Annotated in this window: 52 protein-coding genes and 3 pseudogenes (1 of these 55 running past the window's edge); 30 read left to right on the forward strand and 25 right to left on the reverse strand. The window is 70.0% G+C overall.

All coding sequences use genetic code 11. The annotated features are described in order from the left end of the window. Together IEY89_RS27870 and IEY89_RS27875 are read right to left on the reverse strand one after the other, a co-directional pair. On the reverse strand, positions 1-285 hold a 285-nt coding region (locus IEY89_RS27870), incomplete at its 3' end, for a WXG100 family type VII secretion target (RefSeq protein ID WP_189150266.1). A 118-nt stretch (positions 286-403) separates the two neighbouring features. After that, complete coding sequence (locus IEY89_RS27875; protein ID WP_189150267.1) at positions 404-697, reverse strand: DUF6881 domain-containing protein; 294 nt, start codon at positions 695-697, stop codon at positions 404-406. Positions 698-870: 173 nt separating this feature from the next. Between IEY89_RS27875 and IEY89_RS27880 the strand changes: the two genes are divergently transcribed. From IEY89_RS27880 to IEY89_RS27890, 3 genes are all read left to right on the forward strand, one after another. Further along, positions 871-1512 (forward strand): hypothetical protein, encoded by a 642-nt coding sequence (locus tag IEY89_RS27880; RefSeq protein ID WP_189150268.1) that lies wholly within the window; start codon positions 871-873, stop codon positions 1510-1512. A gap of 156 nt (positions 1513-1668) precedes the next feature. Then, positions 1669-2331: a hypothetical protein gene (locus IEY89_RS27885; RefSeq protein ID WP_189150269.1), complete on the forward strand. Its 663-nt coding sequence runs from the start codon at positions 1669-1671 to the stop codon at positions 2329-2331. Further along, positions 2319-3368 carry a hypothetical protein gene (locus tag IEY89_RS27890; RefSeq protein ID WP_189150270.1) on the forward strand — a complete coding sequence of 350 codons (1050 nt, stop codon included), beginning with the start codon at positions 2319-2321 and terminating at the stop codon, positions 3366-3368. Before IEY89_RS27885 ends, IEY89_RS27890 begins: the two co-directional genes overlap by 13 nt. Here IEY89_RS27890 and IEY89_RS40960 read toward each other — a convergent pair. Then, positions 3350-3595, reverse strand: a pseudogene (locus IEY89_RS40960) (hypothetical protein); the annotation flags it as partial. The gene IEY89_RS27890 and the pseudogene IEY89_RS40960 overlap by 19 nt on opposite strands. Positions 3596-3624: 29 nt before the next feature. Between IEY89_RS40960 and IEY89_RS27895 the strand changes: the two are divergent. The 4 genes from IEY89_RS27895 (at position 3625) to IEY89_RS27910 (ending at position 6668) form a co-directional block, all read left to right on the forward strand. Next, positions 3625-4407 (forward strand): helix-turn-helix domain-containing protein, encoded by a 783-nt coding sequence (locus tag IEY89_RS27895; RefSeq protein WP_229695444.1) that lies wholly within the window; start codon positions 3625-3627, stop codon positions 4405-4407. Positions 4408-4418: 11 nt separating this feature from the next. Then, a complete protein-coding gene (locus IEY89_RS27900; RefSeq protein ID WP_189150271.1) occupies positions 4419-4610 on the forward strand; it encodes a hypothetical protein in 192 nt (63 codons plus the stop codon). A gap of 112 nt (positions 4611-4722) precedes the next feature. Next, positions 4723-5235, forward strand: a complete 513-nt coding sequence (locus IEY89_RS27905) for a SigE family RNA polymerase sigma factor (protein ID WP_189150272.1) — start codon at positions 4723-4725, stop codon at positions 5233-5235. 128 nt (positions 5236-5363) lie between these two features. Then, positions 5364-6668: a hypothetical protein gene (locus IEY89_RS27910; RefSeq protein ID WP_189150273.1), complete on the forward strand. Its 1305-nt coding sequence runs from the start codon at positions 5364-5366 to the stop codon at positions 6666-6668. A 33-nt stretch (positions 6669-6701) separates the two neighbouring features. Here the strand turns inward: IEY89_RS27910 and IEY89_RS27915 are convergent, their stop codons facing one another. From IEY89_RS27915 to IEY89_RS27925, 3 genes are all read right to left on the reverse strand, one after another. Then, a complete protein-coding gene (locus IEY89_RS27915; RefSeq protein ID WP_189150274.1) occupies positions 6702-8027 on the reverse strand; it encodes an Nramp family divalent metal transporter in 1326 nt (441 codons plus the stop codon). Between the two features lie 97 nt (positions 8028-8124). Then, a complete protein-coding gene (locus IEY89_RS27920; RefSeq protein WP_189150275.1) occupies positions 8125-8637 on the reverse strand; it encodes an ATP-binding protein in 513 nt (170 codons plus the stop codon). 73 nt (positions 8638-8710) lie between these two features. Continuing rightward, on the reverse strand, positions 8711-11020 hold the full coding sequence (locus IEY89_RS27925) for an ATP-binding protein (RefSeq protein ID WP_229695445.1): 2310 nt from the start codon (positions 11018-11020) through the stop codon (positions 8711-8713). 466 nt (positions 11021-11486) lie between these two features. Here IEY89_RS27925 and IEY89_RS27930 point away from each other — a divergent pair, with 466 nt between their 5' ends. After that, a complete protein-coding gene (locus IEY89_RS27930; protein ID WP_189150276.1) occupies positions 11487-12842 on the forward strand; it encodes a M14 family metallopeptidase in 1356 nt (451 codons plus the stop codon). Positions 12843-12941: 99 nt separating this feature from the next. On the opposite strand, the gene IEY89_RS27935 is transcribed toward IEY89_RS27930, so the two are convergent. The 5 genes and pseudogenes from IEY89_RS27935 to IEY89_RS41715 all read right to left on the reverse strand — a co-directional run bounded on the left by IEY89_RS27935 (position 12942) and on the right by IEY89_RS41715 (position 16170). Continuing rightward, positions 12942-13481 carry a hypothetical protein gene (locus IEY89_RS27935; RefSeq protein WP_189150277.1) on the reverse strand — a complete coding sequence of 180 codons (540 nt, stop codon included), beginning with the start codon at positions 13479-13481 and terminating at the stop codon, positions 12942-12944. A gap of 73 nt (positions 13482-13554) precedes the next feature. Then, positions 13555-13836, reverse strand: a pseudogene (locus IEY89_RS27940) (GntT/GntP/DsdX family permease); the annotation flags it as partial. 116 nt (positions 13837-13952) lie between these two features. After that, on the reverse strand, positions 13953-14366 hold the full coding sequence (locus IEY89_RS27945) for a RidA family protein (RefSeq protein WP_189150279.1): 414 nt from the start codon (positions 14364-14366) through the stop codon (positions 13953-13955). Beyond that, positions 14363-15139 (reverse strand): IclR family transcriptional regulator, encoded by a 777-nt coding sequence (locus IEY89_RS27950; protein WP_189150280.1) that lies wholly within the window; start codon positions 15137-15139, stop codon positions 14363-14365. The genes IEY89_RS27945 and IEY89_RS27950 overlap by 4 nt, the downstream gene beginning before the upstream one ends. Further along, positions 15136-16170 carry an RRXRR domain-containing protein gene (locus IEY89_RS41715; protein ID WP_189150281.1) on the reverse strand — a complete coding sequence of 345 codons (1035 nt, stop codon included), beginning with the start codon at positions 16168-16170 and terminating at the stop codon, positions 15136-15138. The genes IEY89_RS27950 and IEY89_RS41715 overlap by 4 nt, the downstream gene beginning before the upstream one ends. Positions 16171-16381: 211 nt before the next feature. Here IEY89_RS41715 and IEY89_RS27960 point away from each other — a divergent pair, with 211 nt between their 5' ends. Together IEY89_RS27960 and IEY89_RS27965 are read left to right on the forward strand one after the other, a co-directional pair. After that, on the forward strand, positions 16382-17674 hold the full coding sequence (locus IEY89_RS27960; RefSeq protein WP_189150282.1) for an amino acid deaminase: 1293 nt from the start codon (positions 16382-16384) through the stop codon (positions 17672-17674). Positions 17675-17700: 26 nt separating this feature from the next. After that, the gene (locus tag IEY89_RS27965) at positions 17701-19338 is read left to right on the forward strand and encodes an N-acyl-D-amino-acid deacylase family protein (protein ID WP_189150283.1); all 1638 of its coding nucleotides are present in this window, start codon (positions 17701-17703) and stop codon (positions 19336-19338) included. A gap of 22 nt (positions 19339-19360) precedes the next feature. On the opposite strand, the gene IEY89_RS27970 is transcribed toward IEY89_RS27965, so the two are convergent. The 3 genes from IEY89_RS27970 to IEY89_RS27980 all read right to left on the reverse strand — a co-directional run bounded on the left by IEY89_RS27970 (position 19361) and on the right by IEY89_RS27980 (position 22077). Further along, entirely contained in the window at positions 19361-20248 is an 888-nt protein-coding gene (locus IEY89_RS27970; RefSeq protein WP_189150284.1) for a S1 family peptidase, read from the reverse strand. Positions 20249-20448: 200 nt separating this feature from the next. Then, a complete protein-coding gene (locus IEY89_RS27975) occupies positions 20449-20775 on the reverse strand; it encodes a hypothetical protein (protein ID WP_189150285.1) in 327 nt (108 codons plus the stop codon). Between the two features lie 126 nt (positions 20776-20901). Continuing rightward, positions 20902-22077 (reverse strand): hypothetical protein, encoded by a 1176-nt coding sequence (locus tag IEY89_RS27980; RefSeq protein ID WP_189150286.1) that lies wholly within the window; start codon positions 22075-22077, stop codon positions 20902-20904. Positions 22078-22277: 200 nt separating this feature from the next. Here IEY89_RS27980 and IEY89_RS27985 point away from each other — a divergent pair, with 200 nt between their 5' ends. The 6 genes from IEY89_RS27985 to IEY89_RS28010 all read left to right on the forward strand — a co-directional run bounded on the left by IEY89_RS27985 (position 22278) and on the right by IEY89_RS28010 (position 28806). Then, positions 22278-23489, forward strand: a complete 1212-nt coding sequence (locus IEY89_RS27985; RefSeq protein WP_189150287.1) for a pyridoxal phosphate-dependent aminotransferase — start codon at positions 22278-22280, stop codon at positions 23487-23489. A 111-nt stretch (positions 23490-23600) separates the two neighbouring features. Further along, positions 23601-24029 carry an SCO4983 family protein gene (locus IEY89_RS27990; RefSeq protein WP_189150288.1) on the forward strand — a complete coding sequence of 143 codons (429 nt, stop codon included), beginning with the start codon at positions 23601-23603 and terminating at the stop codon, positions 24027-24029. A 302-nt stretch (positions 24030-24331) separates the two neighbouring features. Beyond that, positions 24332-25426 carry a substrate-binding domain-containing protein gene (locus tag IEY89_RS27995; RefSeq protein ID WP_189150289.1) on the forward strand — a complete coding sequence of 365 codons (1095 nt, stop codon included), beginning with the start codon at positions 24332-24334 and terminating at the stop codon, positions 25424-25426. Positions 25427-25440: 14 nt separating this feature from the next. Then, a complete protein-coding gene (locus IEY89_RS28000) occupies positions 25441-26640 on the forward strand; it encodes a toxic anion resistance protein (protein WP_189150370.1) in 1200 nt (399 codons plus the stop codon). Continuing rightward, on the forward strand, positions 26637-28199 hold the full coding sequence (locus tag IEY89_RS28005) for a substrate-binding and vWA domain-containing protein (protein ID WP_189150290.1): 1563 nt from the start codon (positions 26637-26639) through the stop codon (positions 28197-28199). The genes IEY89_RS28000 and IEY89_RS28005 overlap by 4 nt, the downstream gene beginning before the upstream one ends. 4 nt (positions 28200-28203) lie before the next feature. Next, positions 28204-28806 carry a hypothetical protein gene (locus IEY89_RS28010; RefSeq protein WP_189150371.1) on the forward strand — a complete coding sequence of 201 codons (603 nt, stop codon included), beginning with the start codon at positions 28204-28206 and terminating at the stop codon, positions 28804-28806. A 281-nt stretch (positions 28807-29087) separates the two neighbouring features. Here IEY89_RS28010 and IEY89_RS28015 read toward each other — a convergent pair whose 3' ends face one another. Then, positions 29088-30935 (reverse strand): phosphoenolpyruvate carboxykinase (GTP), encoded by a 1848-nt coding sequence (locus IEY89_RS28015; RefSeq protein ID WP_229695446.1) that lies wholly within the window; start codon positions 30933-30935, stop codon positions 29088-29090. A 328-nt stretch (positions 30936-31263) separates the two neighbouring features. Between IEY89_RS28015 and trhA the strand changes: the two genes are divergently transcribed. The 3 genes and pseudogenes from trhA (at position 31264) to IEY89_RS28030 (ending at position 33241) form a co-directional block, all read left to right on the forward strand. Beyond that, the gene (gene trhA / locus IEY89_RS28020) at positions 31264-31983 is read left to right on the forward strand and encodes a PAQR family membrane homeostasis protein TrhA (protein WP_189150291.1); all 720 of its coding nucleotides are present in this window, start codon (positions 31264-31266) and stop codon (positions 31981-31983) included. 138 nt (positions 31984-32121) lie between these two features. Then, positions 32122-32455 (forward strand): annotated as a pseudogene (locus IEY89_RS28025) (MFS transporter); the annotation flags it as partial. Between the two features lie 123 nt (positions 32456-32578). After that, positions 32579-33241, forward strand: a complete 663-nt coding sequence (locus tag IEY89_RS28030) for a TetR/AcrR family transcriptional regulator (RefSeq protein ID WP_189150373.1) — start codon at positions 32579-32581, stop codon at positions 33239-33241. Positions 33242-33332: 91 nt separating this feature from the next. Here the strand turns inward: IEY89_RS28030 and IEY89_RS28035 are convergent, their stop codons facing one another. Further along, complete coding sequence (locus IEY89_RS28035; protein ID WP_189150292.1) at positions 33333-35366, reverse strand: thioredoxin domain-containing protein; 2034 nt, start codon at positions 35364-35366, stop codon at positions 33333-33335. A gap of 30 nt (positions 35367-35396) precedes the next feature. Then, positions 35397-36068, reverse strand: a complete 672-nt coding sequence (locus IEY89_RS28040; RefSeq protein ID WP_189150293.1) for a hypothetical protein — start codon at positions 36066-36068, stop codon at positions 35397-35399. Between the two features lie 251 nt (positions 36069-36319). Here IEY89_RS28040 and IEY89_RS28045 point away from each other — a divergent pair, with 251 nt between their 5' ends. Then, positions 36320-39550 carry a tetratricopeptide repeat protein gene (locus tag IEY89_RS28045; RefSeq protein ID WP_189150294.1) on the forward strand — a complete coding sequence of 1077 codons (3231 nt, stop codon included), beginning with the start codon at positions 36320-36322 and terminating at the stop codon, positions 39548-39550. Between the two features lie 53 nt (positions 39551-39603). On the opposite strand, the gene IEY89_RS28050 is transcribed toward IEY89_RS28045, so the two are convergent. Together IEY89_RS28050 and mca are read right to left on the reverse strand one after the other, a co-directional pair. Beyond that, entirely contained in the window at positions 39604-39867 is a 264-nt protein-coding gene (locus IEY89_RS28050; RefSeq protein ID WP_189150295.1) for a hypothetical protein, read from the reverse strand. Continuing rightward, positions 39860-40720 carry a mycothiol conjugate amidase Mca gene (gene mca / locus IEY89_RS28055; RefSeq protein WP_189150374.1) on the reverse strand — a complete coding sequence of 287 codons (861 nt, stop codon included), beginning with the start codon at positions 40718-40720 and terminating at the stop codon, positions 39860-39862. The genes IEY89_RS28050 and mca overlap by 8 nt, the downstream gene beginning before the upstream one ends. 145 nt (positions 40721-40865) lie before the next feature. On the opposite strand from mca, the gene IEY89_RS28060 reads away from it, so the two are divergent. Together IEY89_RS28060 and greA are read left to right on the forward strand one after the other, a co-directional pair. Continuing rightward, complete coding sequence (locus tag IEY89_RS28060) at positions 40866-41264, forward strand: DUF4307 domain-containing protein (protein WP_189150296.1); 399 nt, start codon at positions 40866-40868, stop codon at positions 41262-41264. A gap of 205 nt (positions 41265-41469) precedes the next feature. Beyond that, on the forward strand, positions 41470-41967 hold the full coding sequence (gene greA / locus IEY89_RS28065) for a transcription elongation factor GreA (RefSeq protein WP_189150297.1): 498 nt from the start codon (positions 41470-41472) through the stop codon (positions 41965-41967). Between the two features lie 97 nt (positions 41968-42064). Here greA and IEY89_RS28070 read toward each other — a convergent pair whose 3' ends face one another. From IEY89_RS28070 to ilvA, 3 genes are all read right to left on the reverse strand, one after another. Continuing rightward, a complete protein-coding gene (locus tag IEY89_RS28070) occupies positions 42065-42910 on the reverse strand; it encodes an ABC transporter permease (protein WP_189150298.1) in 846 nt (281 codons plus the stop codon). Continuing rightward, a complete protein-coding gene (locus IEY89_RS28075; protein ID WP_189150299.1) occupies positions 42907-43938 on the reverse strand; it encodes an ATP-binding cassette domain-containing protein in 1032 nt (343 codons plus the stop codon). Before IEY89_RS28075 ends, IEY89_RS28070 begins: the two co-directional genes overlap by 4 nt. Positions 43939-44145: 207 nt before the next feature. Beyond that, positions 44146-45384, reverse strand: a complete 1239-nt coding sequence (gene ilvA / locus IEY89_RS28080) for a threonine ammonia-lyase (protein ID WP_189150300.1) — start codon at positions 45382-45384, stop codon at positions 44146-44148. 164 nt (positions 45385-45548) lie between these two features. Between ilvA and IEY89_RS28085 the strand changes: the two genes are divergently transcribed. The 3 genes from IEY89_RS28085 to IEY89_RS40975 all read left to right on the forward strand — a co-directional run bounded on the left by IEY89_RS28085 (position 45549) and on the right by IEY89_RS40975 (position 46900). After that, the gene (locus tag IEY89_RS28085) at positions 45549-46055 is read left to right on the forward strand and encodes a MarR family winged helix-turn-helix transcriptional regulator (protein ID WP_189150301.1); all 507 of its coding nucleotides are present in this window, start codon (positions 45549-45551) and stop codon (positions 46053-46055) included. 96 nt (positions 46056-46151) lie between these two features. Next, positions 46152-46655 carry a sigma factor-like helix-turn-helix DNA-binding protein gene (locus IEY89_RS40970; protein ID WP_229695447.1) on the forward strand — a complete coding sequence of 168 codons (504 nt, stop codon included), beginning with the start codon at positions 46152-46154 and terminating at the stop codon, positions 46653-46655. Next, the gene (locus IEY89_RS40975; RefSeq protein WP_229695448.1) at positions 46652-46900 is read left to right on the forward strand and encodes a hypothetical protein; all 249 of its coding nucleotides are present in this window, start codon (positions 46652-46654) and stop codon (positions 46898-46900) included. Before IEY89_RS40970 ends, IEY89_RS40975 begins: the two co-directional genes overlap by 4 nt. A 34-nt stretch (positions 46901-46934) precedes the next feature. Here the strand turns inward: IEY89_RS40975 and IEY89_RS28095 are convergent, their stop codons facing one another. After that, a complete protein-coding gene (locus IEY89_RS28095; RefSeq protein ID WP_189150302.1) occupies positions 46935-48089 on the reverse strand; it encodes a cystathionine gamma-synthase in 1155 nt (384 codons plus the stop codon). A gap of 666 nt (positions 48090-48755) precedes the next feature. Here IEY89_RS28095 and IEY89_RS28100 point away from each other — a divergent pair. From IEY89_RS28100 to IEY89_RS28110, 3 genes are all read left to right on the forward strand, one after another. Further along, positions 48756-49874 carry a hypothetical protein gene (locus IEY89_RS28100; protein WP_189150303.1) on the forward strand — a complete coding sequence of 373 codons (1119 nt, stop codon included), beginning with the start codon at positions 48756-48758 and terminating at the stop codon, positions 49872-49874. Between the two features lie 252 nt (positions 49875-50126). After that, positions 50127-51794 carry a M48 family metalloprotease gene (locus IEY89_RS28105; RefSeq protein ID WP_189150304.1) on the forward strand — a complete coding sequence of 556 codons (1668 nt, stop codon included), beginning with the start codon at positions 50127-50129 and terminating at the stop codon, positions 51792-51794. Continuing rightward, positions 51791-52900: a hypothetical protein gene (locus IEY89_RS28110; RefSeq protein WP_189150305.1), complete on the forward strand. Its 1110-nt coding sequence runs from the start codon at positions 51791-51793 to the stop codon at positions 52898-52900. Before IEY89_RS28105 ends, IEY89_RS28110 begins: the two co-directional genes overlap by 4 nt. Before the next feature lie 194 nt (positions 52901-53094). On the opposite strand, the gene msrA is transcribed toward IEY89_RS28110, so the two are convergent. Next, positions 53095-53607 (reverse strand): peptide-methionine (S)-S-oxide reductase MsrA, encoded by a 513-nt coding sequence (gene msrA, locus IEY89_RS28115; protein ID WP_189150306.1) that lies wholly within the window; start codon positions 53605-53607, stop codon positions 53095-53097. Positions 53608-53912: 305 nt separating this feature from the next. On the opposite strand from msrA, the gene IEY89_RS28120 reads away from it, so the two are divergent. After that, entirely contained in the window at positions 53913-55031 is a 1119-nt protein-coding gene (locus tag IEY89_RS28120; protein WP_189150307.1) for an AI-2E family transporter, read from the forward strand. A 367-nt stretch (positions 55032-55398) separates the two neighbouring features. Beyond that, on the forward strand, positions 55399-55992 hold the full coding sequence (locus tag IEY89_RS28125; RefSeq protein ID WP_189150308.1) for a DUF4291 domain-containing protein: 594 nt from the start codon (positions 55399-55401) through the stop codon (positions 55990-55992). 98 nt (positions 55993-56090) lie between these two features. Here the strand turns inward: IEY89_RS28125 and IEY89_RS28130 are convergent, their stop codons facing one another. Beyond that, positions 56091-56273, reverse strand: partial view of an MBL fold metallo-hydrolase gene (locus tag IEY89_RS28130; protein ID WP_189150309.1) — the final stretch only. The gene runs 654 nt beyond the window's last position; only the last 183 of its 837 coding nucleotides appear in the window; its start codon lies beyond the right edge, outside the window; it ends in the stop codon at positions 56091-56093.

Here is a 56273-nt window from a genome sequence, read left to right on the forward strand (position 1 = left end):
GTAACCCACCAGCGCATCGCCGCACAGGTCGTACGACTTCTTCAACTTCTTCAAGTTCTTCGGCACATCCGAGAACTCGTCCTGGAACACCTCAGCGGTCTTGCCCGCCCACTCCAGCGCCTCGTTCTCCGACGCCATCCCCTTGACCAACCGCAACGCGTCCGCGACATCATCCGCGAAGTCATGCAACGTACGAGCCAGTTGACGCACCCGATCCGGATCACCCGGCGTCGGGTCCTTGTCCAGATCCAGCACATGCCAATCCGCCGGCCGATACCCCACCATCCCGCAACCCCCGTCACCCGAACCTCAACGACAACAGCCGTACGCACACGCGAACTTACTGGACACGGGAGTTCGAGGTGAAGGTCGTGCGGGTCGGTGAGCTGGTTCCAGGACGTGCCTACGTGTGTGCCCCGCCCGGCCAGGACGCGCCTTGCCACTCCGTCTCGAATTCCTGAGGGGTGATGACGACGGCCTCGAATTCGTGCTGGGCAACCACGTCTTCGATGGGACCGACCGGAGTCGTGCCGAGGCCGATCTCATCGGATTCGTGGAGTTCGTCGGCCTTTAGCTTGCGCCCGTCCCGGTACTGGTGGACCTTTCGGACCTCGTACCCGTCGTCACCGATCTCGTTGTAGATCCTGGTCGCCTCGGACTCGAAATCATGCAGCCAGTCCACCTTCCAGTACTCCATGCCCGCGATACCTCCTGCGCTCTCACGCCTCTACCGGTACCCGCCGGGCTCGGCGCGACCGGGAGGTCGTCGAGTCATGGCTGCCCGAGACCCCCGATACCGTATGGGCTTTGCCGTCGCATCTGTCCCACGGAGAGTCCAATGTGAAGCGTCACGCTCCGCCCATTGCCGCCGTGCTCGCCGCGACGGCCATGCTGCTGATGGCCGCGTGTGGCGGCGGCGGCGACGGCGAGTCGGCATCGTCGGACAACGACAAGGTCACCGGGGCCGATGCCAAGAGCAAGCCGTCTGCATCGCCGACGGTCTCTGCAACGGCTTCGACCACTTCGGCTGCCCGACCGACGATCGATCTGCCGTCGGATGTCAGACACACGTTCACTCCCGAGAAAACCGGTGACGCCGTCAAGGACGCCGTCCTCAAGGACAACGCTGAGACGATCCGTGCACTCGACGCGGCCATCGTCGCTCAGAACCCGCGCCTTCCGGCTCTGGAGTACTACACCGAAGGCGAAGGAGCAGCGGCTGCCGAGAACTGGGTCAAAGCGTTCACGGACGCGGGGTGGACGGTCACGGGCTCTGTGAACTACGTCGACCGCGAGGTCAACGTCAGCAACTCGACCAGCGCTTCGCTGAGTTACGTCGGGGACGAGGGCAAGGGCTTCGCCAGGGTCATCAAGACCGGCGAGGTCAGGAAGACGCCGGACAGCAAGGACAGTTACGTGGCCTACGCCGTTCAGGTACGGAAGAACAACGCCGGTGTCTGGGAGCTGGTGAAGATCACGTCCATCCGTGGAGCCGACAGGTGCCAGCCCTGAGGGAGCGAACACCGGAGCCGGGTGAGTCGCACCAGCACGCACGGCGGCTGGTCCTTTGCCGTTGCCACAGTGCAACCTGGGTAGCCTGGCGGAACCACCGGCCCCACCGATAGCGTCTTGGTTTTGCTAGCACATCTGTCTCACGGGGAGTCCACTGTGAAGCGCCGCTCTTTGCCCGTTGCTGCCGCGCTCGTCGCGTCCGCTGCCCTGCTACTCACCGCGTGTGGCGGCGACGACGGCGGCTCGAAGGACAACGACAAGATCGCCGGGGCCGACACCGGGAGCGAATCCTCTGCATCGCCGACGGCGTCCGACTCGGCCTCGGCGGCCTCCGCCGACCGGCCGAAGATCGAGCTGCCGGCCGACCTGACGTACACCTTCGAGTGGCCGAAGACCGGCGACAAGGACAAGGACGCGGTCCTGGCCGACAGCGAGCAGTCCATCAAGGCCGTGGACCTCGCGATCGTGAATCAGAATGCCCTCGACGAGGCCTACCTCTACTACTACGAGGGCGAAGCAGCGGCCGGTACGGAGACGTTCATCAAGGCGTACGTCGACGCCAAGGCCCGGGTCACGGGCGCCTACCGCTACTACGACGCGACCGCCAACGTCAGCGGCAAGGACAGCGCCTCTCTCGTGTACTGCGAGGACCAGAGCAAGGCGTACGACATGTATCTGAGCCCGAAGAAGATCAATAAGACCCCGGCCACCAAGAACAGTTACGTCCTCTACAGCACCCAGCTCAACAGGAACGACAAGGGCGTGTGGGTCATCGAGAAGATCGATTCGCAAAGGGGGAGCGACAAGTGCCAGCCCTGAGGACGGTATCGCGTGCGCTGATCACGTCGATAACCATCGGTTCGGTTCTGCTGGGCGGTGCCCCCGCTTTCGCCGATAACGAGATCGGGGGCGGGACTTCGGGCCCTCCTCCCGGCACCACGGGACCGAACGGCAACGCCACCGGTGACGGCACCCTCTCCGCAACCGCCGGAGCCGTCGTCTACGACCGTTCCAAGAACGGGTCCGGGCAGTCGGCCGGTCCCGTCGCCGCCGCAAGGGGCTGGACGCCGCCCGCGTGCTGGTATGCCCCGACGTACACCCCGGAGCAGCTCCAGAAGGTCAAGGAGCCGGTCTGGGAGGCGGGGTCCACGGGGTACGAGTGGGATGCCGAGCAGCGGAAGAAGTACCTCAACAAGGACGACCCCTCGAAGGACTTCAACAAGGACAAGACCGGCAAGGGCTACTGGTGGGGCTCGTACGTCAACAAGTCCTACCCGCCGGGCTGGGACGCCTGCGACGAGGACTACTTCTGGGTCGACACCGGCGACGCCCCGCCCGCCGGCATCGACAACGTCATCACCCCGGAAATCCTCGCCGGACTCGCCTACAACGAGATCCGCGTCCCCTCCACCAAGGTCACCCTCGCCCCCGCCGGCCCCACCAAGGTCAACCTGCCCACCTGGGCCTGGCTGGACGCGGCACAGTTCAAGCCCGTCTCCGTGACCGCATCCGTACCAGTGCTCAACATGGAGGCCACGACCGTCGCCGAACCCGTCTCCCTGCGGATCGAGCCCGGTACCGCCGACGCGCAGGTCTACCCCGCGTCCGGTGTGTGTACGTTCGTCAATGGGCGTATCGGAGAGCCATACGCCGCCGGGAAAGCGAACCAGACCCCGCCCTGCGGTGTGAAGTACCTGCGCTCGTCCGGCGACGGGACCTATCCGCTCCGCGCCACCATCACCTGGAAGATCCACTGGACCGGTACGGGCGTCAACAACCCGCAGGCCCTGCCCGACGGTGAATTCGGGGCCGAACAGGCCGTCGTCGTTCAGGAGATTCAGGCCGTCAACCGCTGAGGCGGCTCTCCGTTCGCCGCCAACCCGTACCTCACCGCCGTCTCTCGCGGCAGCGTCGCCCACATCCGCGTGCCTCCGCCCGGTTCGCGGGACACGCCGAAGCCCCAGTCTCCCTCGCAGGCCCGGCATACGCAGGCCAGGACCCGAAGGGAGGCTCGGCGGCGGGTGTCGCACGCTGTCGCGAGGTTCGGTTGGGTGTGGCGGGGGTGACTGTCGTAGACGATCACAGAAACGTCTGGGCAACGAGCTGCGCAGGATGCGGACAGCCGCCGGGATAACGGCGGATCAGGCTGCCGGGCTGCTCGGCCTCGACCGGGCGAAGGTCTCCAACATCGAGACCGGTATTCGCACCATCAGTTCGGACCGGCTGCGCACCCTCGCCTGCAACTGCGACTGCTCGGACGAGGCTTACGTGGAAGCCCTGGTGAGCATGGCCCGGCCCCACGGGCGTGGCTGGTGGGAGCGTTACCGGGGCTCGCTCGCCCCAGGGCTGCTCGACATCGCCGAGTTGGAGTTCGACGCGGTGCGGATGCGTACCGCCCACATTCCCGGCCTGCTCCAGACCAGCGACCACGCCCTCGAACTCTTCAGGGCCGTACTGCCGGCGTTGCCTCCGCACGAGGTCGCGCTGCGGCTCGCGTACCGCGTGGAGCGGCAGCAGGTCCTCGAAGCCGAATATCCGCCCGAGTACGTCGGAATCGTGCACGAGGCCGCGCTGCGCATGCAGTTCGGCGGGCCAAAAATCGCGCGCGCCCAGCTGGAGCATCTGCTCACCGTGTCCGAGCGTCCTGCCGTACGGCTGTTGGTGATTCCGTTCACCGCCGGTACGTTCCCCGGCGCCGGGCAGACCGTCAACTACCTCGAAGGTCCAGTTCCGCAGCTCGACACCGCACAGGTCGACAGCACCCACGGGCCGGAATTTCTGAGCGAGGAGGCCCAGTTGGCCAAGTACCGTACCCACCTGGACTGGCTGGAGCGCATCGCCCTCTCGGCGGACGCCTCCCGCGACTTCGTCCGGGACATCGCCAACAGCCTTTGAGGAGACGCCCGATGGCCGGCATCACCTGGGAAGAGCCTTTCTGCGGCGAGGGAGCAAGCTGCTTCCGCCTAGGCACCGACCCCACCGGCAACGCCTACATAGCCGTGGCCGGCGCCGAGGGCACCTACCTCACCGACACCCGCGAAGCGCTCCGTACGCTCATCCTCGACATCAAGGCGGGGAAAGCCGACCACCTCCTCTGAGCTTCTGAGCTTCTGAGCCCCATGAAACATTTCCACCCGCCCAGCGCGTCAATGAGGTGAGTACAGTCCCCGCGCCCACGACCCGGCGCGGCGCAGGTAACAGGGGGAACGTATGAGAAGGGTCCGCGCGGACGAGTACGCGGAGTTCGCGGTGGCGCGTGCGGGGCATCTTTACCGCTCCGCGTGTCTGCTCACCGCCGGGGACACACACCTCGCCGAGGACCTGGTGCAGGAGACACTCGGGCGGTTGTACGTCAACTGGGGGCGCGTCTCCCGGGCCAGCAACCCCGCGGGGTATGCGCAGACCGTGCTCACCCGCACCTTTCTCACGCATCAGCGGCGCCGCAGCAGTACCGAGCGGGCCACCGACGTGCTGCCCGAGATTCCCGCACCCTCCGCCGGAGCCGACGTGACCATGCGGCTCACCCTCGTCGAGGCGCTTGCCCAACTCCCGCCCAAGGACCGGGCGGTGGTCGTCCTGCGCTACTGGGAGGACCGTTCCATCGAGGAGACGGCGGGTGCGATGAACGTCAGCTCGGCCGCCGTACGAACGCGTTGTGTCCGCGCACTCGCCCGGCTGCGCACCCTCCTCGGCGAGGAACTCGGCGAGTACGCGGTCCGTTGAGGCCCGCCTCGCCCTGTCCCGCCTCTCGCCTTCTCCCCGCTCCTCTCCTCCTCTCCTCCTCCTCTCCCCGCTCCCTCTCCCCTCTCCCGGTCCACAATTCCCGTACCCAGCAGAAGTGGTGGTTCCCCGTGCCCGTTGAACATCGTGACGACCAGTTCGAGAACCGGCTCGGCGCCGCCCTGCGCAACGCCGGTGATGCCTTCGACGCCGATCGTGCCGCCCTCGTAGCGGGCGGTGAGAACCGGGGGCGCCGCCTCCGGATGCGCCGCCGGACCGCTATCGTGAGCGGCGCCGCCGCGATCGCGCTGGTGGGGGTGGGCGGCGCGCTGGTCGCGCCCTGGGGCGGCGACGGGACCGGACAGCGGGCCGTCGGGGCCGGCGGGACGACCGTCGGACCCGGTGACGCCGGCTCCGCCCCCACACCCACCGCCACCGGTGCCCCGTCCCCCGTCACCGGCGCCCAACTGCTCAGCAAGCTCAAGGAGTTGCTGCCCCAGGGTGAGCTCCGTGACGAGCGGGCGCGTGGCACGGACGCGAAACTCGGTCCGCACGCGTACGGCGTGTTCGACGACGGAAAGGGCGACGCGGCTCTCTCCATCAGCCTCGGCCGGGTCGAGCCGGGGGGCCAGCAGGCCCGGGAGATCGCCGAGTGCCCGGACCAGGCGTTCGTCCCGTACGACGACTGCGTGGCCACCGCGCTGCCCGGCGGCGCGCTGCTCAGGATCGTCAAGGGGTACGAGTATCCGGACCGTCGCGTCGACACGAAACTGTGGACGGCGGACCTCGTCACCGCCGAGGGCGAGCATGTGGCGGTGATGGAGTGGAACGCCGCCGCCGAGAAGGGCGCCCCCATCAGTCGCCCCGAACCCCCGCTGGACAGCGCCCAGTTGAAGGCTCTGGTCACCGATCCGGCGTGGCTCGGGGCCGTCAGGGTTATTCCCGAGGCCACCGAGGTCGAGACGCCGCCGACGTCCAGCGCGCCCGCGGAGGTCGAAAGCGACGCCATCGTGACGACACTCACCGGTCTGCTTCCGAAGGGCCTCGGCGTGGTCGGGCAGAGCGGACCCGGCACCGAGTACGGCTATGTCGTGGTCGACGACGGCGAGGGCAAGAGCTTCGTCCAGATCAATGTGCAGCCCAACATGCAGGACGTCGAGGACGAGCTCTTCGGCCCCGGCTCGGGCGCCGTGACCATGCCCGACGGCGTCAAGGTCGTCGTCCGTCAGGGGCCGGGCGACGACAAGGGCCGGGGGCTCGTCATGCGGACCGCCGACGCCATCTGGCCCGACGGTCTGCGGGTGGTCGTCAGCGCCTTCAACTCCGCCGACCAGATCACCGGCCCGACCCGGGAGAATCCCGCCCTGACCCTCGACCAGCTCAGGACCATCGCCACCGACTCGAAGTGGCAGGGGCTGCAGCCGGTCCCCAACTGAGCCTCCGCCAAAGGACTGTACGGCAAAAGGGGCTCAGAAGAACTCCGACCACGGCTGGTCCCAGATCTGCTTCACGCACAGCACCAGGAACAGCAGGCCCGCGATCACCAGCATCGCGTTGCTCAGCATCCGGTTGCGCCATTCGGCGGGCGTGCGGGAGGAGTTGAGCAGGACCAGCAGGGTGCCGGCCAGGAAGGGGAGGAAGGCCGCGCCCAGGACGCCGTACAGGATGATCAGGCGGAAGGGCTGGCCCTGGAAGAGCAGGACGATGGGCGGGAAGGTCAGCCACAGCAGGTACGCGCGGAAGGGCCACGACCGTTCGCGCGTGCCCGAGGCGACTTCCTCGCCCGTCGTCCGGGTGCCGCGGAAGCGTTCCACGAAGTCCGCGAACATCAGGCTCACGCCGTGCCAGACGCCGATCAGCGATGTGTAGGACGTGGCGAAGAAGCCGATCAGGAAGAACTTCGCGGTCGCCGTGCCGTACTTGTCCTCCAGGATGTCGCTCAACTGGATCAGGCCCTTGTCGCCGCTCGCGATCGACACGTTGGCCGAATGCAGCAACTCCGCGCCCACGAACAGCATCGACACCACGAAGATGCCCGTCGTCACGTACGCGACGCGGTTGTCGAGGCGCATCACCTTCATCCAGCCGGTGTTGGTCCAGCCCTTCGCGTTGACCCAGTAGCCGTACGCCGCAAGGGTGATGGTGCCGCCCACGCCGCCGACCAGGCCGAGTGTGTTGAGGATCGAGTCCTTCTCGTCGGGGAGGACGGGCAGCAGGCCGGCGAAGGCGTCCGCGAGGTTCGGGGTGACCCGGATCGCCAGGTAGACCGTGACGACGAACATCACGCCCACCAGCACCGTCATGACCTTCTCGAAGACCGCGTACTTGTTGAACCAGACGAAGACCAGGCCGGACAACCCGCACAGGATCGCCCACGCCTTGAGGTCCATGACGTCCGGGAACAGTGCCTGGAGCGGCAGCGCGCTCGACGACATCGCCGCCGCACCGTAGACGAAGCCCCAGATCACGACGTACACGACGAAGAAGTACGTCGTCCAGCGGCCGAGGCTCGCCCAGCCGTCGAAGAGGGTGCGGCCGGTGGAGAGGTGCCAGCGGCCGGCCGCCTCGGCGAGGGCGATCTTGACCAGGCAGCCGAGTACGGCAGCCCACAGGAGGGTGTAGCCGAAGTTGCTGCCGGCGATGAGCGTCGCCACCAGGTCGCCGGCGCCGACGCCGGTCGCCGCGACAACGATGCCGGGGCCGATGTATTTCCAACTGGACTTACGCGGAGTCGAGTTGGGTCCTGGGGTGCCCGTGGCCCCTGATTCCGTGGAGTTCCCTGTGGTGTCCGCCATGTACGTCAAGTAAGCGCAAAGGGGCTGACCGCACAAGAGGGCGTTCCAGAGCCGGAGGGTGGACAGCCGGGGCATCCGGCTTCCGGAACGCGCGGCGCTACGGCTGTCGCCGACCACAGCCGTCGGCCCCGCAGGTGCCGAGCTCGAACCACACGGTCTTGCCCGGCCCGTCCTGGTGGCAGCCCCAGCGCCTCGCGAGCGCGTCCACCAGGAACATCCCCCGGCCGCTCTCCGCGGTGCCCGCCCGCCGCACCCGCGGAGTACTGCGGCCGGTGTCGGTGACCTCGCAGCGCAGGACACCGTGTGCGGCCGACAGGGTGAGCCGGAACCGGCTCGCCGCGTGCAGCACCGCGTTGGTGACCAGCTCGCTGACGAGCAGTTCCGCCACGTCGACGAGGTTGTCGCCCCGGTCGGCAGAGTCCTCCCGACCGGCCAGGCCCCATTCCTCCAACCGCCTGCGTATCTCCGCCCGGGCCTCGCGGGCGGCGGTGGGGCGCGGGTCGTACTCGACGCTCAGATGGCCTGCCCCCAGCGGGGGTTGGAGGTACGAGCCATACCTAGGGACGGGATCCGGGCCGTGTCCCCCGGAGCCCCCGGAGAGTTGCAGCATGACTTCAGGATCACCTCCGGGGGCGCCCCCGCGCGCGGGGAGAAATACCTGTTTCCGTACGCACACCGTGTTGTCAGCGATGCGCTGCCACCCAGGCGGCGATCTGGGTGCGGTTGGTGAAGCCGAGTTTGCCGAGGATGTGTTCCACGTGGCCCTCGGCGGTACGGCGGGCGATCACCAGCCGGTCGGCGATCTGCTGGTTGGCGAGGCCTTCGGCGACGAGCGCGGCGACCTCGCTCTCGCGGCGGGTGAGACTCGTACCGCGACCGCCCAGGCTCCCGGTGCCGGACGGTGGTTCGGGTTGCCGTGCGGCGGACTCCCCTTCCCCCAGCGCGTACGTGACGATCCCGGCAGGATCGAAACTCTGCCCCCGGCGGTACGCCCGTTCGTAGGCCCGTCGCCCGAGTCCCTCGCGTGCCCTGGCCTCGCCCTCCCGCCGTACGGAGTCGAGCGGGGCGGACCGGACGCGGTCGGCGCCGCCGAGGAGGACGGCCGCCCGTTCGTGGGTGGGGTGATGGGTGGTCGCGACCATGGCGAGCAGATCGAGGGCGGGGGCGACGCCGAGGACGTCGTGCAGGGTGTGCGCGATGCGCAGGGCCTCGCGGGCGGGTGGTTCGGCCCGGCGCCAGTCCTCGCTGACGGTGTGGGCGAGGGCGAGCGCCCGCAGGACGCCCGAGCGTACCCACCGCTCGTCGTACGCCTCGCACACCCGCAGGGCGTTCTCGCAGACGGTGACCGCCCGGTCAGCCTCGCCCAAGGAGGCGAGTGCGGTGGCCAGGTGGACGCGTTCGAGCCCGGCGAGGCCCGCATGCCCGCCGGTTACGGGTCCCTGTGCCACGGCGTCCTCGAAGTGCCGCAGAGCGGCGGCGGGTTCACCCCCGAGAAGCAGGCCGACTCCGACGACGTACCCGGCGTGCGCGGCCTCGGCGGCGTCACCGAGGCGTCCGGCGAGAGAGAGCGCCTCCTCGGCCCGCCGCCGGTCACGGGCGCGGTCCTGCGACGACCCGGTGAACAGCCCGAGCAGTCCGGCGGCCCACAGGGCCCGGGCCCGCTCCAGGCCGGGCTCGGGGTTCGCTTCGAGGGCGCGGTCGAGCCAGTAGCGGCCTTCGCCGGGTGCGCCGCACGCGTACCAGTGGAACCAGAGGGTGCCGGCGAGACGGAGGCCGGCGAGCGCGTCGTCCGGCGCGTCCCCGTTCGACCCGAGGCTGAAGTCGAGCGCGGCGCGCAGGCCGGCCCGGTCGGCGTGGAGGCGGGCGGCCATGCGTGGCTGGCCGGGGCCGAACCAGGCGCGCTCGTACGCCGACGCCCGGGTCTGCGTCCAGTCGCGGTGCCGGGCCCGGGCGGCCCGTTCCGCACCGGGCCGCCGCCTCAACCGGTCGAGGCCGTACCGGCGGAGGGTGCCGAGCAGGCGGTACCGTACGCCGCCGTCCGGGCCCGGTTCCCGGCTCAGTACGGACTTGCCGACCAGCCCGGTCACGGCGTCCAGGACGTCGTCGGTGCCGTCCCCGCACACGGCCTCAGCCGTCTCCAGGTCGAAGTCAGCGGTCAGCACCGACACCTGCGCCCACACCAACCGCTCCTGGGGCGAGCACAGTTGGTGGCTCCAGTCGATCGCCGCCCTGAGGCTGCGGTGGCGAGAGTGATGGTGATGGTGATCGGCGTGGCCGTGGTGGTCGTCGTCGACGCGGGCGAGCAGGCGGTCGGTGTTCAGGTCGCCCGGGTCGGTCATGCGCGCCGCCGCCAGTTCGATCGCCAGGGGGAGTCCGTCGAGGCGGCGGCACAGGCGGGCTACGGCGGGGCGGTCGGCGGGGGTGAGCGTGAAGCCCGGGACCACCGCGGCGGCCCGGTCGGCGAAGAGGGCGAGGGCCGGGTGGCGGTGGGCCTCGGAGAGGTCGCCGTCCGGGTCCGGGACGGGCAACGGCCGTACGTCCAGCAGGTGTTCCTCGGTCAGACCCAGACGGTGCCGGCTGGTGGCGAGGACCCGTACACCGGTGGTGCGGTGCAGAAGCGCGGCGGCGAGCTCGGCGCAGGCCCTGTGCAGGTGTTCGCAGTTGTCGAGGACCAGGAGGAGCCGGCGCGTTCCCAGCTGGTCGGCCAGGGTGTCCGGGGTGCCCGGCCGACCGCGCGTGGAGTGGTCGCGGAGGCCCAGCGCCTCGGCGGCGGCCAGCGGTACGAGGCCAGGATCGTCCAGGCCGGCCAGCCGCACGAAGCGGACGCCGTCCGGGAAGGCACGGGTCACGCGGGCCGCGACGCGTCCGGCGAGGCGCGTCTTGCCGACGCCGCCCGGCCCGGTCAGGGTGACGAGGCGCGCCTTTGCCAACAGCGCGCGGACTTGGGCCTGTTCGGCCCGGCGGTCGACGAAGCTGGTGGTCTCGACCGGCACGATACGGCCCCCTGCTCCTTGCTCCTACTTGCACGAATCCCTGCCTTCTCGCAGCCTTCTCGCGCGAATCCCTGCCTTCACCTTCCGCCGGTTTCCCCTGGGCACGTACACGCAGGTCACACGCGCGGGTGCACTTCCCGAAGAGCCGCGACGGGCGGCGCGGGCACGCGTATCCTCCTCGCCGCTTCCGGGGCGACTCCTGGTCGCTTCCGGCCACCGTGGGGCCTTTATCGGGCTCTCTTCGGGCTCTCTTCTGGGTGGCCTCGGAGTGACTTCCGTACAGCCCTTTCCGGCCCGTACGGCCAGCCGGTTCGTGCCATCACCCTCCAGGCACTCTTGACCTGCCCATGTCATAGCCGCACGATGGCGCCACACCCGCATCAGTCCGTCGCACCGAAGAACCACCCCCCGCTCCACTCCCCACCTTCCGGAGACCCCGGAACTCCCGGAGAAATCAGGAGACTTCATGCGACTTCGCATACGAGGCTCAGGCGCCCGCAGCGGCAGACGGTCCGCCGCTGTCGTCGGCCTGCTGTCCCTCGCCCTCGCCGTCGGTGTCACCTCCACCACGCCCGACGCCACCGCGACCAGCGCCAAGCGCCCGGCGGCCTCGGCGGACGACATCCGCCAGTACGAGATCCATATGCACTCGACCGTCGAGGAGCGCACCGCGCTCCAGCAGGCGGGCGTGTCCGTGGACGACGCCGACGGCCACGGCGTCACGGTGTCCGGCCGCGCGGACCAGATCAAGAAGCTGCGCGCGCTCGGCTACGACATCACACCGCTGGGCCAGGTACCCGACCGCTCCAGCAGCGCCGACGACATACGGCTGTTCGACTTCCCCACGGCCGACTCCCGCTATCACAACTACACGGAGATGACGGCGGAGATCAACTCCCTCGTCTCGGCCAACCCCTCCATCGCCAGCCAGCGGGTCATCGGTACCTCGTACTCGGGCCGGAACATCGTCGCCATCAAGCTCAGCGACAACGTCGGCACCGACGAGGCCGAGCCCGAGGTGCTGTTCACCCACCACCAGCACGCCCGTGAGCACCTCACCGTCGAGATGGCGCTCTACCTGCTGCGCAATCTGACGTCCACCTACGCCACCGACTCCCGGGTCAAGGCGATGCTCGACTCCCGCGAGATCTGGATCGTCCCGGACCTCAACCCGGACGGCGGCGAGTACGACATCGCGAGCGGTTCGTACCGTTCGTGGCGCAAGAACCGCCAGCCCAACAGCGGTTCGTCGAGCGTCGGCACGGACATGAACCGCAACTGGAACTACCGCTGGGGCTGCTGCGGCGGCTCCTCCGGCTCGACCTCGTCCGAGACGTACCGCGGTACGTCCGCCGAGTCCGCGCCCGAGGTCAAGGTGGTCGCCAACTTCGTCCGGAGCCGGGTCGTCGGCGGCGTCCAGCAGATCAAGACGGGCATCGACTTCCACACGTACAGCGAACTCGTCCTGTGGCCCTTCGGGTACACGACCGCCAACACCACGACGGGCATGACCCAGGACGACCGGGACGCCTTCGCCACGGTCGGCGGGAAGATGGCCGCGAGCAACGGCTACACGCCGGAGCAGTCCAGCGACCTGTACATCACGGACGGTTCGATCGACGACTACCTCTGGGGCAGTCAGAAGATCTTCGGCTACACCTTCGAGATGTACCCGGGGTCCAGCTCGGGTGGCGGCTTCTATCCGCCCGACGAGGTGATCGACCGGGAGACGGCCCGTAACCGGGACGCGGTGTTGCAGCTGCTGGAGAACTCGGACTGTATGTACCGGTCCATCGGGAAGCAGGCGCAGTACTGCGGTTGACGGCCGGCGTCGGCGGACGGCTCGCGGGAGACCGCGGGCCGTCCGTTGCCGGGCGCGCCCACCGCGGCGGAGTCGCGCGAGGACCCGGTCCCGAGCCCCCTACGGGGCGCTCACCCCGGCCTCGGCCTCGGATTCGTCCGCGTCCTCGAAGTAGGAGTCCAGGACCGCGTCCAGCTCCGTTTCCCACTCCTGGTGCTGGGACTTCGCCTTCGCCTCGATCTCGACCGGGTACCAGCGCCGGTCCGGGGTGTGGACCGTCACCGTGAACCGCTTGCCGAAGCGCGACGTCTCCGTCTCCACGGCACCGATCTCGTCCCAGCGGAACTCGCACTCCTGGTCGTCCAGGTAGAGCCGTACTCCTCTGTAGTCGGCGATGATCTTCGCCCGGCGGTCGGACGCCTCGAAGACGGGACCCTCCGGGGCTTCCGCGTCAGCGTCTTCATCCGCTTCCGACGCTTCCACCACCGGGGTGACCTTGGCCTCCTCCGGAGCGACCTCCTCCGGCGCGGCATCCTCCACCGGGTCCGGAACCCCGTCCTCCGGCACGGCCGGCACGGGTGAAGTGAGCCCGGGGATGGCCGCAGGGTCGACCGCGGCGGTTTCCAGGGGCTGGCTGCTCGAACCTATGCGCTGCTCCACAGGCGGAAGTATGGCGGACATTGCTGTGTCATGGGACAGCAGGGGCCGGAGAGAGCTGAGAAATCACTGTGCCGAGGGCGGTGAACGCCTGAGCGTGGTCGCCCGCGCTGAGCAGCGGCGCCACGATGCCCGCCCTCGTCACGAGGGCGACCGCCGCCGAGCCCTGGGTGACGCGCAGCACCCCGGGGACCGGATGGGCGAGGACGAGCACCGGCGCGCCGACGTCGTCGCTGGTGCCGATGTCGCCGTACGCGCCGACGTCGCCGTAGGTGCCGGAGACTGCCCGCGCGCCCCCGCCGGCCTTGAGGACCGCGCCGAGGATCCCGCCGGCGCCGACCACGAGCAGGACGTCGCCGCCTGCCGGGGGCTGGTTCTCCGTGGCTGCTGGCTGCTCACGCCCGCACGGCGGAGCCGCGGATCGAACACGACCCCGTGCTCTCAAGGGGCGCGGGGTCATGGGACTCATGGGACTCAGTGGTCCAGGACCGCCAGCGCGTCGATCTCGATCAGCAGGCCCGCCGGGAGGCCCACGTACACCGTGGTCCGGGCGGCCGGGGGCGCGGTGAGGCCCTGCTCGTCGAAGTACGTGTCGTAGATGCCGTTCATCTCGGCGAAGTGGTCCACGTCCGTCAGATAGACGCGGATCATCATCACGTCGTCCCAGCTCGCGCCACCCTCCTCCAGAACGGCCTTGACGTTGGCGAGTGTCTGGAGGGTCTGCTCGGCCAGGGTCGGCCCGGCGGGCGTGGGGGGCTGCCCCTCGACGGCGGGCAGGAAGCCGACCTGTCCGGCGACCTGGAGGATGTTCCCCTTCCGCACGCCGTGGGAGAACCTGGCGGGCGGGGTGGTGTGCGTGGGCGGTTCGAGGGCGATCTTGGCGGTCATTCCGAGTCCTTCTCCTCAGATTCATTCACGGACGCGTCACCGCAGTAGTCACGGCTGATGGCCTCCGCTGTGCGGAGTACGAGCGGCAACAGCGCGAGAAGCTGCCCTTCTGTCACGACGATGTTCGGTGCGGACACGGACACCGCCGCGACCACCTGGCCATCCACACCACGGATCGGAGCCGCGACACAGTTGACGACCTCCTGGTGACCGCCGAAGTCAGCGGCCCAGCCCTGTTCGCGCACGGTTTCCAGCTCTGCCAGGAACGTGGCCGCGTCCGGGGTCGAACGAGCCGTGTACTTCGGATAGTCGAGCTTGTGCGCGAGTTCCCTGCGCCCGGTCTCGGAGAGGTCTGCAAGCAGCACCTTCGCGATGGCTGCGACCGTGATGGCCACCGGTAGACCGATGCGCGAGTACATACGCACCGGATCGCGGCTCTCGATCTTGTCGATGTAGAGCACCTCGCTTCTCTCCCGGACGGCGAGGTGAACCGTGTGCCCGCACTCCTCGTTCAGCCCGACGAGATGAGGACGCGCGATCTCACGCACGTCGAGGCTCTCGGCAGCGCTCCAGGCCAGCGAGAAGAACCGGGCACCGAGGCGGTAGCGCTGGTCTGGCTGGCGGTAGACCATGCTGTGTTCGTGCAGTGCGCGCAGGAGGCGCATTGCCGTGGTCTTGTGGACCCCGAGGTGATCGGCGACCTCTCCGAGACCCGCGGGGCCCTGCGCGAGCAGCGGCAGGATGGACAACGCCCGGTCGACACTCTGGCTCATCGGCGATCTGCGGCGCGCGCCCCGGCCTTCGGCTCGGAGCGGAGAGCACCCGCCTCCTTCTGCGTGGTGTAGGCGCAGCCGTCCGCGCGCTGGAGGAGGCGGACATGGCTGTGGTGAATGCCCTGGACAGTACCGGCGGCAGTGGTGATGTTGAAACCACCGCTGGCACGAACGGCGACTCGACCGGTGTACGTGCCGGCTCGTCGGCCGCGTGGGACCGTGGCACGTACCAGGTCACCGGTCTGGAAGCCGTAGTGGACTGTTGTGCGCGTCAGACGCAGACGTGGAAACCCACAACGGTCGGGGCGGGTCCGGTTGTCGAACCGAGGAGCCCGATAGCGCAGTCGTGCGCCGCGTCGGCGGCTACGGTATTCGGAGCGCCGTTGAAGCGCGTCTCGGATTCGACGGCCCCGGTGCCGCACCTCCAGTGCCACCAGCCCCCGACGCACGGTAACGACGGCCTCGTCATGATCGGCTTCCTGTTTCCCGTCCGTCACCGCGATGCCGGTACTGCGGCTCCCGGGATCGATACGTATCTGCACTCCCTGGACTGTTGAGTCCTCACGGGCTCGGTCCTTCAGGCGAATGACGAACGGAACGCGCCGCACCACCACGGCTCGCTTCTTCGCGAGCAACTCCCGGGCGCGGGCCGGATGGCACGGCATCAACGGTTTGCCCCGTCTGTCGAGGACGAAGACGCGTGGATCACCACCACGGCTGCGACAAGAGCTGCCGTCCGCCCGGCGGGAACGATCATCGTCCTCTCCTGCTGAGGGAGCGTTACCGCTCCCGGTCGCTGCCCTCCCCGCAACCGCAGTCACGGTTCGGACGTGACGCCCGGCTCGGCGGGTGCCGCCGGACCGGGTCTCCCCTCGCCCATGTCCCCCGCCGGTGCCCGGCCGTCGTACAGCCGGGAGTCCGTGAGCCGTTTCGTTCCTGTTCCCGGGATTGTCCGCTCCCACGGATTCCAGAGCCTGACGCTGAGGAAGCACGTCAGGGTGGGTCTGCTCGCCCACGGGCAACGTAGTCATCGAGAATGCACCTCCTTCTGACCCTCTCGGATCGTGATGACTCGGGCTGGTCACTCACGCGCTGACCGCGACAGCGATCCGCCCCGGCCGCAAGGCCGGGGAACGAGTGACGGGGTGCGTACCTCCTTGCCACTCAAGGAGATACTAGACGGGTGCTGCGTAGTCCGCAGCAAATACTGCATAATACGCAACGTCCCACTTGGGAGGCCCCATGAGCACCGGCAAAGCCGACTACCTGTCCCACCTAGCCGAAGAACGCGTCGACGCCCGCTTCAAGGGCCTCCCGCCGGACGCCGACGGCCTGACCGTGGGCGAGCTGGCCGCCCAGCGCCGCAACCTCTTCACCGGCGGTTTCACCACCCCCGTACTGGCCCTCTCCGCCGAGCGACTCACGCACAACCTGGAGCTGATGGAGACGTACGCGGCCCGCCACGGCCTCTCCTTCGCCCCGCACGGCAAGACCTCCATGGCCCCTCAGCTCTTCCAGCGCCAGATCGAGCACGGTGCCTGGGGCATCACCCTCGCGGTCCCGCACCAGGTACGCGTCGCCCGCGCCTTCGGCATCCAACGGGTCTTCCTGGCCAACGAGTTGGTGGACCCGGCCGCCCTGCGCTGGATCGCCGCCGAGCTGGCCGCCGACCCGGGCTTCCGCTTCGTCTGTTACGTCGACTCCGTGCGCGGGGTGGCACTGATGGACGCGGCTCTCACAGGGGCGGGGGCGGGTGCCCGCCCGCTGGACGTGGTCGTCGAACTCGGCGCCGGCGAGGGCGCCCGGACCGGTGTGCGCACGGAGGCGGAGTGCGCGGCGGTCGCGGACGCCGTGGCCGCCGTACCGTCTCTGCGGCTGGTCGGTGTCGCGGGGTACGAGGGCGAGGTGCCGCAGGCCGACCCGGAGCGGGTGCGGGCGTGGCTGCGGCGGCTGGTGGCACTGGCGACGGACTTCGACAAGGCGGGACGGTTCGCCGACGCGTCCATCGAGGAGATCGTGGTGAGCGCGGGCGGCAGCGCCTGGTTCGACGCGGTCGCCGACGTCTTCGCGGAGATCCCCGAACTGTCGCTCCCGGTACTGAGGTTGCTGCGCTCGGGGGCGTACGTCTCGCACGACGACGGCCGCTATCGCGAGGTCACCCCGTTCAACCGGGTCCCCGAGGAGGGCGCCCTGGAGCCCGCCTTCCGGCTGTGGACGCAGGTCGTCTCCCGCCCCTCCCCCGAGCAGGCCTTCGTGAACGCGGGCAAGCGGGACGCCGCGTACGACCTCGACCTGCCGTTGCCCCAGGTGGTCCGCAGGGAAGGGGCTCCGGAGCGGTCCGCCACCGGCATCTCGGTCACCGGCCTCTCCGACCAGCACGCCTGGCTGCGTACGACCCCGGAAGCGGATCTGGAGGTCGGCGACTGGCTGGGGCTCGGCCTGTCCCACCCGTGCACGTCGTTCGACAAGTGGCAGCTGATCCCGGTGACCGAGGCGGACGGCACGGTCGTCGACTACATCCGTACGTTCTTCTAGATCTCCGACTGCCCAGGAGGCCGGACGTGGACGAGCTCGTGATGCGGGACGCGGACGTCGTGGACGGCTCCGGCGGCCAGTCGTACCGGGCGGATGTGGTGATCGACGGCGGCCGGATCGTGTCGATCGTCCAGGAGGCGGCGGCAGCGGGCTGCCAACGCCCCAAGGCACGAAGGGAGTTGGACGCGGAGGGCCTGACCCTTTCCCCCGGCTTCATCGACATGCACGCCCACAGCGACCTGGCCCTGCTCCGCGACCCCGACCACAGTGCGAAGGCCGCGCAGGGGGTGACCCTCGAAGTCCTGGGCCAGGACGGGCTGTCGTACGCCCCGGTCGACGACCGCACCCTCGCCGAGGTCCGCCGCGCGATCACCGGCTGGAACGGCCACGGCGACGACCTCGACTTCGACTGGCGTTCCGTGGGCGAGTATCTGGACCGCCTGGACCGCGGCTTCGACGGCGAGGGCATCGCCGTCAACGCGGCCTACCTGATCCCGCAGGGCACGGTACGGATGCTCGCCGTCGGCTGGGACGACCGGGACGCGACACCCCAGGAGCTGGGCCGGATGCGGCAGTTGGTCGCGGAGGGGATGGAGCAGGGCGCGGTGGGCATGTCGTCGGGGCTCACCTACACGCCCGGGATGTACGCCAAGGATGCCGAACTGACCGAGCTGTGCCGGGTGGTGGCGTCATACGGCGGCTACTACTGCCCCCATCACCGCTCGTACGGCGCGGGGGCGCTTGAGGCGTACGCGGAGATGGTGGAGCTGGCCCGTGAGGCGGGCTGTCCGCTCCATCTCGCCCACGCCACCATGAACTTCGGTGTGAACGAGGGCCGGGCCCCGGAGCTGCTGTCGCTGCTCGACGAGGCGCTGGCGGCGGGAGCGGACCTCACCCTGGACACGTATCCGTACACCCCCGGCTCCACAACGCTCGTGGCGTTGCTGCCGAGTTGGGCGAGCGAGGGCGGCCCGGAGGAGATTTTCAGGCGCCTGGCGGACGCCGGCACCGCCGAACGCGTCCGGCACCACCTGGAGGTCGTCGGCGCGGACGGCTGCCACGGTGTGCCGATCGACTGGGCCGCCATCGAGATCTCGGGGGTGACGGACCCGGCGCTGAACGCGTTCGTGGGCCGTACGGTCCGGGAGGCTGCGACCGCGCGCGGCGAGACCCCCTGGACCACAGCCCGCCACCTGCTGCTGACCGACCGCCTGGGTACGACGATCCTTCAGCACGTGGGCCACGAGGAGAACGTCCGGGCGATCATGCGCCACGCCATCCACACGGGTGGCTCGGACGGCATCCTCCAGGGCGGGAAACCGCACCCTCGCGCGTACGGCACGTTCCCGCGGTATCTCGGGCGGTACGTAAGGGAGTTGGGGGTCCTCTCCCTGGAGGAGTGCGTGGCCCACCTGACCTCGCGCCCGGCGGCGCGGCTGCGACTGCCGGACCGGGGGCTGGTCCGCGAGGGCTACCGCGCCGACCTGGTCCTCTTCGACGCGGCGACGGTGGCAGCGGGCTCCACCTTCGAGGCGCCGCGCACGCTCCCGACCGGCATCCCGTACGTGCTGATCGACGGCCGGTTCGTGATGGAGGACGGCCGCAGGACGGACGTACTGGCGGGGCGGGCGGTCCGCCGTACCGGCATCCGACCGCCCGCCTGAGCCACGTACTGCCTGCTACCGCTTACGGCTTGGGCAGGGTGCAGCCGCTGCGACTGAGGTCCAGCTTGTTGTCGAGGCCGAAGCAGGCGGGGATCTGGTAGGTCTCCTGGGCGTAGTTGATGCCCTCGCGCACGGTCACCGTGCCGTTGGCGTCGACCTCGCAGGGGTTGTTGTCGGTGCAGCGCCCGCCGTCCTCGTTGCCGGTGTTGTTGACCGCGACGACGTTGCCGGTGGCGTTGTCGACGACCGGCGAGCCCGAGGTACCGCCGATGGTCTGGCAGGCGGAGGTGTAGCGGACCGAGTCCTTCCAGGTCCACTGGCCTTCCTTGAGGCGGTAGGCGAAGCCGTCGACGTTGCAGGCGTACGTCCGCTTCCAGTAGCCGGAGACGACGGTGATCGCGGTGCCGACGACCGGGTGGGTGTCGTTGAGCGTGAGCGGGCTGATGTTGTACGAGCTCCTGATCGCCGCGTAGGTGGTCGTGAGCTGGTAGATCGCCACGTCCGTGTCGGTCATCGTCGCGTACGCGATCTTGTTGGCGCGCAGGGTGGCGACGCGGGTGGCCGAGGCGTTGAGCAGCCCGAAGGTACGGGTGGACGCCTGGTCGACGATGACCTTGCCGGCGGCCGGGAAGCCCGTCTCCAGGCAGTGCCCGTTGGACATGACCAGCGCCGGGTCGTCGGCCTCGGAGTTCGGGAAGCGGACGAGCGAGCCGGAACAGTTGGAGAGCGAGACGGTGCCGGCGAAGTTGACGGCCTGGACGGCCGGTGCGGCGGCCGCTCCGGCCGAGGCCTTGACCGCGACGCTCTTCCCGGCGGGCGCGGCCGTGTCGGCCTGCGCGGCCACCGCGGGTGCCGATCCCGCCCCGGTGATCACCAGGGCTGCGAGCGCGGCAAGGAGAGGCTTGTTCATGTGGGGGTCCCCTCTGAGACTCTGAGACGGCGGCGGCCGGAGGTCTTCCGGCCACTTCCCGTCTTGTCATGTGCATTGTGAGCACAGAGGGGCTGTTGGGCAAGGAGTTGTTTCAGGACGGGCGTTGGCGGATTTCCGTACAGGCGTCGTCGATGTACTCGAAGAGCGTGTTGCCGCCGTCCGCGATGCGCGCCCCGAGTTCACGGGACCTCCGTTCGCGGGCGGGCGTGACCCGCCCGGAGAAGAACACCGCGGGCCCGTCGAAGAGCCAGCGCACGCCGGCTCGCGAGGTCCGTGAACCCGGCTTCCCGGTCCGTGCCGCGCGCCATGTCGGAGATCAGCGGATCGACAGGGCGGGTGCCGAGAATCCGCTCGGCGGTCCACCCGGCGTCGACGGCGAGCGTGAACGGGGTCGAGGCCCGGGAGCCGTGCGGCAGCCCGGCCGGTTCCCGCGCGGCCCGCCCGGTGGCGAGTGAATCGCCCTCCGGCCCGGTCACGGGCTCGTCGTACAGCAGCGAGAACTTCATCCGCCGCACCCCCCTCGACAAGATCGGCGAGAGCAACATACCCAGGTCCGGGGCCACTTGGGCCCCCTTGGCGGAACCTTGCCCGTGCCCCCGCCACCTCGGGTTCCGGCGATCGTGTCCGCCCTCTCAGAGCCGCTGGAACAGTATGGGGATCAGGGCGGGTACCGCGGGGGCCAGCAGATAGAGGGTGATCCCGGTCGTGGCTCTGCGGGTGGTGACCGGAAGTACCGGGACGGCCCAGACCTGGGCTATCGCCGGGGCCCGTTCACCCTCGGGAAGATTCTCGTACAGCCAGTTGACGTGCTTCTGCTTGGCGACCAGCGCGGAGTGGTAGCCGATCGAGGAGGGGTAGACGATCACGAGCATGTCCACCACCATCACCACCAGCACGACGAACACCATCCATGACGCCGCCGGCAGCCAGACGGTGAAGAGGACCAGCAGGCCGATCAGGTGGGCCAGGGCCGAGCCGTAGGTCCACAGCATGAACTGGCGCAGGGGACGCAGCCCCTGGAAGCCGTCGCTGTCGAACCTCATGTTCGGGGTCACGCCGAAGCCGATCGCCGCGGAGCGGTACAGGTAGACGGTGAAGACGACGCCCATGACCAGTTGCTTGGCCAGGAAGTAGAAGGCGTACGTGCCCGCCACACACAGGGCGACCGCCATCTCGGGGTGGGTGTGCCGGTTGGCCCACCAGCCGTCGTAGACCGCGGAGCGCCAGACCGAGTCGGGAAGCCCGGTCGGGTTCCACGTCTGCAGGAGGCCATGGGTGTTGACGAAGTCGTACAGGAAGTACGTGGCTGTCGCCATGGCCACCACGATGGCCGCCGAGACGTCCCGGCGGCCGAGCGCGGCCAGCCACTGGTTGGTCCGCCTGGCCAGCAGGCCGAGCTGGCGGACCTGTCCTTCGGACAGCCTTTCCGCTCCTCCGTTGCGCACGCTCATCTGCACGAACTCGCCGATGGCCAGCACCTGCTGACAGCAGAAGACGGGCGTGACGAAGACGACCGCCAGCACGATGAGGCCGGCCGGGTCCTGGAGCAGGGACAGGCTCACGCCGCTCGGGCTCAAGCCGCCCAGTTCGGCGTTGTCGGCGAACAGGTAGTCCAGGGCCCACCGTCTGTCCGTGTCGGCCGGTGCCCCGAGCACTCCGCCGACTCCGGCCAGCGCCAGCAGCGCGACGGCGCCTGCCAGGCCGAGCAGTCGGATCTTGGTCCCGGCCGTCAGCGGCCGGTACATCAGGCGGACCAGCCGGCGAGCCGCGTTCCGGCGCGGCTGCGGCACTCTGCGCAGCAGGCGCATCGCCCAGCGGAAATCGACAGGTTCGGTCGAATGGAAGGCTCTTCCGATCCGATCCGGACGCAATGCCCTGAGCTGCTCCATCCCCGCCCCCGACGGCCACAACACCCGATGGTTGTTCATGACCGGTGTCCTGTTTTTCCCCGTCTCAAGTGGTGGAAAACACGACGCGGGAGGCGTTACCCGGCCGTAAGCTCACGGACATGCAGCTGATCCAGTCGACCAAGCTCGCCAACGTCTGTTACGAGATCCGGGGCCCGGTTCTCGAGGAGGCGATGCGGCTTGAGGCGGCAGGGCACCGGATTCTCAAGCTGAACACCGGCAACCCGGCGGCCTTCGGCTTCGAGTGCCCGCCCGAGATCCTGGAGGACATCCTCCGCAACGTGTCGTCGGCCCACGGGTACGGCGACGCGAAGGGGCTGCTGGCGGCGCGCCGGGCGGTCGTCATGCACAACCAGACCCTCGGCATCGAGACGGACGTCGAGCACGTGTTCGTCGGCAACGGCGTCTCCGAGCTGATCGTGATGGCGATGCAGGCCCTGCTCGACGACGGCGACGAGGTGCTCGTCCCCGCCCCCGACTACCCCCTGTGGACGGCGGCGGTCTCCCTCTCCGGCGGTACGGCGGTCCACTACCGCTGCGACGAGCAGGCCGACTGGATGCCGGATCTCGCCGACATCGAACGCAAGGTCACCGACCGCACCAAGGCGATCGTCATCATCAACCCGAACAACCCGACGGGCGCGGTGTACGACGACGCCATGCTCCGGGGGCTGACGGACATCGCCCGCCGCCACAACCTCCTCGTCTGCTCGGACGAGATCTACGACAAGATCCTGTACGACGGCACCACGCACACCTCGACCGCGAAGATCGCCCCCGATCTCCTCACGCTCACCTTCAACGGCATGTCGAAGGCGTACCGGGTCGCCGGGTACCGGGTCGGCTGGATGGCGATCTCCGGGCCCCGCGCGCACGCCGACTCGTACATCGAGGGTCTGACGATCCTGGCGAACATGCGCCTGTGCGCGAACATGCCGGGGCAGCACGGTGTCGTGGCCGCGCTCAGCGGACGGCAGACCATCAACGACCTGGTGCTGCCGGGCGGGCGACTGAAGGAGCAGATGGACGTCGCGTACGAGCTGCTCACCCAGATCCCGGGCGTCAGCTGTGTGAAGCCGAAGGGCGCGCTCTATCTGTTCCCGCGCCTCGACCCGAACGTCTTCAGGATCAAGGACGACCGGCGGATGGTTCTGGACCTGCTACGCCGCGAGAAGATCATGGTCGTGCACGGTACGGGTTTCAACTGGCCCGAGCAGGATCACTTCCGCGTCGTGACACTGCCCACGGTCGGCGACCTGCGCGACGCGGTGACCCGCATCGGCACCTTCCTGGACGGCTACAGCCAGCCGTAGCCACTCGAAGCCACAGAAGGCGTGGGTAAACCTCTGTCCGCGATCCGACTCAAATTTAGACTGGATCTAAGCTAGGATGGTTTCCTGTCAGCGCACAGGAGGCCGTCTCCCATGTACGAACCGATCCGCACCCCGTCGGTCCACAGCGCCCGCAGCGCGCTGGCCGGCACCGCCTCGGACTACCCTCACAGGTCGCGCGAGGAGGAGCTGGACATCCAGCTGGCCGGTCATCTCGCCGCACTCCTCACCGCGACCGACGAGCTGCGCGCCCTCGCACCGTCCGCCGACCTGGACACCGCCGCGGAGCGCCTCGCCGCCCAGGTGAGCCGGCTGCGCCGGGGCCGTACGCCGGTCCGCGCCTCGACCCCCGCGACCGCCGGCCCCGACCTCACGGCCCTGCACCGGCGCGCCCTCGCACTCGCCGGTCGGGCCCTGGTCGTCGCGGCCTCCCGCGCCGACACGGCCGCCGCGATCCTCGCCGCCGAACGCATGGACGCCCACGCCGAGGCAACCGAGCCCCGCGCCCTCGCGTCCCGCTGAGCCCTCCCGGGTTCCCCTCGACGGCCCCGGTCCGCGCGCTCCCGCAGCGACGCGCGGACCGGGTGCCACCTCACTGCGTTCGCTCGGGCAGGGGGTTCTTGTGGTGCCGGGTTGTGCAGTCCGGGTTGGCTGCGGTGCGGTTCGCCGTGGGGGTTCGGTGGCGTGGCGGCTGCGGGCCGTCCGTGGCTTGTCGCGCAGTTCCCCGCGCCCCTGAAGGGCGCGTTGCGTACCGGGACCAGTGGTTCACCCTCCGTTCATTCTCGTAGCCGGGGAACGTTGGATTCCGGGAGCACGCTCCGGGCGTGAGACGAATCGCAGGGATTGTCCTCGCGGTCCTGCTGATCGGCGGCGTGGTGGCAGCCGTCGTGGCAGGCCGGGACAACGGGGACCAGAGCACGGCAACGAAGACCGTGCGTGGAGTGATCGGGTCGGAGAAGGCCGAGTTCTTCGCCGATCCCGACGTGGTGAAGGCCCTTGCCGCCAAGGGTTACACCGTGCGGACGGAGACCTCCGGGTCGTGGGCCATGGAAGGGCTGGACCTCAAGGGGTACGACTTCGCCTTCCCGTCCAGCCAGGCGCCCGCCGACGAACTGGCCGCCAAGTACAAGGCACGGCAGCCCCTGCCGCGCCCCTTCTACTCGCCGCTCGTCGTCGTGGCCCACCGCAACGCGGCCGAGGTGCTCGCGGCGGGCGGACTCGCGACGCTCGACAGGGGCCAGAGCCGCGGCACCCTCAAGATGGCCGCCTACCTCGCCGCCGCCGACAAGGACCGCACCTGGCAGCAGCTCAAGGGCGCCGAAAAGTACGGGGAGTTGACCGGCACCCTCTACATCGCCTCCACCGACCCGGAGAGTTCCAACTCCGGCGCCCTCTACCTCGCCGCCACCAGCTACGTGGCGAACGGTGGCAGGGTGGTGGCGAGCGACGCCGACATCGACCGTACCGCGCCCCTGATGCACAAGCTGGTCAGCGTCCAGGGCGCCCAACAGCCCAGCTCCGACGCGGCGTTCAGGGACTTCGTGAGCGGCGCCGGAAACCCGCTGGTCCTCGTGTACGAGTCGCAGGTGGCCGCGTTGCTCGGCGATCAGCAGAGCGCGGGCGACCTCACCGTCCTCTACCCGGACACCACCGCCAACAGCGACCACACCGTCGTACCGCTGACCGAAGAGGGCCGCGCACTCGGTGAACTCCTCAGCGAAGACCCGGTGTTGCGCAAGCTCGCCGTCCGGCACGGGTTCCGGCCGCAGGGCGACGCCGCCGAGTTCGTCGCGGCGACCGCCGCCCACGCCGCCTACCTCAACCAGAGACTGACCGGCGTCCGGCAGGCTCCCGTGCCCACCTCCAAGGTGCTGCACGAGATGGCACGCCGGGCCCGGAACCAGGGGGATCCCACGTGAACTTCCAGAAGCCGATCCAGAACACGAGCCAGGACAGCAGTCAGAGCGTCGACGACATCTTCACGCTCACTCCGCCCGAGCCCGTCGCGGCCGTGCCGCGCGAGAAGGCCGGTGGTCTCGTCCCCGTCGACGACAGTGTCCTTACGGACATGGCCCGCAAGGCCGCCGAATACGTCGGACAGCTCGCCGCCCTCGACGCCCGCTCGCCCGAGTTCGCGGGCCGGGTCGGGGAGATCACCGGCCTCGGCGCCGGCGAGATGCGAACCGCCGCCGCGCAGTCCAACCGCATGCTGGAACGGGCCGTCCGCAGCCTGCCGAGCAACGGCGGGGACGCCCAGTCGCAGGTGGCGGGCTCGCTCGTCGAACTCCGGCGCGTGGTCGAGGACCTGGACCCGCGTGACCTGCCCACCGGCAAGGGGCGGAAGTTCCTGTCCAGATTGCCCGGCGGCAACAAACTGCGTGACCACGTCGCCAAGTACGCCTCCTCGCAGGCGACCCTGAACAAGATCGTGGGCTCGCTGCGCGGCGGACAGGACGAACTGCGCAGGGACAGCGCGGCGTTGCAGACCGAACGCGTCCGCCTCTGGGAGACCATGGGCAAGCTCCAGGAGTACGTCGTCCTGACGGAAGCCCTGGACTCCGCCGTCGAGCGGCACATCGGCGGCGTCGAGGCGACCGATCCGGGGGGCGCCGACAACCTGCGCGCCGATGTGCTCTTCCCGGTCCGGCAGAAGCACCAGGACCTGCTGACCCAGCTCGCGGTGTGCGCACAGGGCTATCTCGCCATGGACGTCGTACGCCGCAACAACGACGAGCTGATCAAGGGGGTCGACCGCGCGGCCACCACGACCGTGTCCGCACTGCGCATCTCCGTGATGCTGGCCACCGCCCTCGACAACCAGAAGAAGGTCATCGAGCAGGTCAACGCGCTGCGCGGGACGACCGAGGACCTCATCCGGGGCAACGCGGAGATGCTCGCCACACAGAGCGGCGAGATCCAGCGGATCGCCGCCGATCCGGCCGTCGGGGCGGAGACCCTCAAGAACGCCTTCCAGCAGATCTACCGCACCCTCGACACCATCGACACCTACAAGGTCCAGGCGACGGAGGCGATGGCGGCGACGGTGGAGTCGCTGACCTCCGAACTCCAGCACGCGAACGCCTACTTGGAGCGCAGCCGGTCCCGTAGCGCACTGGACGGAGGCCAACTGTGAGCACAGGTACGAGCAGGAGACACCGGCTCGCCCGGACCGCCGCTCTCGCACTCGCCCTCCTGACCGCCTCCGCCTGTACGGCGGGGAAGTCGTCCCAGGACCCGGCCGCCGCCTCCAAGCCCGGCACCCTCCGGGTCCTCGCGTCCAGCGAGCTCTCCGACATGAAGCCCGTCCTCGACAAGGTCGAGAAGGACACCGGCATCAAGGTCCGGCCCACCTACATGGGCACCCTCGACGCCGTCGAACTGCTGGCGAAGGGAAAGACCGACGGGGTGTACGACGCCCTGTGGCTGTCCTCCAACGACTATCTGCGGCTGCGCCCCGACGCGGCGAAGAAGGTCGTCTCCGAGACGTCCGTCATGTCGAGCCCCGTCGCGATCGGCGTCAGGGCCGCCAGCGTCGCCGAGTTGGGCTGGCAGCCCGAGCAGGTCACCTGGTCCCAGGTCGAGGAGGCGGTACGGGACGGGAAGCTGACGTACGGCATGACCGACCCGGCGCGCTCCAACTCCGGCTTCTCCACACTGGTTTCGGTGGCCTCGGGACTGTCCGGGGCGCAGTCCGCGCTCACCGACGCCGAGGTGACGAAGGCGTCCCCGCGACTGAAGGAGTTCTTCAAGGGCCAGAAGCTGACGTCCGGTTCGTCGGGCTGGCTGGCCGCCGCGTACGAGCGGCGGGGCACCGTCGACGCCCTGCTCAACTACGAGTCCGTCCTCAAGGGCATCCCGGGACTCACGGTGATACGCCCGCGCGACGGAGTCGTCACCGCCGACTACCCGGTCACCTCGCTCGCGTCGACCGACGCCGCGACCCGGGAGGACGTCCGCCGCCTGACGGAGGCCCTGCGCACCCCGGCGACGCAGCGCGAGATCACCGACGTCACCCACCGTCGCCCCGTCGTCGCCTCCGTACCGCCCGCAGCTGGCCTGGAAACCTCCCGCCGCCGTGAACTGCCCTTCCCCGGCAGCCGATCCGTCGCCGACGGACTGCTCGACGCGTACGAGAACGAGCTGCGCCGCCCCTCGCGGACGGTGTACGTCCTCGACACCTCGGGCTCGATGGAGGGTGAGCGGCTGTCCGGGCTGAAGCGGGCGCTGCGCGGCCTCACCGGCGACTTCCGGCAGCGGGAGGAGGTGACGCTGATGCCGTTCGGCTCGGAGGTGAAGAGTGTGCGGACGCATGTGGTGAGCCCCTCCGATCCGCAGAGCGGACTCGACGCGATCCGCCGGGACACCGATGGGCTGGTGGCGGACGGCGACACCGCGATCTACACCTCACTGGAGAAGGCGTACGAGCAACTCGGCGCCGACCGCGACACGTTCACGTCGATCGTGCTGATGACGGACGGTGAGAACACGGCGGGCGCGAAGGCGGCGGAGTTCGACGGCTTCTACCGTCAACTCCCGGTCCGGCAGCGGGAGATCCCGGTCTTCCCCATCCTCTTCGGCGACTCCGACCGCTCCGAGCTGGCGCACATCGCCGACCTGACCGGCGGTCGTCTCTTCGACGCCCAGGAGGGCTCGCTCGACGGCGCGTTCAAGGAGATCCGTGGCTACCAGTAGGTTCATGGGAATCGTGGGGGTCCTGGAGTCCCGTAAGAACATCGCCGGGAGTGCGTGCGGGCTGGTGGGCCTGGGCCTGACGTTCACCGGTGTGGCGGGGCCGTACTGGCCGGTCGTCGTCGCCGGACTGTACGGCGCGGGCGCGCTGCTCGCCCCGCCGGAGCGGCAGCCGCTGCCGGACTTCCCGGACCCGTCCGCGCAGCTCTCCGCCCAGCTCGACGAGTTGCGGGGGGACTTCGGCCGGCTGCTGACGTACCTCGAAGGCGTCGAACTGCCGCCCGCCGCCGCCGGCCGGCTCACCGAGCTGACCGGACTCCTCACGGCGCTGCTGGACCCCGACTGGTCCAGCGAGGTGCTGGCGACCGACCCGGAGGGCGTCCACGCGCTCTCCCGGGCCGTGCGGCAGGACGTACCGGAGGCCGTCGACACCTTCGTACGGACCCGGTGGTGGACCCGGCTGACCCCCGGCGCCGAACCCCCGGAACGGCACCTGGAACGACAGCTCGGCCTCCTCCACGAGGAGGCGGAGCGGCTGGCGGTGAGCCTGCGGGAGGCGGAGGCCCGCCGCCAGGAAACACACACCCGCTACCTGGAGGACCGCGCGTAACCGGCGGCCCGAGATGTTCTTCGCCCCCGCCGCCCCTACCCGTCCCGTCCTTCTGGGGCTCCGCCCCAGACCCCGCTCCCCAAACGCCGGAGGGGCTGGATATTCAGCCCGTCCGGCGCTTGAGGACGAGCGCGTTCAGCGCGAAAGGGGGGTCCGGGGGCGCAGCCCCCAGGGATGGGACGGGTAGGGGCGGCGGGGGCGAGAAGAACCACCGCGGCCGGCCATGACGACGTCGCAGGTCAGGGCAAGTCCGACCGGCCGCGGAGCTTTGGACGCGGGCCTCAGCCCAGACGCTGCACCAGCGCCCGGTACTCGTCCCACAGTTCCTTCGGAGTGTGCTCCCCGAACGTGTTCAGGTGCTCGGGAACCAGCGCCGCCTCCTCACGCCACACGTCCTTGTCGACCGTGAGCAGGAAGTCGAGGTCGGACTCGGAGAGTTCGAGACCGTCCGTGTCGAGCGCCCCCTTGGCAGGCAGGACCCCGATCGGCGTCTCGACACCCTCGGCCTTCCCGTCCAGCCGGTCCACGATCCACTTCAGGACACGACTGTTCTCACCGAACCCGGGCCACACGAACTTGCCCTCGTCGTTCTTGCGGAACCAGTTGACGTAGTAGATCTTCGGCAGCTTGGACTGGTCCTTGTCCTTCGCCACGTCGATCCAGTGCGCCATGTAGTCGCCCATGTTGTAGCCGCAGAACGGCAGCATGGCGAAGGGGTCGCGGCGCAGCTCACCGACCTTGCCCTCGGCGGCGGCCGTCTTCTCGGAGGCCACGTTCGCGCCCAGGAAGACACCGTGGTTCCAGTCGAAGGACTCCGTGACCAGCGGTACGGCGGTGGCGCGCCGTCCGCCGAACAGGATCGCCGAGATCGGCACGCCCTTCGGGTCCTCCCACTCGGGCGCGATGATCGGGCACTGGGAGGCGGGGGTGGTGAAGCGGGCGTTCGGGTGGGCGGCCGGAACTCCTGACTCCGGCGTCCAGTCGTTGCCCTTCCAGTCCGTCAGGTGGGCCGGAGTCTCCTCCGTCATGCCCTCCCACCAGACGTCGCCGTCGTCGGTCAGCGCCACGTTGGTGAAGACCGAGTTGCCCCAAAGCGTCTTCATCGCGTTGGCGTTGGTGTGCTCACCGGTGCCGGGCGCGACGCCGAAGAAACCGGCCTCGGGGTTGATGGCGTAGAGACGGCCGTCCTCGCCGAAGCGCATCCAGGCGATGTCGTCGCCGATCGTCTCGACGGTCCAGCCGCCGACCGTCGGCTCCAGCATCGCGAGGTTCGTCTTGCCACAGGCCGACGGGAAGGCCGCCGCCACGTACTTCGACTCACCCTGCGGAGGCGTGAGCTTGAGGATCAGCATGTGCTCGGCGAGCCAGCCCTCGTCGCGTGCCATGACGGACGCGATGCGCAGCGCGTAGCACTTCTTGCCGAGCAGCGCGTTGCCGCCGTACCCGGAGCCGTACGACCAGATCTCGCGGCTCTCCGGGAAGTGCGAGATGTACTTCGTGGAGTTGCACGGCCACGGCACGTCGGCCTCGCCCTCGGCCAGCGGCGCCCCGAGCGTGTGCACAGCACGCACGAAGAACCCGTCGGTGCCGAGCTCGTCGAGGACCTGGCTGCCCATGCGCGTCATCGTGCGCATGGACACGGCGACGTACGCCGAGTCGGTGATCTCGACGCCGATCGCGGAGAGGTCCGAGCCGAGCGGGCCCATGCAGAACGGGACGACGTACATCGTCCGGCCCTTCATCGAGCCGCGGAAGACGCCCTTCTCCCCCGCGAAGATGGCCCGCATCTCGGCGGGGTCCTTCCAGTGGTTCGTGGGGCCCGCGTCCTCCTCCTTCTCGGAGCAGATGAAGGTGCGGTCCTCGACGCGTGCGACATCGGTCGGGTCGGAGGCCGCGTAGTAGGAGTTGGGGCGTTTGATCGGGTCCAGTTTCCTGAAGGTGCCCTTTTCGACGAGCTCCTCGCACAGGCGCTCGTACTCGGCCTCGGATCCGTCACACCAGACCACGTTGTCCGGCTGCGTCAGTTCTGCGATCTCGTTGACCCACGAGACCAGTTGCTTGTGGTTGGTCGGGACGGTGCCTGAGAGGAAGGTGTCAGGGGGAACGGGAGCCGCGATGTCGCGCGCCACGATTGCTCCTTGAATGAGGGTTTTTTTGCTGACTGCCCCTTGGGGGCTGCGACCCGGATGCTTCACGGTATGGATCAATGGCGCTCATCCGGTGCCGACCGCACTCATTTGATCATCCGACTGGAGCGCCCATCTGTCCAGAGGGCCTCACACCTGAGCGACGTGACCATCGCCACTCATTCGCCGCCCGCCCTGACGTTTCCTCCGGGTCACCCCGTATTCACCTGGCACACCCGAGGCCCAGCACACATGAGAGGCTGACCACTTCCACCCCTTCCCGTCACCGAACTGACGCGTAACTTACGGTTGCGTAGGTACGATGGCCGTCATGACTGCGTCCGTTCCCGACGCGCCCCTGGACTCGCCGGACGCCGGCCGCGGTCCCCTGGCGCTCTCGCTGCCACATTCCGATGAGATCAAGCCCAAGCTGCGCGGCTGGCTGCATCTCGGCATGTTTCCGGCCGTACTCATCTCCGGTCTGGTGCTCACCGCGCTCGCCAGTTCGAGCCGGGCGCGCATAGCCTGCGGGATCTTCACCCTCACCGCCTGCCTGCTGTTCGGCGTGAGCGCGCTCTACCACCGCGGCACCTGGAGCCCGCGCATGGACGGCGTCCTGCGCAGGCTCGACCACGCCAACATCTTCCTGATCATCGCGGGCACCTACACCCCGCTGACGATGCTGCTGCTCCCGGCGAGCAAGGGGCAGTGGCTCCTGTGGGGCATCTGGGGTGCGGCTGTGGCCGGCATCGCCTTCCGCGTGTTCTGGGTCGGCGCCCCGCGCTGGCTCTACACCCCCTGCTACATCGCGATGGGCTGGGCGGCCGTCTTCTTCCTGCCGGACTTCATGCGCGCGGGCGGCATCGGCGTCCTGGTACTGGTCCTCGTCGGCGGGCTCCTCTACAGCGCGGGCGGCGTGATCTACGGGCTCCAGCGCCCCAACCCGTCACCGCGCTGGTTCGGCTTCCACGAGGTGTTCCACTCCCTGACCCTCGCGGCCTTCGTCGCGCACTACATCGGCATCTCGATGGTGGCGTACCAGCACGGGTAGACCCTGATCCCCTCGAACGACCCAGATGGCCGCGGCTTCCGAGCCGCGGCCGTTTTTCGTGCCTTCACATCCGCTTTTCGTGCCTTCACATCCGCTTTTCGCGCCCTCGCACCCTCGCGCCCTCGCACCGGAACCTGTGACATGACGATCCTCAACCTCGCACTGCCGACGACGTCCGAACAGCTCGGCACGAGCACCGGGGAGCGGCTGGGGCCCCCGGGCGTTTGGCACTGGGGGAGGACGCCGGACGCGTACATCGTCCGTTCGCCGCGCCGATGCTCCCGGCAGGTCTCCTCGGTGACCGCTCCGGGCGGCACCGGATGCTGATCGCCGGGCTCGGCGTCTTCCTCGCCGGGTCGCTCGTCGGGGCACCGGCCGGTGACATGAACTGGATCACCGCGGCCCGCGCGCTGACGGGAGTGGGCGCGGCGATGGTCATCCCCCTGGCCCTTCCGTCCGGCCCTCGCTCTTCCGACACACACCGGGCCCGCGCCGACGAACCCGGCACTCCTCACCCCTGCCACCACCCCTGCCGTCACCCCTGACACAGCCACCGGCATGGCTGCCGTCCGGCCCGATGGCCGACAATGAGTGCATGACGGCCGCACGCACCTCTCCCCTCGCCGACCGCCCCCAACTGGGCCTCCGTGAGCGGAAGAAGATCAGGACCCGGAGGGCGATCCGTGCCGCGACGTACGAACTGATCGAGAACCAGGGATACGACGCCACGACGGTCGAGCAGATCGCCGAACGCGCCGAGGTGTCGCAGTCCACGGTCTTCCGCTACTTCCCCACCAAGGAGGACATCGTGCTCACCGACGAGTACGACTCCGTGCTGGAGGAGGAACTGCGCGCCCGCCCGGCGGACGAACCGTGGCTCGACTCCCTGCGGTACGTCCTGAAGCGGGCCGTCGGCCTCAGCTGGTCCGAGGAGCCCGAGGTGACCCGGCTGCGCAGCCGACTGATGCTGGAGGTCCCGGCGGTCCGCTCCCGCATGATCGAGAGCATGTCCGAAACCGGCCGCCTTCTCTGCCGCGTCATCGCGGAGCGCACCGGCCGCGACCCCGCCGACCTGGAGGTCCGTGTCTACGCCATGTCCCTGATCGGCGGCCTGTCGGAGGTCGCCGTCTACTGGGCGCAGAACGACTTCAAGGACAACCTGGCCGACCTGGTGGACCGCACGGTGAACGTCCTCGCACACGGCCTCCCGAGCGGCATTTCCAGCCCGTCCGGGGGTCCCCCCTCCGGGGGAGTTTGAGGACGAGGCCCGTTCAGGGCCGACAGCGGGGGTCCGGGGGCGGCAGCCCCCAGGAACAGGATGGGACGGGTAGGGGCGGCGGGGGCGAGACTCAGCCGCCCAGCGCGGTACGCAACCGCTCCGGATCGGTCGTCGGCGCGTCACACGTGAAGTTACGGCACACGTACGCGGTCGGCTCCCCACCGACGAGAGGCCGCCCCGCAAGCAACGGCAACTCACCACTGCCCACAACCCCCACGGCAACCACGGCCCCCGGAGCCGTCGCCAGAAGTGCCGTACGGTGCAGAACGGTTGTGGCGGGATCACCAAGAGACGGCCCGACGATCGCCACCTCCCGGGGCCCGTCGAGCAGCGCCTCCGCGACAGCGAGCCCCCACCCGACGAACCGCGGCACGCGCGGTCCGAGCGCCTTCACCACGCCCAACGCCCGCTCGGCAGCGGCCCGATGGGGCTCGGCACCGGTCTGGGCGGCGTAACCGAGCAGCGCCCCCGCAGCGGCGGTCCACCCGGAGGGCACCGCGTTGTCGGTCGGGTCCTGAGGCCGCCGGATGAGCTGCTCGGCATCGCTGGCGGTGTCGTACAGCGCACCCGACTCGGCGTCGACGAACCGCACGAGCACATGGTCGAGCAGGAACCCGGCGAACTCCAGCCACACCCCCTCCCCCGTCACCGAGGCCAGCGCGAGGAACCCCTCGGCGACATCGGCGTAGTCCTCCAACACCCCCGCGTTCGGACCGACTTGACCGTCCTTGCTGGTACGGGCGAGCTGGGCCCGGTCGTCCAGATGAACCCGTACGAGGAGATCGGCGGCGGCCAGCGCGGCGTCCACGAGGTCGGGCCGCTCGAAGTAGGCGCCGGCTTCGGCGAGCGCGGCGACGGCGAGCCCGTTCCAGGCGGCGACCACCTTGTCGTCCCGCCCGGGAGCGGGCCGCTCCCGACGAGCGTCGAGCAACCGCGCCTTGACGGACTCGATCTTCTCGGCGTCGAACACGCCCTCGTGCTGCGGAAGTTGGAGAACGGAGGCCCCTTCCTCGAAGGTGCCGTCCGCCGTCACCCCGAAGTAGTGCGCGGCAAGCTCCGCGTCCTCGGCGCCGAGCACCTCGGCAAGCTGCGCCGGCGTCCAGACGTAGTAGGCACCTTCGACGTGCCTGCCGGTCCCGTCATCGCTGTCGGCGTCGAGCGCGGACGCGAACCCCCCTTCGTTCGTGCGGAGTTCCCGCACCAGGAAGTCGGCGGTCTCCAGGGCGACACGCCGGGCGAGCTCGGAGCCGGTGGCGCGCCAGAGGTGGGCGTACACGCGGCACAGCAGCGCGTTGTCGTACAGCATCTTCTCGAAGTGGGGCACCACCCACTCCCGGTCGACGGAGTACCGGGCGAAGCCGCCGCCGAGCTGGTCGTAGATCCCGCCCCGGGCCATGCGCTCACAGGTGTCCTGGGCCATCTGCAGCGCCCCCTCGGAACCCGTACGGGCGCCGTGCCGCAGCAGGAACTCCAGGGCCATGGACGGCGGGAACTTCGGCGCCCCGCCGAATCCACCGCGCTGGGCGTCGTACTCCCGGGTGAGCCCGAGCAGTGCCCGCGCCTGCTCCTCCTCACCGGGGGCCTCGGGCGCCCCGTACTCGATCTCCCGTCCGGCGAGATCCCGCACGATCTTCTGCGCGACCTCGGCGACCTCGTCCCGCCGGTCGGTCCAGGCGCCGCGGACCCCCTGAAGCACCTCCCGGAAGGAGGGCATACCACTGCGGGGCTCGGGCGGGAAGTAGGTACCGAAGTAGAAGGGCTCGGCGTCCGGCGTGAGGAACACCGTCATGGGCCAGCCGCCCTGACCGGTCGCCGCCTGGACGGCCTCCATGTAGACGGCGTCGACGTCGGGGCGCTCCTCGCGGTCGACCTTGACGCTGACGAAGTGCTCGTTGAGGTAGTCGGCGGTGGCCTGGTCCTCGAAGGACTCGTGAGCCATGACGTGACACCAGTGGCAGCTGCTGTACCCGACGCTCAGCAGGACGGGTTTGCCGCTCCGCCGTGCCTCCTCGAACGCCTCGGCCGACCAGGGCCACCAGTCGACCGGGTTGTCGGCGTGCTGGAGGAGATAGGGGGACGTCTCATGGGCCAGTCGGTTCGGCATGGGGTCCATCCTGCCGCAGTGCCCGACCGGTCAGACGGCAGGCGTGTCCCAGACGGTGATGTTCAGTTTTCCGGTGCCACGGCTCGGTGCGCTGACGACGACGAGGTAGGCGAGGCGGCCCTGGTCGGTCAGCAGGCAGAAGCGGTCGCCCCGCTTCACGGGCGCCGTGTAGCCCCCGTTGCCCTCGACGGCCTGGGCGCACTCCTCGGCCGTCGGGGCGGCGCCGGAGGCGGGCAGCGGAGCCAGCAGGGACCCGGAGCCCGGCACGAACAGGTTCGGGTCGCCGAGGGACGCCCCGAAGATGATGTCCGCGCCCTTGAGGGAACTGCCCAGCACGATCGGTTCGGGCTTGTCCAGCTCGATGTACGACCCGGTGTTGGTCGTGTCGGCGTCGACGACCTTCGGACCGAACAGCGCCCGATCCACCGCCGCGCCCTTCGTGGGCGCCGGAGCGGGCTGCCCCTGGCCGGCGGTCTCCGCCGACGCGGACGACCTCGTAGGTGTCGGCGCCGACTCCGCGGTGTTGTCGTCCGAGGAGCCGGGCCGACCCACCAGCAGCGTGACGAGCAGTCCCACGACAGGGATGACGATGCCTACGACCCACCAGGCCCACCGCGGGGGCTGCGACGGCGGCGGTACCTGCGGCGGTGTGTGTGGCGGCGCGGACGGCGGACCGCCCGGTGGCGGGTTGTCGCTGCTCATGTCCGGTTCTCCCCGTTCGATGTCTGTGATCACGATAGCCGCGCGGCCTCCCTCCCGCGTCAACCGCCTCAACCGGCGTGCCCGACACGACGATCGGGGCCCCACGCCCCCTCGCCCCGATGCGCCGTCCGCAGGACACTTGACCAAGGAACACCAAGGCGCCACCGAGGACAGGCCGTTGCCGTCAGATCGCTGCATCACCTTGCCGCCATCGGATCGCTGCCATCAGATTGCTGCCAGAGGGGGACACCATGCGGGACAGCCACCGGGCGGAAGCCGAGCGGCTGTTGGGCCGGGCCGTGGAGGAAGAGGTGCGGCGGTCCGGGGGACGTACCGACGGGGGTGTGCTGCTGACACGGGCGCGCGGGGCGCTGGACGCCATGGCGCAGTCGTCGGCGGAGGAGTACGCCGCGTACACGCGGGCGCTCGACGAGGCGAAGGCCGGGCAGCTCACCTTCGGGCAGCGCTACGCCCGGGAGGGCGCCGGAACTCCCCTGCTGGTGGCGGCTGTCGCCGCGCTCGCGGCGGGCGTCGCCGATCTGGCGCTGGGCACCGGCGCGGGCACCGCCATGGGCGCGGCACTGACCGTGGGCGTCGTGGGCGCCGCCGCGACGGTCCTCAAGGTGACCGCATCCCATCTGCCGGCCGCCCACCACCGGGCCGGCGCCGTGAGCCAGCCCGGTGGTCCCGAGCAGCTGCGGCTGACCTGGCTGACGGCGCTGGAGGTACGCGGCATACGCCCGTTCCTCGACCAGCAGCGGGTGCTCAGCGCGTCCACCGGCCCGAAGAAGCCGGGGCCGAGGCTGCGCGGCAGCGACAAGAGCGCGGCGGCCCGTACGCGCAGCGTCCTTGAGCAGTCCTTCGCCCAACTTCCGGACCCGGACGAGCCGTTCGCGGGCCGACGGCAGGAACTGGCCCGTATCCGGCAGTGGGTGCACGCGGCCCGGGCGAGTACGGAGACCCGGCCGACCCTGGTCGTCCTGCACGGGGCGTCCGGCAGTGGCCGCAGCGCGCTCGCCATCCACGCGGCGCACGATCTGCGGGACCAGTTCCGGGGCGCGTGCGCGGTGGATCTGCGCGGCGACAGCCCGAAGGAGGCGCCGCTGCCCACCCGCGACGCCCTGCTGTATCTCCTGAACCGGCTCGGCGCCTCCCGCGAGCAGTCGCTCTTCCGTGAGCGTTCGTCACCGGACCAGCAGGTCAGGAGGCTGAGCGAGCTGTACAACCAGCACCTCACCGGGGTCCCGGTGACGATCGTCCTGGACGACGCCAAGGACCCCGAGCAGGTCCGCACCCTCGTCCCGGAGCGCTCCGACAGCCTCGTCATCGTCACCGCCCGCGAACCCCTCGATCTCCCCGCCGACCTGCCCTTCTGGGTCCATCAGCTGCCCGTCGAGCCCCTGGACGCGGCGGGTGCGGAGGAGCTGCTGAACGCGTCCACGCAGGCGGAACCGGGGTCGGGTCCGTCCGGTTCGGCAGGCCCGTACGATGCCGAATCCGCCGACCGGATACGGGAGTTGTGCGGCGGGCTGCCGCTCGCGCTGCGTATCGCGGGCTCCTCGCTCGGCTCGCGCAGCCAGCGGCGGCTGGCCGCCGATCTGGGCGCGTACGGCCCTGTCGAGCCGGTGGAGCGGGTGCTGTGGCTGCGCTACACCGACCAGTCGGAGCCGGCCCGGCGGCTGCTGCGCAGGCTGGCGCTGGCCGGGCAGGCCACGCTCGGCGCGGCGGCTGCCGCGGCCCTGCTGGCAACGGACCGCACGGAGGCGACCCGTCAGCTGGACGCGCTCGCCCGCGCGGGCCTGATCGACCACGTCCGGGGCAGCCGTTACCGCCTGCACGACCTGGTCCGCGCCTTCGCGCAGGCCCGTCTCCTGGACGAGGAGGAACCGGCCGAGCGCACCGCCGCACAGGAGCGCCTGATCGTGAGCTACGGCGAGCTGGCCGACTCGGTGCTGCGTCTGGTCGACGGCAACATGTCGACCCGCTCGGACCGCTTCAGCCCGCACGGCTTCACCTCCCTCGACGAGGCGCTGCGCTGGCTGGACGACGAGTCGAGCTTCATCACGGCGACGCTGCGGCACGCGGACGGCGTCAACCAGGCCGCCGTACTCAACCTGCTGGGCGCCCTGTGCGACTACTGCCTGCTGCGCGGCGACCTCTACCGGCTCGGCGAGATCAGCGAGCTGGCGGAGTCGGTGGACGAGGGTCTGCTGGTCCGCTCGGTGCAGTGGCGTACGGGTATCGCGGCCCGTCAGCTGGGCGAACTGGACAAGGCGCGCACGACGCTCACCTCGGTCGTCGAGCTGTACATGGAGGCCCACCACGACGCGGGCGCCGCCCGGGCGCTGTGCTCGCTCGGCATCACGCTGCACCACCAGGGCAACCTGGCCGAGGCGGCGGCGAAGCTCCAGGAGTCCCTGGACCTCCAGCAGGCACCCGAACTGGCGACCGACCGCGCCTGGACGATGCACGCCCTCGCCGCCGTCGAACGCGACCGCTCCCGCCTCGCCGAGGCGTGGGACCTGCTGACCCGCTCGCTGGTCCTGCACAAGGAGGGCGAGTCGATCCACGGCGAGGCGTGGGCCCACTTCCAGCTCGGTCAACTGGCCCTGCGGATGGGCGACGTACCGCGCGCCGAGTCCGAACTGCGCACGGCCCTCGATCTGTACGGCCGTACACGCGACACCCGTGGCGAGGCCTGGGCCCTGACCCAGCTGGCCCGCGCCCGGCTGGTCGCGGGGGACGCGTCGGCGGCGGTCGACGGACTGCGGCAGGCGGCGGCGGTCCACCGGGACAACGAGGACGCGCGCGGCGAGGCATGGTCGGTCTACTACCTGGGCCAGTCCCTGGAGGAGACCGGCAACCTGGATCTGGCGGTCCGCGAGCTGGAACGGTCCCGCACGATGTTCTCCCGCATCCGGGACGTCTACGGCCTGGCCTGCGCCCGCCATCACTCGGCCCGTGTCACCCGGGACCAGCGGGCCGTCCAGACGGGTTCGCTGCGCAACTCGGGCTTCGCGCGCCAGCTTCTGGTGGACGCCCGCGCCGACTTCCAGCGCATCGGGGTGGCCCACGGCGAGGCCTGGACCTGCCTGGAACTCGCGATTGTCGACGCGGGCAACGCCCGCACCCAGCAGGCGCTGGCCCTCTGCGACGAGGCGATCGGCCTGTTCACCTCGTACGGTGACCGGCGCGGCGAGGACTGGGCGCGCTTCCTGCGCTGCACCCTCCTGCCGTACGCGGCCCCCGGCGGCGTCGACATCGGCACGGCGGTGGCCCAGGAGGAGCTGTCCCAGCTGTCCCGGGGCCGCCACCCGTCACGCGACGAGAAGCTCGACGACTTCGTCGACGCCTACCAGCTCCTCCTGGAGCGCGGTGTGGCGCTGGAGTCGGGCTGGCAGGGGTGGCGCCTGGGCATGATCCCGAACCGGCACGCCCGGGAGGTCATGGGGGTGCCGGTGGCGGCGGCAGGCCGGAGGTAGAGCGGAGGCAGAGCGGAAGGCCGGTCACCGGGTGCCGGGCACCCGGTGCGGCCTCACTCCTGCGCGGAGCCCTTGGCCGCCCCCCTGGCCGCTTCCTTGGCGGCGTCGGGGGACTTCTCGGGGTCCGGCGCCTCCTTGAAGTCGATCCTGCCCATCTGCTTGTTCATGGACTTCATCAGGGCCCACACGGCCAGAGCCATCACCGCGAACACGATGAAGCCGAGGACACCGGGGGTCACCTTGTCCTCGTCGACCTCCGCCGCGAACGGGACGAGGTGCGTCATTGCCAGGCTTGCGCTTGCACTCATGTCAGGCATTGTCGCGGATGCCCGCAAAGAGGTCGTCCTCGGGGAGGGAAGTGTCCACGAGCGACTTCGCGAGCTCGTACTCCTCCGTCGGCCAGACCTCCCGCTGAAGATCCAGCGGCACCCGGAACCAGCCCCCGTCGGGGTCGATCTGGGTGGCGTGCGCGAGCAGCGCCTTGTCGCGGATCCCGAAGAACTCCGCGCACGGGACATGCGTGGTCAGCGTGCGCTCGGTGCGCTCGAACTCCGACCACCGCTTCAGCCAGTCCCCGTACGGCGACTCCATCCCGCGCTCGATCAGCGCGTTGTGCAGCGCCTCGGTACGCGGCCGGTTGAAGCCCTGGTTGTAGTACAGCTTCCGCGGCTGGTACGCCGGGCCGAACTCCGGCTCCGGGTACTTCTCGGTGTCCGCGGCGCCGTCGAAGGCCACCATCGAGATCGTGTGGGTCATGATGTGGTCGGGGTGCGGGTACCCGCCGTTCTCGTCGTACGTCGTGATCACCTGCGGACGGAACGAGCGGATCTGCTTCACCAGCTCCCCGGCCGCCTTGTCCACGTCCTCCAGGGCGAAGCAGCCCTCGGGCAGCGGCGGCAGCGGGTCGCCCTCGGGCAGGCCGGAGTCGACGAAGCCGAGCCACTCCTGCTTGATGCCGAGGATCTCGCGGGCCTCGTCCATCTCCTTCTTGCGTACCTCGTGGATGTTCTCCTCGATGTACTTGTCGCCCTGCAGCTTCGGGTTGAGGATGGAACCGCGCTCCCCGCCCGTGCAGGTCACGACGAGCACGTCCACCCCCTCGGACACGTACTTCGCCATGGTGGCCGCACCCTTGCTCGACTCGTCGTCGGGGTGCGCGTGCACGGCCATCAGTCGCAGCTGGTCAGTCAAGACTCAATCCTCGTAGGTCGGCGCCCGGTGTGAGCGGGTGCGATGAGCAGCTTCTATAGTGACCGAACCGAGCGGCCAATAATTCCGGGGCCCGGCTTCCCGGGCCTTCGCGGAGAGGACGATCATGAGTACGGCGACCACGCGACTGCCCGAGGGACGGTACGGCCGCTCCACGGACGACCGCGCCGACCGCAGACTCAAGCTCCTCGCCGCCTTCCTCGGGTCGGTCATGCTCGTCGTGGTCGGCTGGTTCGGCTACCACTACGTCGTCGGTAACAAGATCAGCGCCGAGATCATCACCTTCAAGACGTACGACGACTCGGTCAAGGTTCATCTGGAGGTCCGCAAGGACTCAGGAACGAACGGCTACTGCACGGTCCGCTCCCAGGCCGAGAACGGTGCCGAGGTCGGCCGCGCCGACTTCCGCTTCGACGGTGACGCCACCCGCGTCGACAAGGTCGTCACCCTCCGCACGACGTCCATGGGCACCACGGCCGAGCTGCTCGGCTGCCACAGCGGCTGAGGCCGCCGCCCGGGTCAGCAACCGGGGTCAGCAACGAGGGTCACACTCATCACACAAGCACTGACCTGCGTTGACGTATTTCTGATGGCTTATGTCCTCCCCCTGCCGCCGCTGAATTGTTAGGCTCGTGGTTTCGCCCATCCGTGGAGGAACATTCTTCTGGTAGGGCGATGCTTTGTATTCCCAGTACCTACGAGGAGCACCTGTGACCCAGACCAGCGAGAACGTCACCTGGCTGACCCAGGAGGCGTACAACAAGCTCAAGGACGAGCTTGAGCACCTTACTGGTCCTGCGCGCACGGAGATCTCCGCCAAGATCGCCGCTGCACGCGAGGAGGGCGACCTGCGCGAGAACGGCGGGTACCACGCCGCCAAGGAGGAGCAGGGCAAGCAGGAGCTCCGTGTGCGCCAGCTGACCCAGCTCCTGGAGAACGCGAAGGTCGGCGAGGCTCCGGCGGCGAACGGCGCGGTGGCGCCCGGCATGGTCGTGACCATCGCCTTCGACGGCGACGAGGACGACACGCTGACCTTCCTGCTCGCCTCGCGCGAGTACGCCAGCTCCGACATCGAGACCTACTCGCCGCAGTCTCCGCTCGGCAGCGGGGTGAGCGGCAAGAAGGTCGGCGCGGACGCCCAGTACGAGCTGCCCAACGGCAAGCTCGCCTCCGTGAAGATCCTGAAGGCCGTGCCCTACCAGGCCTGACCTCCCGGAACCGCCCCTTCGGGGATTCCCCGCCTCGCCCCTTACGAGCCCCCGGCACCCTCCTGGCGCCGGGGGCATCGTCATACCCGGGGCAGCGTCACGCGGTGTCCGAACGGTATTTGCGGACCGCCAGGGTCCTGAAGATGAGGATGATCAGGACCGAGTAGATGGCCGAGGCCCACACCGGGTGCTGCATGGGCCAGGCGTCCGACGGCGAGACGCCGGGGTTGCCGAACAGCACCCGGCAAGCCTGCACCGTGGCGCTGAAGGGGTTCCAGTCGGCGATGTGCCGCAGCCACGGGGTCATGCGACTGGAGTCCACGAACGCGTTCGAGACGAACGTGACCGGGAAGAGCCAGATCAGGCCGCCGGAAGTGGCCGCCTCGGGCGTACGCACCGACAGGCCGATCAGGGCGCCGATCCAGGTGAACGCGTATCCCGCCAGGAGCAGCAGTCCGAAGGCGCCGAGCACCTCACCGATGTTGGTGTGTGTGCGCCAGCCGACCAGCAGCGCCACCACCGCCAGCACGAACAGGGTGAGCGCTGTCTGCACGAGGTCGGCGAGCGTGCGCCCGGTCAGGACCGCGCCGCGCGCCATGGGCAGGGAGCGGAAACGGTCGATGAGGCCTTTGTGCATGTCGTCAGCGATGCCCGCGCCGGCGCCCGCCGTTGCGAAGGTGACGGTCTGCGCGAAGATGCCGGCCATCAGGAACTCGCGGTAGGTGCTGGAGTCCGTCGACCCCGCGATGTTCATGGAGCCGCCGAAGACATACGCGAACAGCACCACGAACATGATCGGCTGGATGAGTCCGAAGATCACCATCTCGGGAATCCTGGACATGCGGATAAGGTTCCGTTTCGCAACGACCAGCGAGTCGCGGATCAGTTGACTGAACGGGTTCGTGGACGCCACTGCGGGCGCCGCGTCCGTGACGGCACTCACTTGACGGTGTCCTTTCCGCTCTGCTTCGTGTCCTGTTCTCCGCCTTGCTTCGCGCTCGCCGCGCCGTTCTCCTCGTCCTTCACCTCGGCCACGTGGCCGGTCAGGGAGAGGAAGACGTCGTCGAGGGTGGGGCGGCGCAGGCCGATGTCGTCGATCTCGATGCCGCGGGTGTCCAGTTCGCGGATGACCTCGGCGAGGAGCTTCGCGCCGCCGGTGACGGGCACGGTGAGTTTGCGCATGTGTTCCTCGACGGCGACCTCTCCCTGGCCCCTGCCGAAGGCGCTGAGCACTTCGGAGGCGGTCGCGATGTGCTCGCGCTCGTGCACGACGACCTCGACGCGCTCGCCACCCGTGCGGGCCTTGAGCTCGTCGGAGGTGCCGCGGGCGATGACCCGCCCGTGGTCGACCACCGCGATGTCGTGCGCGAGATGGTCGGCCTCCTCCAGATACTGCGTCGTCAGCAGCAGTGTCGTCCCCCCGGAGACCAACTGCTTGATGACCTCCCACAGTTGCTGGCGGTTGCGCGGGTCGAGGCCGGTCGTCGGTTCGTCCATGAACATCACCGGCGGCGAGACGACCAGGGCCGCCGCGAGGTCGAGCCGGCGGCGCATGCCTCCGGAGTAGGTCTTCGCGGGGCGGTCGGCGGCGTCCGCGAGGTGGAACTGCTCCAGCAGTTCGGCCGCGCGGACCTTCGCGGCCTTCGCCTTCATCTGGTACAGCTGACCGACCATCTGGAGGTTCTCGCGGCCGGTCAGATACTCGTCGACCGCCGCGAACTGGCCGGAGAGGCCGATCGAGCGGCGGACGGCGTCGGGGTGTTTCAGGACGTCGATGCCCGCGACGACCGCCGAGCCGCGGTCGGGCCGCAGCAGAGTCGTCAGACAGCGGACGGTGGTGGTCTTGCCCGCTCCGTTCGGTCCGAGCAGACCGAGGACCGTGCCCTCCGGGACGTCAAGATCGACGCCGTCCAGAGCCCTTACGTCACCGAAGGTCTTCACCAGGCCTTCGGCATAGATGGCACCTGGCATATCAGTTCTCCACGTCGTTGGGGTTACCGCAAAAGCCTAGATTTTTCCCCTTCGCCCCGCCCCGCCTGACCGGCGGGCGGGAGGGAGGGAGGATGAGCGGACGAGCTAACGGACTGGGGCGGGACCAGAGGCGTGACACACACCATAACGCGATGTATCGCGTCCCTCACGCATTTTTCCGGAGGCCACCCGTCCGAGTGAGTGGTCTCAGCCGATGACGAGGTAACCGGCCTCGCGCAGGGCCAGGCCGACCTCGGCGCAGTGCGCCGGCCCCTTCGTCTCCAGGTGCAGCTCGACCTCCGCCTCCGTGAGTCCGAGCCGCGGATCGGTCCGGACGTGGCCCACGTCGAGGACATTAGCGTCGACCACTGACAACACCCCGAGCAGCGTCGCGAGGGCGCCCGGCCGGTCCGTCAGCCGCAGCCGAACCGCCAGGTAGCGGCCCTGTGCGGCCATGCCGTGGCGCAGGATGCGCTCCAGCAGCACCGGGTCGACGTTGCCGCCGGACAGCACCGCCACGACCGGCCCCTCGAAGGACCCGGGATCGCTCAGCAGCGCCGCGACCGGGCTCGCCCCGGCCGGTTCCACGACGAGCTTGGCCCGCTCCAGGCAGAGCAGCAGCGCGGCCGACAGCTCGTCCTCGCTGACCGTGCGGACCTCGTCGACCAGTTCGCCGATGATCGCGAACGGCACGTCTCCGGGCCGCCCGACCTTGATGCCGTCGGCCATCGTGGCCGGGTTCGCGACCGACACCGGCCGGCCGGCCGCCAGCGAGGGCGGATACGCGGCGGCTCCCGCCGCCTGTACGCCCACGATCCGTACGTCGGGCCGCACCGACTTGACGGCGACCGCGATCCCGGCGGCCAGGCCGCCCCCACCGATCCCGACGAGGATCGTGCGTACCTCGGGGCACTGTTCCAGGATCTCCAGGCCGACCGTGCCCTGCCCGGCGATGATGTCGGCGTGGTCGAAGGGGTGGATCAGCACCGCGCCCGTCCGGTCCGCGTACTCCTGGGCGGCGATCAGGGTCTCGTCGACGACCTGACCGTGCAGCCTCACCTCGGCGCCGTACTCGCGGGTGGCGCTGATCTTCGGCAGCGGGGCGCCCTGCGGCATGAACACGGTCGCGCGCACCCCGAGCAGCGCCGAGGCCAGGGCTACCCCCTGCGCGTGGTTGCCGGCGCTGGCCGCGACGACCCCGGCGGCGCGCTCCTCGGGCAGCAGCCCGGCGATACGGACGTACGCGCCCCGCAGCTTGAAGGACCCGGTCCGCTGGAGGTTCTCGCACTTGAGGTGCACCGGCGCACCCACCAGCTGGGACAGATGCCGGCTGCCCTCCATGGCCGTCACCCGTGCCACACCCAGGAGCATCTTCTGCGCGCCGCGCACATCGTCGAGGGTGACGGGCCTCAGGTGACGCAAGGAGTCAGCCGTGCTGTAGCTCATGACTCAAGTCTCGCAGTTCACAGGCGCGGGCTCGCGGTGTGACCAAGCTCCGAGATCGGTTTTCGCAGCGTCGGTACGGGCCGCCTTTCTGCCGCGTACCCTGTCCCCCAACCCAGCACCCCCTTTGATGAAGCGAGCCCCCGGCCATGCCCACAACACCTGAAATGTCGATGGACATGACGACCGTCGGTGACACCGGTCTCCTCGACACGTTGCAGCACGAGGTCGCGGTGTTCGCGCGCCGTGCCGAACAGACCCGGCTCGGGGGAGTCGGGCAGGTGCGCAACTCGATGGACCGTGCCGCGTATCTGCTGCTCAACCGCCTCGACAAGGAAGGCCCGATGGGCGTCAAGGCGCTCGCCGCGAGCATGGGCATCGACTCGTCGACGGTTACCCGGCAGGTGGCTCCGCTCGTCGACACGGGCCTCGTCAAGCGCACCTCGCACCCCGAGGACGGGCGGGCGGTGGTCCTCCAGTTGTCTCCGCGCGGGCTGTCGCGGCTGGAGGAAGTACGGTCGTCGAGGCGTCAGTTGATGGCCGAGCTGACGGAGGAGTGGGCGCCGGAGGAGCGCGAGGTGTTCTGCACGCTCCTCACGCGCTTCAACACCGCCCTCTCCGCCCGTCAGGCGGCCCAGGGCATCGCGGTGGGGGAACCGGAGCCCGCCTCCTGACCGGCTTCCTCTGGCTCGCGCTTCCCGGCTCTTGACCGGCGGGTGGCCCCTGGCCTCAGATAAGACCGGGTTCCTTGTCGTACGACGGGAGGCACGGTGCGAGAACGGCGGGTGTCCCGGGGTGCCCGACCGTCCCGGGACTTCGAGGCGTTCGTCGCGGGCGCGGCCGGCCGGCTGCTGCACACGGCCACGCTGCTCACGGCGGAGGCGCCGCACGACAACCCGCGCGCGCGGGTTCTGCTCACGCATGCCTTCGCGCACACGTACGCGTGCTGGGACCGGATGCGCGGCGAGGACCCGTACGACCGGGCCCGCCGGCATCTCGCCGTCCGCTTCGCGCGCGGGGCCTGGCACCGGTACGGCGGTCTCGGCCGGGCCCGCCCGCATCCCGGCAGCGCCCTGGCCCGGCTCACTCCCCAGCAACGGCTGATCCTGGTCCTGCGGCTGCACGAGGGGGTCGGGGAGGAGCAGACGGCGGCGCTGCTCGGTCTGCCCACGGATCGTGTCCACGCGATCTGCGACCGGGCGACGGCGACGCTGCTGCACCCGCCGCGGGAACCGGCGCCGACCGTTGCCGGGCCGAAGGTGGTGCCGTCGTGAGCCGGCGGGAACGGGAGGTCGCCGTGCGGCGGCTCATGGAGGGTACGCCGCCTCCGGTGCCGGCCGACCTGTACGGGGAGGTCGTACGGCGGGGCAGCCGCATGTTGCGGCGCAGGCGGGCGGCGCGGCGGCTGATGTGGCTGCTGCTGTTCGCCGCGGTGGTCGTCTTCAGCCTGTGGGCGGCGATGGTCCAGCCCTGGGTGGAGCCGCCGTCGGTGACGACTCCACCCCTGACGGGCTGGTGAGACCCGGTCGCGGGGGGACCGGGTCGCGGCCGGTCTAGCCGAGGGCCTGCTGGAGGTCCTCCAGGAGGTCCTCGATGTTCTCGATGCCCACGGAGAGGCGTACGAGGTCGCCGGGAACCTCCAGGGCCGAGCCGGCGACGGACGCGTGCGTCATGCGTCCCGGGTGCTCGATCAGGGACTCCACGCCGCCGAGGGACTCGCCGAGCGTGAACACCTTCGCGCGGTCGCAGACCTCGACGGCCGCCTCCTCGCCGCCCTGGACCTGGAACGACACCATGCCGCCGAACGCCCGCATCTGCTTGGCGGCGACCTCGTGACCGGGGTGCTCCGGGAGTCCCGGGTAGAGAACGCGCGTCACGCGCGCGTGCCGGGTGAGCATGTCGGCGATCCTGGTGGCGTTCTCGCTGTGCCGGTCCATCCGTACGGAGAGCGTCTTGGCGCCGCGCAGCACCAGCCAGGAGTCGAAGGGGCCGGCGACCGCGCCCATCGCGTTCTGGTGGTACGCCAGCTCCTCGCCGAGTTCCTGGTCGCCGGTGACCAGTGCGCCGCCGACGACGTCGGAGTGGCCGCCCATGTACTTGGTCAGGGAGTGCACGACGACGTCGGCGCCGAGGGCCAGGGGCTGCTGGAGGTAGGGCGTGGCGAAGGTGTTGTCGACGACGAGCCGGGCGCCGGCCTCGCGGGCGATCTGGGCGACGGCCGCGATGTCGGTGATGCCGAGGAGCGGGTTGGAGGGCGTCTCCACCCACACGGCCTTGGTCTTCGGGGTGAGGGCGGCCCGCACGGCGGCGGGGTCGCTGGTGTCGGCGACCGACCACTCCACGCCCCATCGGGCGACGACCTTCGCGAAGAGGCGGAACGTGCCGCCGTACGCGTCGTTCGGGATGACCACGTGGTCGCCGGGGCTGAGCAGCGTACGCAACAGGCAGTCCTCGGCCGCCAGTCCGGACGCGAACGCGAGACCACGGCGACCGCCCTCCAGGGCCGCGAGGTTCTCTTCGAGGGCGGTACGGGTCGGATTGGCGCTGCGGCTGTACTCGTAGCCGCCGCGCAGCCCGCCGACGCCGTCCTGCTTGTAGGTCGAGACCTGGTAGATCGGCGGGACGACCGCGCCGGTGAGGGGATCCGCGGTGTTGCCCGCGTGGATCGCGAGGGTCTCGAAGTGCTGACTGATGTGCCTGTCGCTCATGTGGACCGAGGGTAGTCCGCCCGGGGGTTTGGTGACGGCCACGGCCTCCGGGAGCCGGGCCGGGGCTCCGGGGCGAGGGCCCGGGGCGAGGGCTCTGAGGCCGGGGTGAGCGGGCTCCGGGGAGGACGGGGCAGACCCTGGCCGGGTTCCAGGCCGGATCGGCACGGATCCCACGGCGGGCTGAAGCGGTTCCTACGGCGGACCGGTACGGGTTCATCCTGCAGCGGGCTGAAGCGGTCCTGGCGCGGGCCGAGGCCGGCGTCAGAACCGACCGGCCCGGAATCCGGCGCCGACCGGGACCGGTTCCGGGGTGTATACGGATGTGGCGGGCGGTTCGAGGCCGGCTGCGGGGGCGGATCGGGGCGCCTCGCGCTGGTCGTCGCGACCGGTTCACCGGCCGTCGCGGTCACCGGCTCGACCCGCTCTCCCCGACCGCGCGCGCCGCCGCTCCCGGCAACGGCACACCGTGACCGTAACCGTGCGGGTCGTCACCGACGGGCGCCGGGAGCGAGCTGGGCCGGGAAGGAACGGGTGCCGGGACCTATCCGGCTGGCCAGCCGAAGGATTCCTGACGGGTCCGGAGGGCTTCCGAGATCCGAAGGGCTTCCTGGGGCCTTCTCCAGACCGGGTTGGCCAATTGTCACAGGCGTCTGGTTCGCTTGAGGCATGGAGATTCTCTGGGTCCTGATGGCGCTGGTCATGCTCGGCTTCGTGGTGTTGCCGTTCATGCGGCGCAGGAGTGCCGGTATTCAGCAGGTCGCCCCCGGCGACCCGGACGCCGCGGACCCGGCGAACTACGGCTTCGTCCGGCAGGAGGCGCTGGACATCCGTATGCCCGGCCCCGACCAGGACCTGCTGGACGTCCTGGACGTCGTGCAGCGCACGCAGGACTACAGAGCGGCGGCGCAGTTGCTCGCCGGCACGGAGAGGGACGGCGAGCGGCGCTGGCAGCGCGTGCAGGCCTTCGCGGGTGCCGCGTCGCTGGAGCTGCAGCAGCGCCCCGGCGGGGTGAGCGAGTCGCCGGGCGGCCAGTGGCTGCGGGTGTGGCGAACGGAGGCGCCCAAGGACGCGGGCGGCGCGGCGGTGCACGCGGAGTTCCTGGTACAGCAGGCGTGGCGTACGTCGACGCCCGGGACGGACGAGTTCCGGATCATCATGGAGGAGGCGAAGGCGGCGTGCGGCGACGCGGCGCTCCTCTCCCCCGGCGACCCGATCCCGTACATCGTCGAGCTGTCGGTGGCACGCGGACTGGCGTACTCCCGGCCGGAGTTCGAGCAGCTGTGGCTGAAGATCCTCGACCGCGCGCCGGAGCACATGGGGGCGCATCTCGCGGCCCTGCACTACTGGTGCGAGAAGTGGCACGGCTCGCGCGCGCTGGCGATGTCCTTCGCGGAAGCGGCGGCGGCCCGGGCTCCGCAGGGCTCGCTGCTGGCGGCGATGCCGCTGTTCGCGGTCTTCGAGCACATGCCCGAGGTGAACCTCGTCAGCGGCTTCTACCAGAGCGAGGTGGTGGCGAAGTCGATCCACGGCGCGCTGTACGCGGTCCACGCGGCCCGGCCGGGCGACCCGATGCTGGCTCACGTACGCCATCTGCTGATCTTCTTCCTGGTGCGTTCCGAGCGCTGGGCGGAGGCCATGAACCAGCTGGTGCACGTCGACGGCCACGTGGGCGCCCTCCCCTGGACCCTCACCGCCGATCCGGCGGCGGAGTTCGCGGTGTACCGGGCGCTGGCGGTGGCGGGGTACGAGGCGAACGGCGGAAGCCCGGCGACACTGCTGCGGTGAGGGTCGGGGCGGGGCGGCAGGGTGACGGTGGGGAGTGCCGGTCAGAGGCGCCCGGGGCCGGGGCCGAGGGAGGACGGAGAGCTCCCTTCCTGACGCCTGCATTCCCACCCCGCACCCGGTGGCATGATCATGTCTTGCCTGCCCGCGTGCCCGTAGGCAATACTCCGCTTTCCCCCACCCGCCGGTCATGACCCCACCGCTCGGCCGCGCGCCCTTCCCACCGTCCCCGTTCCGTGGAGGGATCCCGGCCCGATGGGCTCGACCCTGCGCGCGCTGCGCGCTCTTGTACTGCTCGCCGGCTTCTATCTGCTCGGCGTGCTCCTGCTGGCGGCACTCGCCGGCGCCGACTACCTGCTCTTCGCGCACGGTCCGGCCGGCGTCGCGACAAAGCTGACCGCCGTCTCCATAGTGCTGGCGATCCCGTTGGCCCGTGGCCTGCTCATGCTGCGTACACCGAAGCCCGAGGAGCCGCCGGGCCTGTCCGTGACCGAGGTGGACGAACCGGAACTCTGGCGTACGGTGCGGGAGTTGGCCGACCAGGTCGGCACCCGTGCCCCGTCCCGCATCGTCCTCACCGGTGACGTCAACGCCGCCGTCAGCGAGGACGCCCGCCTGCTCGGTCTCCTCCCCGGCCCGCGCCGTCTCTGTCTCGGTGTACCCCTCATGCAGGGCCTGACCGAGGCCCAGCTGCGCGCGGTCCTCGCCCATGAACTCGGCCACTACGCAGGCTCCGACACCCGGCTGGCCGCCCTCACCCTGCGCGGACGTACCCAACTCCTGCGCACCATAAGGAACTTCGAGGAGCGCGCGGGCAGCGTGGAAGGCCGGGAGCGGGCCCGGCAGGAGCGGAAGAACGCCAAGGCCGAGGGCAGGGGCAAGAAGGGCCGGGAGATCGACACATACGGCGTGGGCGTCACGTACCGCACGCTGGCCCGGATCTACACCGCGTACGCCGAGTTGTACCTCCGCACCACGCTCGCCGACTCCCGCCGCCAGGAGTACGCCGCCGACGCCTCGGCCGCCCGGATCGCCGGCCGCGACGCCACCGCGTCCGCACTGCGCGAAATCCCGGTGCTGACCGGCGCGTTCGGGTTCTACGCGCGCAGCTACGCCGCCCTGGGCGCCGACGCCGGGCTACTGCCGCCGCACGGTGAGGTGTTCGGCGGCTTCGGCCGGATGCTGACCGCCCGCCAGCTCGAACTGGCGGGCCTGCGCAGCGAGTTGCCCACGGAGCCGACCTCGCCGTACGACTCCCACCCGGCCGTCGCCGACCGCGTACGCCGTATCGAGCTGCTCCCCGCCGACGGCCGCGCGGACGAGGCCCACGGCGCGGCCATCGCCGTACTGGCGGACGAGGAGCGCACGTTCGCCGCACTGGAGGACACGGTCCTGACCGAGGAGGTACGGCAGTCGCGGCGTACCTCCGACTGGCAGGAACTCCTCGACGGCGCGATGGCGGGCAATCTGGCCGCGCTCAACACCCCGCTCCACCGGGCCCTGGCCCTGTACACGAAGGACCGCCCCACCCTCCCGGCCCTCCTCACCCTCATCGACAACGGCCAACTGTGGCAGCTGGCGCGCCGGTTGCCGCTGTCGGACGAGGCGGTCGCGGCGAAGGGGCGTGCGTTCCGTGAGTTCGTACGTCCGACGCTGCACAACTCTCTGCACAGTATGGTGATGGCGGAGTTCAGCGCGCGGTCGCGGATGCGCTGGGAGTTCTCCTGGGAGCAGCCGGCGAAGGCACGTCTGCTCCCGGCACCGGGCAGCACACCGGACGACGGCGCCCCCGGGCTCGACGCCGCGATCGCCATCGCCGTGGACACGGCCCTCGCCGACCCCCCGGACACCGCCCCGCTGCGCGCCCTGCTTCCCCCCGCTCCCCGCGATCCCGCCTCCCGAGAAACGGACGCTCCCCGATGACCGTACTGCTCTGGATCCTGGGCATTCTGGCCGTTCCCACCCTGCTCGTCGTGCTCTGGCTGGGCGGGGTGTTCGTCAAGGAGTTCGCCGCCCAGATGAAGGGAACCGGCGGCGGCGAGGACGGTGGTGGTGCCGAGGCCGCCGAACAGCTCGGTCTCCTCCCCGCCGATCGGCAGAACACCGAATACGCGGGACCTCTGCCGGCCGGCTGGGAGGCTGCGTTCGCCGCCGTGCGTGGCGGTGACTGGAGGGCCGGCGCCGGGCTGTTGGACGGCATCGGGCGGAACTGGGATCTCCGGTCCATGGCCGTGGCGCATCTCGCCGGGTTCGCGGCGGAGGAGGACGACTGGCTGATCGCCTGGGAGGCCGACGGTCCCGACGACCCGGACGCGGCTGTGGTCCGGGCGAGCAGCACCGTCATGCTCGCCGGACAGCTCAGGGGTGCCCAGTGGGCCAAGCACACCACGCGGGAGCAGTTCGACGGGTTCCACCGGATGCTGCGGCGTTCCCGTGACGAGATAGCCCGGGCGGCGGCGCTGAACCCCGGCGACCCCACTCCGTACATCTCGGAGATCACGGTGGCCACCGGACTCAGCTACCCGCACTCCGAGATGGACAAGCTGTGGGCGCAGATCACCGCACGCGCCCCCCACCACTACGAGGCCCACTGGCGGGCGCTGCAGTACTGGTGCAAGAAGTGGTGCGGCTCGGAGCGGCTCGCGGCCGAGTTCGCCGAGCGCGCGGCGGCGTCCGCCCCACTGGGCAGCCTGTTGACGGTCCTCCCGCTGATCGCCCACTTCGAGCACGACGAGTCGGACGACAACGCCGCCGACCGCGCCCCGGAGATGATCGCCCGCGTGAACGCCGGCCTGGCCGACGCCGCAGCAGCCGACCCGGCCCACCCGCGCCTCCCGGAACTCCGCCACCTGCTGGCGTACTACCTCTCCCTCCAGGACCGCGACGAGGCCGCGATCGAGCAGTTCAAGCTGGTGGACGGGTACGTGAACGCGCTGCCGTGGCGCTATCACGGCAAGGGGATGACGGCGCGCTACTGCCGTATCCGGAACCTGTCGGCGCAGGCGGTCGTGTCGGCGGGGGCTGAGTAGGAGGCCACGGAGTGAGGGCGGCCGGGGCGAACCGACCCGGCCGGCCGACAGCGACGGGGGACGGGCGGCATCCGTCGATGTGTACAGGCGGAATGCGTCGATGGGGCACAGGCGGAATGCGGGCGGTATCGATCGATGGTGTCGTCACCGTCTGGTCCGGTCGGCCTCCGTCTTCCGCCGGGCCGCCTCTGCGGTCAGCCCTCCGCGCGGGCGGGCAGCCGCCATCCCGGGCGCGGGAAGTGGCAGGTGTAGCCGTCCGGGTAACGCTGCAGGTAGTCCTGGTGCTCGGGCTCGGCCTCCCAGAAGGGGCCGACCGGCTCCACCTCGGTGACGACCTTGCCCGGCCACAGTCCGGAGGCGTCCACATCCGCGATCGTGTCCTCGGCGATCCGCTTCTGCTCGTCATCCACGTAGTAGATCGCCGAGCGGTAGCTGAGGCCGATGTCGTTGCCCTGGCGGTTCTTGGTGCTCGGGTCGTGGATCTGGAAGAAGAACTCCAGGATCGTGCGGAAATCGGTGCCCGCGGGGTCGAAGAGGATCTCGATGGCCTCCGCGTGCGTGCCATGGTTTCGGTACGTCGCGTTCGCCACGTCGCCGCCGGTGTATCCGACCCGGGTCGCCGTCACGCCCGGGAGTCGGCGGATCAGGTCCTCCATCCCCCAGAAGCATCCGCCCGCGAGCACTGCCCTCTGCGTCTGCGCAGCCATCGAGGTCCCTCCAGTTTCTGTCAGCTCGGTCGCTCGGGCTGCTCGGCTCGCACACCACCGGCATCCCTTGCCCAGTTCGCTCAACGCGCGAGGGTTCCAGGCAATTCCGCGCCTTGCCGACCGGCCGGAAGGTCGGTGACCTCCGGCCACCGCGAGGAGGGCGCCGCCCTGCCGCGCAGTCCGGCTGCTGCCGCAAGAGCGGCCGAGGCCCGGGAGTCCGATTCAACCCGGGATCGTCATACGTGGGGGTCCGCACACTGCGAGCAGCCGTTTCGGTGTGACGTGAGTACCCATAGGGTGCATCCGTGACTGCCACCTTGAGTTCCACAAAAACCCGCGCCGCGCTCCGCACGACGGCGCGTGCCTCCGCAGAGTTGCTGCTCATACTTTTGATGCTCGCGGTGACTTTGTGGATCCTCGGCCGCATGTGGTCGGTCGTCTGGCCGCTCGTGGTCGGCCTGCTTCTGACCACACTGACCTGGCCACCGACCCGTTTCCTGCGTCGGCGCGGCTGGAAACCCGCCCCGGCCGCATCGGCCGTGACCGTGCTGTTCCTGCTGGTCGCCATGGGGTTCGTGGCGCTGATCGCGGTACCAGTGGCATCCCAGTCCGGCGAACTGACCGACGGCGTGGTCGAAGGCATCCAGAAGTTGCGGGAGTGGGCCGCCGGGCCGCCGTTGAACATCGGTGACGCCCAGATCAACAAGGCCTTCGACACCGCCGTCTCCCGCGCACAGGACGGCCTCGGCAGCATGGTCGGCGTTGTCGTCACGGGGGTGAGCACCGTGGTGAACGGCTTGGTCACCGCCGTCCTGGCCCTCTTCCTGATGTTCTTCTTCCTCAAGGACGGCCCGCGCTTCCTGCCGTGGCTCGCCCATCAGCTGCCCGGCCGGCTCGCCACCGACGTCCCGACCGTGGCCTCGCGCGGCTGGGACACCCTGGGTTCGTTCGTGCGCTCCCAGGCGGCTGTCGGCCTCCTCGACGCCGTCCTGATCGGCCTGGGCCTGTGGATTCTCGGGGTACCGCTGGTGCTCCCGCTGGCGGTGCTGACCTTCGTCTCCGCGTTCGTGCCGATCATTGGTGCCCTGTTCGCCGGTTTCGTCGCGGTTCTTATCGCGCTGGTCTCCAACGGCCTGACGGACGCACTGATCGTGCTGGCCATCATCATCGTGGTGCAGCAGTTGGAGGGCAACGTGTTCCAGCCCATGATCCAAAGTCGTGGACTCGGCCTCCACGCAGCGGTGATCCTGCTGGCGGTGACGTTGGGCGGCAACCTGGCCGGCATCGTGGGCAGTCTCCTCGCGGTTCCGATCGCCGCACTGATCGCGGTGGTCTGGAGCTATGTGCGCGAGCAGCTCCGAGAGCCGTCGGATCCGGGGACCGACGAGTCGGCCGCGGGTGCCGACGCCGCCGTCCCGTCCTGAAGGGCTCCCATTTCCTGCCTCCCCGCACAGAGCATGGGAGACCAGTGATCAGCTCCCGGCCGGCCACAGGGCGGCACAGGCCGGTCGGGACGGAGATCCAGCTGGATCCATCTGGACGGCCCGTTCGAGACGAACCGGGAGCGTCCTGCCCGACGGGCGCAGCTCCCGCACCGGAGACCCCCGGACAAGTACCGGTGCCGTGACCCCAGGGGCCCGAAGAGGGCGGCCGTGGCACGGGTAACTGGCGACTGGCGACTGGCAACTGGCAACTGGCAACTGGACGGTCCACCTCGGATGCTCTCCCTCGCGGTCAGGGCCCGCCGAAATTCAGTAGCCGCCTGACCAGGCGGAGCCCACGCTGTACGCCATGGAGCAACCCCAACACGGGATCCGTGCGGCCTACGCCGAGTCCACGATCACCGTCTACCAGGCGTACCCGCCGGAAATCGGCCTGCCCGCTGCCCGCGAGGGCCGTTTCTCCAGTGGGTGGAAGCGGGACAGGATGACTTGGATCAAGCCCTCTTTCCTGTGGATGATGTACCGCTGCGGCTGGGGCACGAAAGCGGGGCAGGAGACCGTCCTCGCTGTCGAGATCAGCCGTGAGGGCTTCGAGTGGGCGCTGCGCCATGCGTGTCTGTCGAGCTACGTCCGCGGAGTGCACCCCGACCGAGCCACCTGGCAGCGCCAGTTGAAGCGTGCCCCCGCTCGGGTGCAGTGGGACCCCGAGCGCGATCTGCGCCTCCAGACCCTGCCGTACCGGTCCTTGCAACTGGGTCTCGCCGGTGAGGCCGTACGGCGCTACGCGGACGACTGGACTGTCGCCATCAGCGACGTGACCCCGCTCGCCCACGAGATCCACGCCCTCGTCAGCGTCGGCGACTTGGACTCCGCTGCCCGGCTGCTACCCCAGGAACGCCCTTATCCCGCTGGAGACGAACCTCTTGCCCACCTTCTGGGGTGATGGGACGAACGGACTGACGTCCTGCCCGGCCGGTGTTGCTCCGCGGCCGGTGTTGCTCCGGCACCGGAACCCGACCGCTGACGGAAACGGCGTTGGAGTCACACCGGGCTGCCAGGTGCGGGCTGGTTCCCGCCGCCAGTGGGCTCGAAGCCGGCCAGCATCTGCTCCAGTGCCGCCTGGTCCGGTCCCATGAACGCCGATTCTCCCGGTGCTGAGCCCAGCGTGTCGATCATCACCCCGGTTACTCCCGGGGCCGGCGGCAGATGTGTGGAGAGGATGAG

Source organism: Streptomyces lacrimifluminis (assembly GCF_014646095.1).
Taxonomy (GTDB): domain Bacteria; phylum Actinomycetota; class Actinomycetes; order Streptomycetales; family Streptomycetaceae; genus Streptomyces; species Streptomyces lacrimifluminis.

What these genes read in the sequence shown, in the direction of transcription:
- IEY89_RS27875 (WP_189150267.1), bottom strand. Translation starts at nt 697, where the DNA reads ATGGAGTACTGGAAGGTGGACTGGCTGCATGATTTCGAGTCCGAGGCG.
- IEY89_RS27895 (WP_229695444.1), top strand. Translation starts at nt 3,625, where the DNA reads ATGCGGACAGCCGCCGGGATAACGGCGGATCAGGCTGCCGGGCTGCTC.
- IEY89_RS27900 (WP_189150271.1), top strand. Translation starts at nt 4,419, where the DNA reads ATGGCCGGCATCACCTGGGAAGAGCCTTTCTGCGGCGAGGGAGCAAGC.
- IEY89_RS27905 (WP_189150272.1), top strand. Translation starts at nt 4,723, where the DNA reads ATGAGAAGGGTCCGCGCGGACGAGTACGCGGAGTTCGCGGTGGCGCGT.
- IEY89_RS27915 (WP_189150274.1), bottom strand. Translation starts at nt 8,027, where the DNA reads ATGGCGGACACCACAGGGAACTCCACGGAATCAGGGGCCACGGGCACC.
- IEY89_RS27920 (WP_189150275.1), bottom strand. Translation starts at nt 8,637, where the DNA reads ATGCTGCAACTCTCCGGGGGCTCCGGGGGACACGGCCCGGATCCCGTC.
- IEY89_RS27930 (WP_189150276.1), top strand. Translation starts at nt 11,487, where the DNA reads ATGCGACTTCGCATACGAGGCTCAGGCGCCCGCAGCGGCAGACGGTCC.
- IEY89_RS27945 (WP_189150279.1), bottom strand. Translation starts at nt 14,366, where the DNA reads ATGACCGCCAAGATCGCCCTCGAACCGCCCACGCACACCACCCCGCCC.
- IEY89_RS27950 (WP_189150280.1), bottom strand. Translation starts at nt 15,139, where the DNA reads ATGAGCCAGAGTGTCGACCGGGCGTTGTCCATCCTGCCGCTGCTCGCG.
- IEY89_RS41715 (WP_189150281.1), bottom strand. Translation starts at nt 16,170, where the DNA reads ATGACTACGTTGCCCGTGGGCGAGCAGACCCACCCTGACGTGCTTCCT.
- IEY89_RS27960 (WP_189150282.1), top strand. Translation starts at nt 16,382, where the DNA reads ATGAGCACCGGCAAAGCCGACTACCTGTCCCACCTAGCCGAAGAACGC.
- IEY89_RS27970 (WP_189150284.1), bottom strand. Translation starts at nt 20,248, where the DNA reads ATGAACAAGCCTCTCCTTGCCGCGCTCGCAGCCCTGGTGATCACCGGG.
- IEY89_RS27975 (WP_189150285.1), bottom strand. Translation starts at nt 20,775, where the DNA reads ATGAAGTTCTCGCTGCTGTACGACGAGCCCGTGACCGGGCCGGAGGGC.
- IEY89_RS27980 (WP_189150286.1), bottom strand. Translation starts at nt 22,077, where the DNA reads ATGCGCCTGCTGCGCAGAGTGCCGCAGCCGCGCCGGAACGCGGCTCGC.
- IEY89_RS27985 (WP_189150287.1), top strand. Translation starts at nt 22,278, where the DNA reads ATGCAGCTGATCCAGTCGACCAAGCTCGCCAACGTCTGTTACGAGATC.
- IEY89_RS27990 (WP_189150288.1), top strand. Translation starts at nt 23,601, where the DNA reads ATGTACGAACCGATCCGCACCCCGTCGGTCCACAGCGCCCGCAGCGCG.
- IEY89_RS28010 (WP_189150371.1), top strand. Translation starts at nt 28,204, where the DNA reads ATGGGAATCGTGGGGGTCCTGGAGTCCCGTAAGAACATCGCCGGGAGT.
- trhA (WP_189150291.1), top strand. Translation starts at nt 31,264, where the DNA reads ATGACTGCGTCCGTTCCCGACGCGCCCCTGGACTCGCCGGACGCCGGC.
- IEY89_RS28030 (WP_189150373.1), top strand. Translation starts at nt 32,579, where the DNA reads ATGACGGCCGCACGCACCTCTCCCCTCGCCGACCGCCCCCAACTGGGC.
- IEY89_RS28035 (WP_189150292.1), bottom strand. Translation starts at nt 35,366, where the DNA reads ATGCCGAACCGACTGGCCCATGAGACGTCCCCCTATCTCCTCCAGCAC.
- IEY89_RS28040 (WP_189150293.1), bottom strand. Translation starts at nt 36,068, where the DNA reads ATGAGCAGCGACAACCCGCCACCGGGCGGTCCGCCGTCCGCGCCGCCA.
- IEY89_RS28045 (WP_189150294.1), top strand. Translation starts at nt 36,320, where the DNA reads ATGCGGGACAGCCACCGGGCGGAAGCCGAGCGGCTGTTGGGCCGGGCC.
- IEY89_RS28050 (WP_189150295.1), bottom strand. Translation starts at nt 39,867, where the DNA reads ATGCCTGACATGAGTGCAAGCGCAAGCCTGGCAATGACGCACCTCGTC.
- mca (WP_189150374.1), bottom strand. Translation starts at nt 40,720, where the DNA reads ATGGCCGTGCACGCGCACCCCGACGACGAGTCGAGCAAGGGTGCGGCC.
- IEY89_RS28060 (WP_189150296.1), top strand. Translation starts at nt 40,866, where the DNA reads ATGAGTACGGCGACCACGCGACTGCCCGAGGGACGGTACGGCCGCTCC.
- IEY89_RS28075 (WP_189150299.1), bottom strand. Translation starts at nt 43,938, where the DNA reads ATGCCAGGTGCCATCTATGCCGAAGGCCTGGTGAAGACCTTCGGTGAC.
- ilvA (WP_189150300.1), bottom strand. Translation starts at nt 45,384, where the DNA reads ATGAGCTACAGCACGGCTGACTCCTTGCGTCACCTGAGGCCCGTCACC.
- IEY89_RS28085 (WP_189150301.1), top strand. Translation starts at nt 45,549, where the DNA reads ATGTCGATGGACATGACGACCGTCGGTGACACCGGTCTCCTCGACACG.
- IEY89_RS28095 (WP_189150302.1), bottom strand. Translation starts at nt 48,089, where the DNA reads ATGAGCGACAGGCACATCAGTCAGCACTTCGAGACCCTCGCGATCCAC.
- IEY89_RS28100 (WP_189150303.1), top strand. Translation starts at nt 48,756, where the DNA reads ATGGAGATTCTCTGGGTCCTGATGGCGCTGGTCATGCTCGGCTTCGTG.
- IEY89_RS28105 (WP_189150304.1), top strand. Translation starts at nt 50,127, where the DNA reads ATGGGCTCGACCCTGCGCGCGCTGCGCGCTCTTGTACTGCTCGCCGGC.
- IEY89_RS28110 (WP_189150305.1), top strand. Translation starts at nt 51,791, where the DNA reads ATGACCGTACTGCTCTGGATCCTGGGCATTCTGGCCGTTCCCACCCTG.
- msrA (WP_189150306.1), bottom strand. Translation starts at nt 53,607, where the DNA reads ATGGCTGCGCAGACGCAGAGGGCAGTGCTCGCGGGCGGATGCTTCTGG.
- IEY89_RS28125 (WP_189150308.1), top strand. Translation starts at nt 55,399, where the DNA reads ATGGAGCAACCCCAACACGGGATCCGTGCGGCCTACGCCGAGTCCACG.